Below are 57,671 nucleotides of genomic sequence, written 5' to 3'. Positions count from 1 at the left end.
GATTTCTTTGTATCCAGGCTGATTCATCTGATTGCCCCAAGAAACCATCAAACTAGCAAGTCGACTAGCTTTGTCATTAGTCCAACGTGGATTTTCAGTATAGGCTTCCTTGGCATGGTTAGCGTCAGGTGTATCAATACTTGCACTGCTAGATTCACTCGTCTTCGCATTTTCGATTGATGACGTACTTGACTTGGCATTAGCCTTATCTGTCGATGAGAATATCGAGCTAGCCACTGTGGCAGACGACTTAGTCTGTTTGACGTTCTTCATTGAACTAGAGACTAGAGTCAAGCCAATACCAACGACGATCGCTACTAGAGCCCCCAGAAGAATATAGATATAATTATAATTTTTCGAGATTCCAATAAGGCCAGACTGATAAGCTAACTGTAGTTCATCAGGTTTCGGTTTACGCCCTTGAACTTGCTCAAAACGACTTATCCATTCTGCTTCTGACAGCTTTCGCATAATTTTCCTCTTCTCTTTATCAATTATCTTCCATCCTATCATAGAACAGGGATGCTGACAATAGTAGAGAGAACTTGAGGCTTACCTTCAACCTATTATCCTTTATTTTCAAAATAACGACGAACAATCGGCGCCACTTCTTCACCATAAAGTTTAATAGCCTTTAGAACAGCCTCATGTGGCATAGAACCAATTGGGAGATGAAGCATGAAGCGATTTAGCTGTAAATCTTCAATAATACGAATGATTTTTTGAGCGACGTGAGCGGGGTCCCCAACGAACATGGCTCCGTTTGGTCCAACACTAGCATAGTACTGCTTTTTAGTCATTTCAGACCAATGTGGGCGATCCTTAGCAATGTTATCCACCGTTTGTTTCGTTGGATAAAAATAATTTTCTATCGCTTGGAAATTATTTTCTTCAATCCATCCCCAAGAATGAGCAGCCACCTTAAGTTGTTCATCCGAATAACCATTTCGAGCACCGATTTCCTTATAAACTTCTACTAATTTAGTAAAGGCCTTCGGATTTCCCCCAATTGTAGCATAGGCAATTGGCAAACCTTTTTCCGCAATTTGAATGGTCGACTCAATGTGACCACCTGTCGCTACCCATATCGGCAAATCATCTTGGACTGCTCGTGGATACACAGGGCGATTGTCAACAGACTGAGTATGATTACCTTGCCAAGTTCAATCGTCATAAATCTTTCCTCCAGTGATTCTTTTATTTGTTATGAGAATACATTATAACTAGTTAGTGATAATTACAAATAAAAAAACCTAAGACTCTATTTTCCAAGAAAGGCTAATAGGGTTAGGCAGAAAAGGAGAACTAAAGCACCCATGACCACTAGGAGACTAATCTTATAGCCTAGGGGATTTTTGGGATTTAAACTAGTTCCAACGCCATACCTACGGAGGACAAATAAGGGTTCTGAGGGAGATTGCTTAAGGTTGTAGCCTAAGAGATACCTTAAGTAAAATAAAAAGAAGACACTCATCCCTGGAAAAATGACAAGTGGAAGAATAATTCCCTGTGACCACCAAATCATGATTGTAAGAATGATTTGTATCAACAAGAGAACCCAAAACATGTAATAAATGTATGATTGCTTTTTCATTAATATGTACCTCTCAATCTAAGATTAGTATACTCCTCCTAGCTTCTCTTATCAATCCCATAACTCGCCTGACATCTTATTTTCTGCTACAATAGATAGGAACAATTCAAAGAAGGAAACTGTACACATGAAATTAATTTCTTGGAATATTGATTCCCTAAATGCCGCTCTTACTAGTGACTCTGCTCGCGCTCAACTATCACGCGCAGTTATCCATACCTTGGTCGCTGAAAATGCAGACATCATTGCTATTCAAGAGACAAAACTGTCTGCCAAAGGTCCGACTAAAAAGCATTTGCAAATCTTGGAAGACTATTTCCCTGACTATGACAATACTTGGCGTTCATCTGTTGAACCTGCCCGTAAAGGTTATGCTGGAACCATGTTCTTGTATAAAAAAGAATTGAATCCAGTCATTACCTATCCTGAAATCGGAGCACCTTCAACCATGGACTGTGAAGGGCGTATCATCACTCTCGAATTTGACAATTTCTTTGTGACACAGGTCTACACACCAAACGCTGGTGATGGCCTCAAACGTCTGCTTGAACGTCAAATCTGGGACGAAAAATATGCGGATTACCTAGCTGAATTGGACGCTCAGAAACCAGTTCTTGCGACTGGTGACTATAATGTTGCCCACAAGGAAATCGACTTGGCTAATCCTTCAAGTAATCGTCGTTCACCAGGATTTACTGATGAAGAACGTGCTGGTTTCACTAACCTCCTTGCCAAAGGATTCACAGATACCTACCGTCACCTCAATGGCGACGTTACAGGAGCCTACACTTGGTGGGCTCAACGTAGCAAAACATCTAAAATCAACAATACAGGCTGGAGAATCGACTACTGGTTGACTTCAAATCGTATTGCCGATAAGGCCACAAAGTCAGACATGATTGACTCTGGGGATCGCCAAGACCACACACCTATTGTCTTAGAGATTGATTTATAAAGTATCTCTAGACATAAATCACAAAAAGAGTAGACCTGCTACTCTTTTACTATGCCCAATAATTAAGGAGAAATATGAAAACAAAACTTAACACCACTCAAAAGCTCGTTCTGTCAGCTATAATGATGGCCCTTTACATCGCTATCCTCTTTGTGTCTCAAGCCATTTCATTTGGTGCGGTTCAAATGCGTCTGGCCACTGCTTTATATGGATTAACCTACATCTTCCCATTTTTGGTATTCCCAATTAGTCTGGCTAATGCCATCGCTAACTCTTTTGGCGGATTGGGATTAATTGACGTGGTCGGTGGCTTCTTTGCTAGCTTTTTAACAACCGGTAGCATCTACCTCATCCGTAAAGCTAAGTTATCTAGCTGGTTTATCATTCTTCCAATCCTACTCATTCCTGCCTTAGTGGTTCCAATCTGGCTTAGCGCCTTACTCAAACTTCCTTATTTTGCTCTCGTTATTAATCTCCTCTTAGGACAATTAGTGCCTGCGATTTTGGGAGCAGTCCTGGTACGAGAGCTAGCTAAACGTGGATATAAAGACTAACAAAAACAAAAATATCTCTGCAATGTGCAGAGATATTTTTTTAGTAATGATATGCTTTCTTGTAAGCTTCTCTTGGTGTCAGTTTATCACCAGAGATAAGCAAACGGTAGTCAACATTAGTAGGATCTTTCTGATACTCATCAACCCAATCTTGATTCATTTCGAGGTAAAGATTATAAGTTCCCAACTCAGTCGAAACAGTACCTACCTTGTAAAAATCTTTATAACGCTTTTGGTTATCCGTTTTTTTCAATTTTTCATATCGATAATAGGTTCTGGCAAAGTCAGTGAACTGGTATTCTTTCTTATCTTTTCCAGAGCCAGTTGTAACTTCAATGGTGCCCTTGTTATTTGTTAAATGTAAATCATAATCATAGTCATTGTGACTATTCACTTGGAAGACACCTGAAGTGATATCACTGTCATCAGAGAATGTCTGAATATCAGCGAACTTAGCAGCCTGCCAAGAAGCAGGGACTCCTTCATACTCACCATCGCTTTGCAAGCCTAAAAGTGACCAATAATGACCAAGATAGAAGGTATTAGACTTATCACGATCTGTCACCAGTTCACCAACCATCTTAAGGTTTTCAGCACCTAGACGGTAAGGGTTAGAGAGATAACCAAAGACTGGGAAGAAATAAATGATGACTGTAAAGGTCAAAAGAGTCTTCATATTAATCTTATTGATAGCCCAGAAGAAATAAGCAGCTGAGAACAAGAGAGCGTAAGCTGCACCATAGCTAAACTTATGCGCATGGGCAATCAAAAGCAAAATGAAGAAAATAGGTTGGATAGGACGAATCTTATGATAGATGATAGAGAAAACATCCTCCTTGTCTTCCTCAGATTTGAAAATCAAGGACAAGACAATAGTCAAGAGTACAAAGAAGGCGCCAAACCCGAAACCAACATCATTTGGACGGAAGAAGTAAGCCAAGATGGACATGTCCATTACCAATAGCCAGACAGATGCAAATTTGACCATGTTGTTACCAAATTTTGCAGCTGTTTGACTTGGTGCCTTCAAAGGTACCTCAAAGGCTTGTGCAAGTGCTCTTTCTTTGGCTTGGCGTTCGGCCTCTATTGCCGCTTTCATTTCCTTAGTACGGCGTTCCTTTTGGAACAAATGGGCAACCTTGGTCGGTTCATCTTGTCTCGACTTGGTAATGCTCAAAAAGAGCAAATATTGCATAGCAAAGATGAGAGCTGTGTTCCCACCGTATTCTAGGAAGGAACCATCCCAAATACTAGAAACAACTGCAAAAACGATATAACCTCCAATTGAGATTAAAACCGTCAAAAGCAAATGAATCCAACGATAGCGGTAAGTGTATTTATCAGTTGTATCTCGTCTCAAAAACGTGTCACGTGGGTAAAGATACCAGATAACGAAGATAAGTTCAATGGCCTGAACTGCTGTTAGAAAACCAACATAGTTGAAGCCAAAAACGGCTGCTACCACATTGATGAGATAGGAAATAATAGCCAAAACTCGCAGACTGGTGCGCTTAGACAAGAGTCCAATACTCATCAGGGTGATAGTTGAGAAGGCAGAAAAACCAGCGCCCATCTTATTATCAAAGATAAACACATTGACAAAGGCAAAAATCAAGATTCCTAGAAGAGTTAAGACTTGTTTTTGCATTTCTTTTTTCTTTTCTTTCATATTTTCCCTCCTTATGAAAATGATAACGCTTCCGTATTCCTATTTTAACACAATTATACTATTTTTGTCAGATTTGAAAAGACATTCGGATAATCGAATGCCTTTTTTACTAATTATCCATTGCTTCAATCTTAAGGAAAACAAAATCTCCATCAAAGCGTTGAATATACTTTTGAAAGCCTAATAAACTAAAGGTTTCAATCTCATAACGGACCTGATCAACACCATCACTAGTGCTTTCCTCTAACAGTTTAAGTTTTGGAATATCGGATTCCAAGACATCACGGTAAAGTCCTTTATACTCAAAGATAATTCGAGCCCACTCATTACCAGAAAGCATTGAGAAAGCCTGATAACGCACCTGCTCATCTGTAATAAGACGAGCTTCTTGTTCTGGACTGAGCGTGAAGGCGACGTCATTTTCAGATTTGTGAATGGTTTGGAAACGATCAACACGGAAATAACGGATTTCAGAGAACTGATAATCACAAGTAAAGTTATCATCCAGTTTGTAAGAAATACAGTAGAAATAATGGTTATCAAAAATGACTGAAATTGGAAAAACCTTATATTCCTCCACTTTTTCTCCTGGCTTACGGTAACTAAAAGACAAAGGACGTTGGTCCACAATGGCATCGAAAATGGCAGAAATAGCTGGTAAGAGTGACTTATCTTGATCCTGATAAATCTTAAGTTCTTGATAACTATCTAGTTCTAGCTCAGTCAATCGCTTGATACGTCTGCGCTCCTTGTCGTCTACAGCCCTCTCAACAAAGATGTTGATAATTTCTGCTACTTCATCCTTTCGAAGGGCACGACTCTCTAAAAGAATCTTAGATAGGATAACTGCCTGATTGTATTTAAGGTTACCATAGCCCTGTTCATACTGGGCATGATAAGAACCGTATTTTCTGGAATACTTAACCTTCATATTTGGACGTAACTCAGTCAAATTTTCCTTGAGTTCACTCACGTCCTCTTTAAGTGTACGCTCACTTATGCCAAAGCGAGCTAGGTAGTCCGTTTTTGAAATGTCATTTCCCTTTTCCAATTCGGACATAAAATACAAGAGACGTTTGGTTTTTGATGCTGTCATTATAAAATCCCCCTTTATAATCAAACCCCTTATTACTAAAAAATTGCTGTTTAGTTATTCATTATCATAGATAGTCATCCCTAGTAGCGACGAGCCACAGAATTATAGCTCAAATAATAGTCCTTTTTCTTTTCGTTATACTCAAAAGATAGTCTTAACAATTGTGCTTTCTCAATAGGACTATTCTGATCAGTGTAATCAAGATCAACTGACTTATGTATGATTCCTGATGAATGGACGTTGATACTTCTCTAGGACCTTTTTGCCTGAGAATGTTCCCTCACTACCTCAGACAAGGATGTTACTGGACCCAGATAGTCTTGGTCTTTAGTACGTAAGCTATTTATCTGCTCTTCCGTCCAATTACTGCTATAGTTATCAACCTCAGTGACACCATCAAGTGGATAAGTCGCTGTTCCACCATCATAGACAAAGCGTCCCTTTTCGTCCTTCACAAAAGAGAGATCAATATACTCATTGCCATCTCCACGGTCATATCTCACCTTGAGACCACTAGACTCCATCTCGACATAATTGCCCTTACCATGACTTTTAATAATCGAACGTAAGGTATCAGCCTTGGGTTTCAGATTTTCAAAATCTTCTTCCGTCCAGTTATAAATCGCAGACTCATCTTCGTAGTCTTTGGGATCATCACTATCAGGTTTATCCTCATCAAGATCTGACTGAGACATCTGCTGAATCAACCTGTATTTTTTCATAGCCCCTCGATAGACAGAACCACCTAAAGTGGCAAAGAAGGATAGTCCAATCAAGCCAACCACGATTGCGGTGAGGAGAAATCTACCTAGCTTCTGTCCCATTCTAAAGAGAATGATAACAAGGACAAAACATGCCACAATTACAGCCAGATACACAATTATCGGCTTATACTTCCAAGATAAGAAGACCGAGCCCCAGCTCACACTTAAGAGTATCAGTGGTAGAGCAAGAGTCAAAAAGAAATGCCGCTTCTCAGCTTTTTCCTCCTGAAAAGCAGATTCAAACTCTGGCCCTTTATTACTAAAAGCCGACTCAAAAGCCTGATCACCATTCTTTAGATGATCATCACTTAAATAATGTTCATTCTCTTTATTAAACCTCTACTCCTCTAAATATTCTATATAACAATTTCCCAGTTTTTTCTATTGTAACAAATGAAAGCGTCATTTTCTACAAATATACTTAAAAAGCAACCTATCTTAGGTTGCTTAAAGGTTTAACATTAGTCATTCTCAATTTTTTCAGCTTCTGTACTGAATTTTTGTGCGATGGCTTCAAGAGCTAATTCATCTGTATCTGGAAGAGTGATGGCATCATCAGAAATCTCATCAATATTTGCATAAAATTCAATATGATTCTTCAGATTTTGGAGATGAATTGGTGCATCACCACCGTATTCGCCATCGAGGTTAATCATCATACGATCATCACTTAAAGGCTCAATATACAGCGAGCTCGTTTTGATATAGGAAATTCTCTTATCGTAGATGTGTTTACCACCTTGGAGAATTTGACGAATGAGGTCAACCAATTCAAAGAGGTTAGCTGTCTTAACCATGATTAGAGTAAATTTACCATCATCCAGTTTAGCATCTGGGGCAATCGTTTCAAAGCCACCAACTGAATTGGTCAAGGCAACGAAAATCATGGAAAGACCACCTTCAAAAACATCCTCATCATGCGTAATACGAACAGGAACCTTCTTAACTTGTGGCAACAACTCTGCCCCCTTAACAAGGTAGGCCAAATAACCAAGTACTGTCTTTAAGCGACTAGGTACACTATAGGTTAGTTCCGTAAAGGAACCAGCAGCCGCAATATTGATGAAGTATTTGTCATCATAGGCACGGCCAATATCCATCTGAAGGGTCTGTTTTTTAGCGATAACCTTGGCTGCTTCAACAGGATTTCCTCTTGGAATCTTCAAGGCGCGTGCAAAGTCATTTGTCGTTCCCGTTGGAATAACCGCCATTTGTGGGCGTTTTTTAAGCGGGGCAATCCCAGAAACAACCTCATTGATTGTACCATCACCACCAGCAGCAATAACTAAGTCAAAGCCTGCTTTGGCCGCACGAGTGGCCTCATTTTTTGCTGAGTTCTCATCTGGTGTTGTTTGAAAGGCTGACGCTTCAAAGCCAGCACCTTCCAGAATATCCAAGACCTCGGCAACATTTTTTTTCATAATTTCTTGTCCAGATGTTGGATTATAAATTAAGCGGGCACGTTTTTGTTTCATATTGAACTCCTATAAATCCAGCAACCAAGCCTCATCTTTTACTTCAATTCCTAGGCTTTGTGCTTTTTCCAACTTACTTCCGGCATCACTACCAGCAACTACTAAATCTGTTTTCTTAGAGACAGAACCTGTCACCTTAGCACCCAGAGCTTCTAGTTTTGCCTTTGCTTCACTACGTTTAAGATGTTCCAATTTTCCTGTCAAAACAACTGTCTTACCAGATAAGATAGCATCATCTGCCACCTTTTGTCCAAGATAGGACAAATTAACGCCATAGGATTCCAGTTCTTTCATAAGAACTTGGGCCTCCTCCTTAGCAAAATAGCGCTGGATGGACTTGGCAATAACCTCTCCTAAACCATCTACAGTAGCAATAGCCTCGACATCTGCACTGGCTAACTCTTGTATACTGCCAAAAGCTTCTAGCAACTGCTTACTAACTTTGGCGCCAACATGACGAATACCCAAGCCATAGAGCAATTTCTCTGCAGAATTTTCTTTTGATGCTTGAATGGCTGCGTAAAGTTTTTCAGCCGACTTTTCTTTGAAACCTTCCAATTGAAGGAAATCCTGACTGTTCAAGCCATAGATATCAGCCACATCTTTAACCAATTCAGCTTTAAAGAGCTTTTCAACCACTGAAGGTCCCATACCTGCGATGTTCATGGCATCTCGAGAGGCAAAATGAATCAGGCCTTCCTTGATCTGAGCAGGGCAAGAAGGATTGATACAACGTAGGGCAACTTCATCTTCAAAATGTAAAAGACCACTGCCACAAGATGGACATTGAGTCGGTACTTCCATCGGCTCCTGTGTCGTACGCTTACTCTCTACTACACGAAGTACAGCAGGGATAATATCACCAGCTTTGTAGACAATTACGGTATCACCGATACGAATGTCTTTTTCGGCAATGTAATCTACATTATGAAGGGTGGCCCGACTAACCGTTGTCCCCGCTAATTGCACTGGAGTCAAATTAGCAGTCGGCGTTACTACACCCGTACGACCTACCTGCCAGTCCACTGAGAGAAGCTCTGCTTCCTTTTCCTCAGCCGGGAATTTATAAGCAATGGCCCAACGTGGCGCCTTAACTGTAAAACCGAGTTCTTCTTGCATGGCCAAACTATTGACTTTGATGACAACACCATCAATGTCATAGGCCAAGTGATCACGATCTTCTCCAACAGCTTGAATAAAGTCCCAAATCTCATCCATCGATGATGTGACAATGCGTCGTGGATTAACAGAGAAACCGAGTTCTGCCACTTCATTTAAGACATCATTTTGTGTTAGACGCTCCGTTGGACTAGCTTCCTGATAAAGGAAAGTCGCCAAACGACGCTCTGCAACCACTTTGGTATCTAATTGACGAAGAGTTCCTGCTGCAGCATTACGTGGATTGGCAAATTCGGCCTCACCATTTTCCTGGCGTTGGATGTTGATGCGTTCAAACTCAGCCCGTGGCAAGTAACACTCCCCACGCACCGTAATATTAAGAGGTTGGTCCAACTTCAAAGGAATATCTGAGATACGCTTGACATTTTCAGTGATATTCTCACCTACAAAACCATCACCACGTGTCGCACCTACCTGAAGAATACCATCCACATAGGTCAACGAGATAGAAAGCCCATCGATTTTGAGTTCAGCCATATAATCAGCATTAGGAAATTCGTCCTTAACCCTCTTATCAAAGGCATCTAGCTCTTCTCGTGAAAAAGCATCCTGCAAACTATAAAGCGGATACTCATGTTGATATTTTTCAAAACCATCAAGTACCAGCCCTCCCACACGATGTGTTGGACTATCTGCTTGAACAAGTTCTGGATGTTCAGCCTCCAAAGCTACAAGCTCACGATAAAGCTTATCATACTCGGCATCTGACACTGATGGATTATCTTCCGTATAATACTCTTTTGCATACTGGTTAAGTTTAACAACCAGCTCTTTCATTCGTTTTTCCATAGGAACATTTTAACATAAAAGCAGAAAAAAACGCCTTTACAGACGTTAATTTAGGAAACAAAATCAATAACTTTGGCCAATTTCTTAATAAGAATTGCACCAACTAAGAGAGAAGCCAGTTCTCCCATAGCAACAGTGAACCAAGTTGCCCAAAATGGTGCCTGAGTAACCAAGGTCAACTCAGCCGCAATTGTCACCATGAAGAATGAGAAGTAAAAGGCAAAGTAAACATGAGCCTTGTCAAAAAGTCCACCTAAAATATCTTGGTTCTTAAATCGGTCGAAGAAATAAACACCTGAACCGACAAAGACCAGTGTCGAGAGACTTCCGACAACCACATCAATCATGTTAAAGCTAAAGAAATTAGCAATTACACAGCCCAAAGTCACGGCAATGATATACTTGCGATTATAAAATCCTAAAAGATTGAACATTTCTGCAATTCGGAACTGGTAGGGACCATACGAAATTAAGTTAAAAGGTGGCACAACAGTCAAGACTACATAAAGAGCTGCCACAATAGCAATATGTGTTAAATCACGAACAGTTTGTTTTTTCATTTTTCCTCCATAATCATTATCTTTTTATTATCTACAAAGGATAATATTCCCGTCAAAAGAGCCTGGATCTCACCAAGCTCTCTTTATCATCTAGGAATCATCCTCATCTTTTTTGTGTTTTTTGCTGTCACTACCATCTCCAGAAAAGCTCTGAATAATAGTAATCACATCTCCTCTTCTACTTTTCAGTTCACCTTGTCTAAGCTCTTGATAGGTCGCATTAAAGACGGCCCCCAAAATCAAAATCCTGGCCAAGAAGATGAACCAAAGCATGAAGACGAAAATCATAATGGATCCAAATAACTTGATATCAACTAATCGACTCAAGGTACGAATCACATAAGTTCCAAACAAGTTGCTTAAATAGCCAATCACTAAAGTCGTAAAGATAGTCCCTGGCATAACATAGCGGATTTTTCGAATCTTCACATTCGGAAGCACAAAATAAAGCACCATCATTCCCAGAAAGACAACTGCAATACTCAGAGGCTGGATACTATTTAAAATAAACTGAGTCATCTTGGAACCAATAGGATAGGTCTGTGTAATAACTCTAAGGACCGACTGAATAATCGTAGACAGCATTAGTGCAAAGGTGAGCAGGAACAAGATGACCAGACTCATGAAACCACCAACAATGTGACTAATAAAGACATCACGGTGTTCTGAAGCACCATATACCTTGTTAATCGCCTTTTGAAGAGAAGACAAGGACTTAATCATTGTCCAGAATCCCGTCAAAGAGGCAACTCCCAACAACTGTCCAGAAGGTGTCGAGAAGATATCCTGAACAACGTTGGCTGCAGGTGCATAAAACTGCTTAGGAAGGTGCTCATTCATAAACTTCAAGAGATCAGTCGTATCAATATTCAGATAGGGAAAGACATTTGCCGCAATGACAATAAGCGGAAAAACCGTCAAAATGAGGTAGTAAGCCACTGCGATAGTTGAAATATCTATCTCTGCACTACGATAATGCCTAAGATAAACCTGCAAAGGGCGCCATTGGAGTTTATCCAATAGACGGGACATTAAGCCTTGTCGTTTCATATTAGTAAGTTCTTTCTTCGCCTTGAGAAGTCAAAATTACTGGACCATCCTTAGTGATAACAAATTGGTGCTCATATTGACAAGAAAGTCCACCGTCAAGAGTTTTGTGAGCCCAACCCGTTTCAAGGTCAGTATCGATTTCCCAAGTACCAGTGTTAATCATCGGCTCGATAGTCAAAACCATTCCTTCTTTGAGACGGAGACCTCGTCCAGCCACCCCATAGTTTGGCACCATTGGTTCTTCGTGCATTGTTGGCCCAACTCCGTGTCCAACCAAATCACGAACAACACCGTAACCACGACTTTCAGCGTATTCTTGGATAGCTGCACCGATATCACCGATACGGTTACCGACTACCGCTTGTTCAATGCCAAGGTACATAGCCTCACGTGTTACTTCCATAAGTTTTTTGACTTCGTCAGATGGCGTTCCAATCGCATAAGCCCAACATGAGTCAGCCAAACCGCCAGAATATGATTCCGTGTATTTTTTAACCTGAGCAACATTGTCAAAATCCAATTTTGACACATCAAGGACTGACTTATCGATAGGTTCTGACAAGACCATATCAACCTTCAAGAGGTCACCATCTTTCAAAATATAGTGACGTGGAAAGGCATGTGCCACTTCGTCATTAAGGCCACAGCATGTCGCATAAGGGTAATCCATAATGCTTCCCTCAACCCCAATCTGAAGGGGAAGGACATTCTCTTCTTTACAACGACGACGCACATACTCTTCCACTTCCCACATGTCTACTCCTGGTTTCAAGAGGTCACGTAGACCAATATGAATACTAGCAAGAAAATCCCCTGCCCTATCCATTGCTTCAATTTCACGTGCTGATTTTAATGTAATCATTGTTTTCTCCGTTTTCTTTATATCTTTTATTTTTAGTTACTAAGTTTTCTTAACCACAACGACTGATTTGCAGACGGTATGATTTCCGTGTGTAACCATAAGGTCCAGATGGGCTCTACGTCTGGTTTCAGCGATAATACTTGGTGTAATCGTCACCTTATCATCGATCTGAGCTGCCTGAAGAAAGTAAAACATCATCTCTTCAATCACAAGACCATTTTGTTCCTGCTTTTCCATGATACGATAGACAACCTCTTTAACCATCTCTGCAAGAACACCCTGAGTGAGGTTTCCAGAATTGTCAATCATAGTGGGCTCGACCTCAAAGCTGAAAGCATGCTTGTCCTGGTTTAGGTTAGCTATCATTTGATCGCTAAAGGTGTGCAAGTTGCCACGATTATTGTCCTGAAGTTCTTCCAAAACCTGACGACGGGTGATAACACCTAGATAGTGTTTTTCTTCATCCACAACAGGAATGATATCAAAGTCCTCAAAAATCATCTTTTGGGCCACAGTTGCCAGACTAGTCTCAAGTCGTGTCACCGTCGGCTTGGTCATTATTGCCTTGAGCATGGTCGTCGGTTGCTGATTAGACACATCTCGCATGGTCACAATCCCAATCACCTTGTCAGCCTCAGACAGAATAGGAAAACGCACCAAGTTCGTCCGTTTCACCAAATTCTGAAAATCCCTGACTGTCATTTCTGGAGTCATGTAGTTGTAGTCTTCTCGTCTGGTATAGACTTGAGCTACAGTCTTGATGTCTGTTTTGATACGGACATTCGAAAGTGCCTGGTTAATCATGGTTGCCACGGTAAAAGTATCGTAAGTTGTTACCATGACTGGAAATTGCTTCAAACGTGAAAGCTCTTTAACCCTATCGGAAACCTGAAAGCCCCCCGTCACTAGAATAGCATTATTGTGTTCTAGGGCAAGCAATTGAATATCCTCACGGTCCCCAACAATAAGAAGATCTCCTTTGGTTAGATAACGGGTGATATTCTCAATAGTCATGGCTCCGATATAGAACTTACTGAAGACACGTTCCAGACCTTCATGACCAGAGATAACCTCAGACTCTGTAATCTCCGCAATCTCCGCAAAGGTCAGCTTATCAAGGCGAACCTGGACTTTCTTTTCAATTCGAACCGTCCCACTCCGAGGACGTGTCTCAACCAACCCTCGATTTTCAGCTTCTTTAATTGCTCGATAGGCGGTTCCATCAGAAACCTGTAAGTGATTCGAAATACTACGGACACTAACACGCTTACCGATAGGTAAGGCCTCTAGATAATCTAGAATTTCTTGATGTTTACTCACAGTTCTCCTCCTTCTCAAAGCGGAGATAATCACGCATGGTACGGGTGTATCGGTCTGCTCCCTTAAAGCGGGACACAAGTTTAAAGCCAGACTTCTCTGCTACACGAATCGATGCCTTATTTTCCAAGTGGGCAATAAGAATAATACGATCCATTCCCATAGCTGTTAAAGCCAAATTTGACAGACAAGTAACTGCCTCTGTCATTAAGCCTCTACCCCAGTATGAGGCATTCAAAAAATAGCCAAGCTCTGCAGTCCGTTTCTGGACATCTATCTTTTCAAAACGAACGACGCCAATCATCTTTTCTAACTCTTTATCTACAATAGCCCATACACCTAGAGGCTCCTTCATGAAGTAATGAACCAAAAGGCAATCCGTTTCATGCTGTGTTTGAGTGGCAGGAAAGAAAAATTGTAGATTCTTAGGATTTGATACAATTTCGTGTAAATCAAAACGATCCAAAAAGATGAGTGGTCTAAAAGAAAGGCGCTCCGACTCAAAGAAGGCAAAAGCACCCAGACTAGTCCAAATATCCATGATAGTATTATAACACAGTTTTAGAAATGGAAAAAGGCTCAACCACTAGGGGTTGAACCTTAGACTTAATCTTCAATCAAACGAATATCTGCACCAAGGTCAGAAAGTTTCTCAATGATATTTGAATACCCACGAAGGATAAACTCAATATTGGTAATTTCAGTTTGACCTTCTGCCATAAGACCTGCCGTAACAAGCGCAGCACCTGCACGCAAATCACTGGCTTTTACTGGCGCACCTGAGAGTTGCGTTGGACCATTGTAAACAATTTGTCCACCGAGTACCTGAATATCAGCACCCATACGAGCCAATTCAGGAACGTGGTTCACACGCTTCTCATAAATCGTATCAATAATTTTTCCTCGACCACTTGCTTTCAACAACAATGGTGTCATCGGTTGTTGTAAGTCCGTCGCAAAACCTGGATAAGGTGATGTCTTAATATCAACAGGTTTTAAATCACCTTGCTCTTCAACAAAGATGGCATCTTCTTCAACTGTCATACGAACACCCATTGCTTCAAGTTTAGCGATAAAACTTTCAAGGTGTTCATAAAGAACATTTTTAACCTTAATTCCCTTACCGATAGCCGCGGCCATAGCAATGTAGGAACCCGCTTCAATACGGTCTGGAATAACCTGATGACGAGTGCCATGTAAGCTCTCTACACCTTCAATCGTGATGACTTCTGTACCAGCGCCACGAACACGTGCGCCCATATTGTTAAGAAGAGTTGCTACATCAATAATCTCAGGTTCACGCGCCGCATTCTCAATGACCGTACGACCGTCAGCCTTAGCCGCTGCCAACATGGTATTAATCGTCGCTCCAACACTGACCGTATCCATGTAGATATGAGCACCCTTAATGCGTTGACCAGCATCAGTCGCAATACGCATAGATTCGTCTTCATAGGAAATGCTAGCACCCATCGCTTCAAAAGCCTTAAGGTGAAGGTCAATAGGACGTGGTCCCAAATCACAACCACCAGGCAAACCTACGGTTGCTTGACCGTAACGTCCAAGCAAGCTACCGTAGAAATAGTAAGAAGCACGAAGACTGTTAATCTTACCAAATGGCATTGGCATATCCTTAACGCCTCGTGGGTCAATTTCGAGTGTTTCTCCATCACGCTTAACAGAACCACCCATTACTTCTATAATTTCAATTAGGTTATCGACGTCGCTGATTGCTGGTACCCCGTCAAGGGTAACCACTCCATCAGATAAAATGATGGCTGGAATCAATGCAACAACTGAGTTTTTAGCCCCTGATACTGTAACTTCTCCCTGAAGTTTCTTACCACCATTGATGATAATTTTACGCATACTGTTCAATCTTTCTTATACTGGAATATTAGCTTTTACATTCTACCATAGATTGAAGTGCATGACAAATTAAGAACTCTAACAATTATCGGACAGTTTCACTTGACCATTTAAACCAGCCCTTAAAACGGATGGCTCCGTCTTTATCTGTTCGTAAAATTTTAATGTGGCGTTGCTTAAAACGTTCTATTGTTTCATCATTTGGATGTTTATAACGATTGTTCTCACCAGCTGAAACAAGTGCAAGGGAGGGGTGCAGCTGGTCCAAAAAAGCTTCAGACGAAGAACCTTTTGAACCGTGGTGTCCAGCTTTGAGGACGCTTGCCCTTAAAGTTGGATAGCTGGCCATTAGTTCCTCCTCTCCTTCTTTTTCCAAATCACCAGTAAACAAAAAACTGCTTCCTAATAATTTTCCGTAGAGAACTAGCGAATCATTGTTACCGCCATCACCAACTTTATTTGGATAAAGAACCTGTAGATTGCTTCCCATCATGGGTAATTTGTCGCCAGCCTTTAGAGTGTGAACTGGGCATTTTATAGTCCGAAGTCTTTTAACAAAGCTAGACTTAGTCAAAGCCCCCTGACTGACACAGATTTCCTTAATCTTAAAACACTTGGCCACTTCTTCCAAATCACCAATATGGTCTGTGTCTGTATGCGTCAGGACCAGATAATCAATTTGAGACACTCCTCTAGCCTGTAGATAGGGAATCAAGGTTTTCTCCGCATTGCTCGTCTGGCTAGACTCTTGCCATTTTTCTTTAGTTCCAAACGTCACCTTGCCACCCACATCAATTAGGATGGTATCACCTTTCATACTCCTCAGAAAAATACTATCTCCCTGACCAACGTCAACCACAGTCACCTCATTGGTTAAAGGATGTTTGACCCAGACCATCAAAAGTCCAAAAATCATCAAAAGGCAAATCCTAAACTGAGGCTTTTTCCAAAAATCAAAGAGCATAACCAATACTGCTATCATCAAGCCAAACTGAAACAAACTAGGTTTCCCTAAAATCAAAGGTTGACCTATCCAGGATTGTATCCAAGTCAAAAAGGACTCCATCCATTCAAAAAGTGGGTTGATTTGAGAAAAGATTACCAGTCCTGAGAGGGCAAAGAATACTGTCAAGACAGGCAAGAGAAAGCTATCAAATACTATGGAAAAAATCGCTGTTAGAATTAAACTAACTGGTTGAAAGGTTCCATAATAGTAGGTTAAAAAGGGCAAAATCCCAAGACTCAATACCAAGCTCGTATAGATTGATTTCTTTAAAGATGACAAGTCCTCAAAATCAAACAAACACAACAAGAAGGCATAGGAACAACTTAATACACCTCCCACTGTTAAGAGAAAATGGGGTAACAAGAGAAACAATAGAAGCAAGGTTAGTCCCATATTGTCCAGTTTTTTAATACCAAACTCAGCCAGCAAACTTTGAACCAAGGAACGTAGGACTGAAGCTGTCCATCCTGTCATTAAGCCATAACATAAGGAAAAAGGCAGCAAGACGATAAATAGATAATCTTTAGGAAGGCCCAAGCGTAGAAGTCCGTAGCGAAACCATCCCCAAAAAAAGCCCACTTGCATCCCCGAAAGTGCGAATAGATGAATAATACCTAAACTTGTGTAAAGCTGGCTCTGCTCATCAAACTCCTTATCCAAATACCCAAAGAGCAGGCCTGTCATATAGTGTCTCATAGGACTAGGAAAGTGCGTCTGGATATGAACCAAAGCCCTCCTCCTCAGTTGATGGAAAAATGCTAGGGGAGATAGAGATTTTTGAGGTACCACTTGGTCCAAGCGCTCAATCTGAGCGATTCGATAAATGCCTTGACTGGCTAGATAAGACTGATAATTAAACCCTTGAAAATTACGCTGAGCAGTTGCTTGAGATAAGTTTATTTTTCCCTTCAATACCAACGTTTGGCTAGTAGTCTTGAAAAAATGCTGCTCCTTCTCAGATTTGAGTCGGTAAAAGACCTGATAGGTTTGTCCCTTTGCCTTACCGATAGCTGATAATTGCTCACCATTAACCGATAGCGTATCAACAACCAGAGTCACCTGATTGATTTCAGCAGGGGCTTGTTTATCTTGTATAGTAGCTCTGTGGTGCAAGAATAAAAAGTAGACCAAAAAGAAACTACCTACAAGTCCCACCAACTTTAGGGCTGTCTTATTCTTCCAATGATGCTTCAAAAGACAGACCATCAGAAAGACAAAAGTCCCAATAGCATAAACATTAGTGACAAAAATCGTAAAATAAAGGGCAGCTATTAAAAGAGACAAGGAAAAAAGACTGATTGGCGCTTTTTTAAGCCACATAGAGGGACTCTCTGATTTTATCTAACGTTTTATCACCAATTCCTGAAACATTTTTCAGGTCATCTACGGACTGAAAGCCGCCATGATTTTCGCGATAGGCGATGATATCCTCTGCTCGCTTAGCTCCAATTCCAGAAATGGTTTGCAATTCCTCTGCAGTCGCTGTATTTAAGTTAATTTTCCCATCCTTAGCATTAGTTTGCCCTCCTTTGTTAGACACCTGACTAGTTCCTGATTGACCAAGGACAGAAAGGTTTTCATCCTTAGTTGCCACATAGATAACCTCTTCGTCTGACAAGCTTGCGGCTAAATTAACACTCTTAGCATCCGCATCCTCGGTCATTCCCCCAGCGGCTTTGATGGCGTCAGTCACCCTAGCGCTTGCTTTTAAGGTATAAACACCTGGATTGGCCACAGCCCCCTTAACATCTACCGTTACTTTTGACTTGTCCTTTTCACTTCCTTCGGTCTTTGACTGGGAAGACGCCTCAGAAAGAGACTGTGAACTTTGTTTGGATGAGGAGGTTGACAATGTTGTCACATCTGTATAAGACGTCTCCGCCTCCATGCTGTTGCCGGCACCACAAGTCATCCATAGAAAGAAGCAAAAAATCACCATCAGTACAGCGATGACACTCACAAACAGACGATTATCTTTGACATAGGCTAGAATCTTTTCCTTCACGCTATTCTCCTTAATTGATATATTTTCTTTCTTATTCGTAAAAAATTTTAAAAATATATCAAAAAGTAAAAAACTCCATCAGATCTATGTCTGATAGAGTTTTTAGCTTATTTCTGAGTTTCTTTGGCACGGTGTTTTTCAGGATTCCAAACAAAGCTAGCTACATATGAGAAAGCCATGGTCAAAAGTACCGCAATGATAGCCACAATAGCGAGAGGTACTCGGTAAATATAAGTCAAAGGATTGGGTTTCTTGCCTGTTTGATAGCTCAAAGCTTCCTCATCAAGGCGATCAAATTCAGACTGGATACGACGAGCAACCTCTTGGATATTTTCGTCATTCAAACGCTTCAAATCTGAAATATCAATGGGATTACCATAGTTCATATCCACACGTTCACCTGTCAAGAGCCCCTTGAGTTCACGAGGTCCTTGATAGACAACCGGCATAATCTTAACCTTAGCCATCTTAGCGATAACTGCAACCCCACCCTTAACATCAGATGAATGGCGGCTACCACTTGGGAACATAATCAAACTACGGTTACTCTTCTTAAGCATGTTAACAGGGTACTTGATAGCTTCTTGACCAGGATTTTCACGGTCAATTGGGAAGGCTCCACACATACGGATCCACCAACCAAAGATACGACTCTTGAAGAGTTCTTTCTTAGCCATGAAAATAAACTGCTTAGGACGAGCTGAAAAAGCCATATAAACAGGGTCCCACCAAGTTCGGTGCGGAGCAACCAAGATATAGTTTTCGTCCTTGTTCAATAATTTATCGCGATTGTGGTAATGGGCATTCCCATTGATAATCCATAGAAGGAAGACAACAAGCCCACGTAAATAAGCGTAAAACACGTTTTTACCTCTTTTTCTACAAGTTTTTTCTATTATACCAAAAAAAGGAGCGCTTTTTTCATCGAATTTCTTTGTAAACTATTGAAAATGGTGTGGCACTTTCTAATAGTTTGAGCTATAATGTAACTATGAAAAAAAGTATTGAGATTATAGGGAAAAATCGAAAGGCACTTAATCTTTGCCTCATTATTGCAAACTTGTCTGTTCTGGCTATCCTGGGCTTTGTCCTATTCCAACGCCATAACACGAAATCTGAACAAGTAGCCAAGGCTGAAAAGACTGAACAAGTCGCTAATAGCACAAGCTCATCTTCAGAAAAAGCTAAAGAAGATGATGAAACACAACTCAAGAAAGGTAGTAACCACAGCATTGCAGCTTCTGACTATGCTTACGATGTTACTGCTGTGAATAACACTATTCGAGGCAAGTCTCAGGATATTGACGACAAGGTCGTCTTTTTAACGTTTGACGATGGGATTGATCCAACACTGACCCCACAAGTCATGAGTATTTTGAAAGAATACGGTGTTCACGCCACATTCTTCCACATTGGTTACACCATTACACAAGAAAATGCGGACATCCTCAAACGACAAATTACAGAAGGACATGCTATTGCCAACCATAGCCTCAGCCACAACTTTAATCTCCTTTATCCAGGACGTGTTCCTAATCAAAGTCAGATTGTTTCTGAGGTTAACCAAACCATGGCTAATTTCCAAGCTATCTTAGGTAAGGACTTCAAGACAAGAATTTTCCGTTATCCTGGTGGTCATATGTCATGGCAAGGTCTAGAAAGTACTGACCAAGCCCTCGCCAAGGAAGGTATCGAGTGGATTGACTGGAACATGCTTTGTGGTGATGCAGAACCCGCCTCTGTTCGCCCAACGACGTCTGAAACCATGATGGCCTACTTAGATGGTTCACAAAAATATTTCCCTGAGAGTCATGTTAAGGTTGTGCTTATGCACGACACTGCTGGTAAGGAGCTCACCGTTCAGACCCTTCCACAAATTATCGAATATTTCAAAAATCAAGGATATACCTTCGGTGTCCTAGAGTAATCACTCGCAACAGTTCCTTTGGGAGCTGTTTTTTGTTACAATAAAAACTATGACAAATCCAATTTTAAAAGACGGAGAACGCATTGACCAGCTCTTCTCTACAGATGTGAAAATCATTCAAAATAAGGAGGTCTTCAGCTACTCTATTGATAGCGTCCTCCTCTCTCGGTTTCCAAAAATTCCAAAGAAGGGATTAATTGTCGACCTCTGTTCGGGAAATGGTGCCGTTGGCCTCTTTGCCAGCACACGCACTGAGGCACCGATTACCTTGGTTGAGTTGCAAGAACGCCTGGCTGATATGGCCAAGCGTTCCGTAACTCTTAATCAACTAGAGAATCAAGTGACTGTTGTCAATGACGACCTAAAAAATTTGCTTAACCATGCCCCACGATCTCAGGTGGACCTTATCCTCTGTAACCCCCCCTACTTTAAGGCGACAGAAACGTCTAAGAAAAATCTGTCAGAGCATTACCTCTTGGCACGACACGAAATCACGACGAATTTAGAAGAAATTTGCCAGGTCGCTCGTCATGCCCTCAAATCTAATGGACGCATTGCTATGGTACATCGCCCTGACCGCTTTTTGGATATCATTGACACCATGCGCCAGTACAATCTAGCACCTAAACGCATCCAGTTTATCTATCCTAAGATGGGACGTGAGGCAAATATGCTCCTGATTGAAGCCATTAAAGACGGTTCAACAGATGGCTTGAAAATCCTTCCACCTCTCTTTGTGCATAAGGAAAATGGTGACTATACCGACGAAATCTTTGAGATTTACTTTGGGAAAAAGACCGAGGGTGAGTCCTAAACGATGACAGAAAAGGATAGCAAGGCCTACATGTATGTGGTTGAGTGTGCTGATGGCACCCTCTATACAGGCTACACCACAGATGTCGAACGCCGCCTCAAAACCCATAACGCAGGCAAAGGCGCCAAGTACACCAGAGCCCGCCTACCAGTTAAACTCCTCTACTCAGAAGCCTTCGCTAGCAAGCCTAAAGCCATGAGCGCCGAAGCGCGCTTTAAGAAAAAAAGCCGAGAGAAAAAACTGGCCTATATCAAAGAACACACGGAAAAATAACCGTGTGTTTTTTTGAATAATATCTCCAAATTTTAAACATTTTTAAACATGCTAACTATACTACTCTTATAATCCTTGTTAGAAACAACCTTATTCTTCTCTATTAATCAGTTTTTCCACTTACTTTTTTTTAAGCTATCAAGATAATCTTTGTTTTGACTATCTCTGATTATTGTATAAATTGATTCAAAAATCTGATAGATAAAAAACAAAGAAGAAACAACCCATGTCAAAATAAACCATTCATTGCTCGAAAAATCTCCACTAAATAATCCAATTAAATGAGCTTTTTTCGAACTAGAAAATACGTTTTTATAAAAGTACTGTGTTATTATAGCATATAAGGTATCAAGAACTAGAAAAAAAACACTCGTCTTCCATAATGCATTACTGAGAGTTTTAATTATTTCTAACAACAAAATATTATTTATACCTATAAGAATATCAAGACCAATAACAACTATTAAAACAATACCAGTAATTAAAAATATGCTACTCATTTCCCACACCTCTTACCTCTCCATTCCTTAATTTAAATAATTCCTCAAATGTTTCTCTAACCAAGTCATTCTCTTGATTATTTCTTTTTTTCTTTCCTAAAATAAGTTGATTAGGACCCATTTCACTTTGATATTCGTAATGATACTTAAGTAAAAAATTAGCAAATAAGCGAACAACTTTTGCATCCTTAGAATCCAAATAATATTTTCTATCGTCTTCAGGCACTATCAATAAGATTCTTTCTAATTCACTAATCATAATGTTCGTTAACCAATCAAACGAAAAGTAAACCACTTTATCTTCATTATGTTTAAACATTCTTAGTGAAGCACGTACCCTTTGAGCATCATCAATATTTAATTTGTATTTTGATGCAACATCCAATAAACCTTCACGCCATTTAGAACTTCCATCCAAACTACTATTTCTACTTTGTAATGAAATATATATGGATATCAAAGCAGTTATAAGAGCGCCAATTAATCCCGAAAGCAATTCTGTCATGCATCCTCCTAATAATCTGTTATTCTGATAAATACCAATTCTATACGCCTAAGTATAACAAAAAACGCTCTATTTTCATAGAACGTTTTCAGAAAGTTTTTCATAAATAGTTTTCAAAGAAGAAAATATGAAATAAAGTTCTCTCCACTACTGATGACTATCTTAGTACCTATTTATCACCTTTGTTACGGATAACAAAGCCATTTTTCTTTTCGCTTGAGGTACGGTGTGGGCGTTTGTTGCCATGGTTTTCGAAGTCACGGCTATTCTTCTTAGACTTGCGTTTGAAGTCACGACGGCCACCGTCTCGGTCATCGCGGTTACGGTCGCCACGGTATCCACCACGACGGTTGTTATCGCGACCGCGGTTGCCACGGCCACCTTTGCCGCCTTTACCGCCAAAGCCACCACCTGATGGTTTGAATGGCAATGGTTTTTCACGCGCAATTTCTACTTCTGGCATTGTCTCTGGATCTTGAACGGTCAAGCTCAAGATGTAAAGCGCCAATTCTTCAGGTGTGAATTCTTGAGCCAATTTAACCGCATCGCCCTTGAACTTGTCAAAGTTAGAACGGATAGCTTCATCCGCAAAGTCACGTTCGATTTTCTTAAGGGCAACTTTCTTCTTAGCCTGGAAGGCTTCTTGAGCTGTTGGTGGCTTAAGACCTTTCATGCGTTTCTTAGTCAAGTTTTCGATGATTCCCAAGTAACCCATTTCGTTTGGAGCTACGAAAGTAATAGATTGACCTGATTGGCCTGCACGGCCTGTACGTCCAATACGGTGAACGTAGCTTTCTGGATCTTGTGGAATATCATAGTTGTAGACGTGAGTGACACCTGAAATGTCAAGACCACGTGCCGCAACGTCTGTGGCAACCAAGATATCGATTTGGTCGTTCTTGAAGTCACGGATAACACGAAGACGTTTGTTTTGGTCAAGGTCACCGTGGATACCTTCTGCACGGAAACCACGAAGTTTCAAACCACGTGTCAACTCGTCCACACGACGTTTGGTACGTCCAAAGACGATTGACAATTCAGGTTGGTCAACATCCATAAGGCGAGTCATGGTATCAAACTTCTCTTGTTCCTTCACTCGGATAAAGTATTGATCAACGTTAACATTGGTCAATTCTTTAGCCTTGATTTTCACATGCTCAGGATCTTTCATGAACTGAACGCCAATACGTTTGATAGCATCAGGCATAGTTGCTGAGAAGAGAAGGGTTTGACGTTCTTCTGGTACTCGGCTAATGATAGCTTCAATGTCTTCAAGGAAGCCCATGTTAAGCATTTCATCAGCCTCATCCAAAATCAAAGTCTCGATATTATTGAGTTTAAGAGCCTTACGTTTGATAAGGTCAAGGAGACGACCTGGTGTCCCTACTACAATGTGGGCACCTGAACGGAGGGCCTTGATTTGTTTCTCAATGCTAGAGCCACCGTAGACTGAGCGAACCTTAACGCCTTTGTCACGACCAAAACGGAAAAGTTCTTCTTGAGATTGCACTGCCAACTCACGTGTTGGGGCAATCACAAGGGCTTGGATTGTATTTTCTTCTGTACGAATTTTATCTAGGGTCGGCAAACCAAAGGCAGCTGTTTTACCAGTACCAGTTTGGGCCTGACCGATAACATCCTTACCTTCAAGAGCGAGTGGAATCGTCAACTCTTGGATAGGTGATGGCTTTTCAAAACCGGCAGCTACAACAGCTGATTGGATGTCTTCTGATAGGTTTAAATCTGTAAATTTCAAAGTATTCTTCTTTCTATTTGAAGGCGGTGCGAAGCCACCTTATGAGACTTGGTTGTGTAGTATGTTAACTACCTGTATTTAATAGTCGTTTATTTTAACAACTCATCTAGTCTATCATATTTAAGAATAAAAAGACAGTGAATAACGTTTTAAAACCGCCTCCAATTTGAGAAGACGGTTTCACTCACTAATTATTATTTATGGACCAACCAACGCAGATAGCGGGCCAAGACCAAACAAAGGATCGCACTACCGATAATGATGAAAATCCAAGCTGGACTGACAGTCATAAACGGTAGAGGAACATTCATCCCAAAGAAACCGGTAATAACGGCAAGCACTCCTAAAAGTACCTCAATAATGGTCAGATTGCTCAAGTTGTTGTTCAGGTTGTTGTTTAGGATATTGTTATAAGAACCTGATAGTTGCTGTAAGACCTTAGAAATAAGATCCGTCATAGCAACCAACTGCCTGGCTTCAATCATGGCATCATCAAACTGCTCTTTTTCAACCTCATTGAGACGACGATAAATGGCGTGCCCCTTGATGTGTTCCAAAAGAAGACGGTTTTGTGTAGCGGCAGCTACCAAATAGACCATGCCTGTTTCCAAATCTGAAAGGTCGTAAAGATTCTTACTTGTCGTTGTCTGTCTTAGGCGTCGACTAACCTCATCTTTTTGCTGATCCAAGCGTTCAATGACGGGATAGTAGGCATTTGAAATCATCTCAAGGCCTGCAAAGAGCAATTTGTAGATAGACAAATCCTCATGGTTATCCACATAATCTTGCATCTTGCTTATCACATAAGCGTTATCCTCGTTACTAATGGTCACCAAACGTGTATCTTGAACAATAAAGGTCAGAGGAATGGTTTCATAGTGTTCCTTGTCCTTTTCAAGCGCCAGAACATTATAGATAAAGGTGATTGTCCCAGTCTCACGGTTGTAATCCATGTGGGCTCGTTCATTTTTATCCAAGGCATACTCTATGGTTTCTTGGTCAATATCATACTTGGTATAAAGGTAGGATTGCTCAGAAATAATATCTGAGTCAATATTAATCCAGTGACGCTTATAACCCAGTTCTTTTTCAATAAACATTTTTCTTCCTCATTACTCTAGCACTGCTGCTGCCAAAGCTTGTTGGATTTCAAAGACATTATTATCACTCTTAAATTGAAGGACCTCTGCAGGCTCAAGTGCTGATGAAATCCAAATCTTAAGTTCAGCATCTAGGTCAAAGTGGCCCGAGCTTTCTACAGTAAAACGAGAAATCGAGTGATAAGGGATAGACTTGTAAGAAGTCTTCTTCCCTGTAACACCTTGTTTATCGACTAAAATCAAGCGTTTCTCTGTAAAGACAATCAGGTCACGAACAAGGACATAGGCTAACTCCACTTGTTCACCTGGAATTAAGATCCCCTCCAATTGACGCTCAACCTTATCATTATCTTTTTTAGATGCATTGCCAAGCAGTCCTGAAAAAAGTCCCATAGTTATTTCTCCTTTTTTATTGTAAAGATAATCCTTGCTTTAACTATACCACAATTTTAGGATTTCAGACACTTGCAGAAATGGGTTTCTGGTAGTACAATTAAGAAGTCACAAGAGGAGCAATTGCTGAGAATGGCTAGCTTGAATTTTTTCTTCAAGACTTGCCTAAACTCTTACCACCTGATCAGGTTAGAACCTGCGTAGGGATGTGTCTCAAAATAGATTGAAATAGAAGAACTTCTATGACAACGTTTTGATGTGGCAAAAATAGCCAATCAAGACGATTGGTATAGGAGGTTTTTTTATGTCGAAAACAAGTATTCGACCAATGATTGAGGTTGCACTCTTTGCAACCATTGCTTATATCCTGGACCTAGTTACTCAGCCCATGTCACTAGGCCCTTGGATTTCCCTTTCCTTTAAGATGGTGCCCATCTTTCTCCTCAGTTTTCGCTGGGGCTTAAAAGCTGGTGCTATGGGCGGTCTTATCTGGGGGCTACTTCAAGTTGTTACAGGGCAAGCCGCCGGCGGTTGGCTAACCTTAACACAAGGTTTTCTGGAGTATTTTGTCGCCTTTAGTCTGATTGGTATCAGTGGTGTGGTCAAACCAGCCCTTGATAAAGCTATTAAACAAGGCCATAAAGTCAAGTCTCTGATGCTTATCACCGGAGGTATTCTGCTTGGTAGCTTTGCTCGTTACCTCATTCACTTTATAGCTGGTGTCATCTTTTGGGGAAGCTATGCCCCTAAGGGACAAAGCCCTTATCTCTATTCACTCATTGTCAATAGCTCATCTTTCCTAGGAGAAACATTGGCAAGCCTTATTGTTTTCTTCGCTCTGCAACGATTCCTAGGCAGATTACTCAATACGGAAAAATAAAAGAAACCATAAGACAGTCTTAATTGACAGTCCTATGGTTTTTTGTGTGTTTATAAAAAACAGCAATCATTGCCTATTCACAGTAATAACCTCACTTTTGTTTTCCTGTATTTTATGTTAAGATACAAAAAAATAGATATTCCCATATATGCAAACTGGAGGCTTCCATGAAAAAATTTGGAGCAATTTTTAAAAAATTTCGTAAATCAAGAGGGATACGATTAAAAGATGTCGCAAAAGCTGGTATCTCGACATCTCAACTGTCTCGTTTTGAAAAAGGACAGACAGACTTAACCATTACAAAGTTTATGTTAATATTAGACGAGATTAATATGCCTATTGACGAATTCATGTATGCTGTCCATGATTTTCATCGTGATGATCTGAATGAGCTATTGTCAAAAATTCGACTTTTTGTATCAACTCATGATATCGATGGATTAAAGAAGTTACTTAATTCTCAATTAGAATCAGAACCTAAACAAGAGAAGTTTCATCACATTAATACTATTTTATTAAAAATTCGCTTGCAGGATTTATCGGGAGAAAGCTATTATACACAGCAAGACCTAACCGATTTAACCGATTATCTATTTAGTGTCGAGTACTGGGGTTATTATGAATTATTGATTTTTGCAAATACCTTAGATGTGTTGAACCATGAGACTCTTATGGTTTTGGCAAAGGAGATGTCTAGAAGGTCTGATTTTTACAAAGAGATTCCTAATAATCGACGCATGATATCAACCATGTTATTAAATGTTTATATTACATGCATAGAAAGAGAAGAACTCATTGATGCACTGTATTTTGAAAAACAATTAAACCAATGCTTTTTTATCGAGACTGAAATCTATGAACGATTGGTTTTTCAATATGCACAAAATTATTATCAATATAAAAAAGAAGGAAGCAATCAGTCTATAATCGAAATGAAGAAATGTATTGATGCCATGAAATTGGCAGGGAGCGAGCATATTGCAAAGACTTATGAAGCACATTTGAAAAAATTGATATAGGAAAATAGTTAGAAAGCATATATGGGAAATTATTAATTAAGATTATTATTCTTGTAAAATTATTTTGTTTAAAAAATATGTGAATCCAATTTCATTTCCAGATTTGGTAACCAATATGGAGAAACAATATGTCTAAATCCTTTCTGAAATTACTTATCTCTCAGTTATTAGCTAATTTAGCTGACATTTTCCTCAGGGTATCTCTCATTGCAAATATCTACGTCATCACAAAATCCGTTATTGCGACCTCAATGGTTCCGATTCTAATCGGATTGTCAGCTTTCGTGGCAAGCCTTCTGGTGCCATTAGTAACTAAAAAACTTGCCCTAAATAGAGTGCTTTCTTTCACTCAATGCGGAAAGACTTTTCTATTAGCAATACTCCTTGTAATTCTCATTAAGGCTCAATTTGTTCCAGCCTTAGGAATGTATATCTTTGTTGTCGCTATTTCTATCTTAGATGGCTTTGCGTCGCCCGTATCTTTTGCCATGATTCCTAGATATGCCACAAATTTGGTAAAGGCAAATGCTGCCTTATCAATGAGTAGTGAGGGAGTGCAATTGATTGGTTGGGGACTAGGAGGACTCCTTTACGCTTCGGTTGGCCTTTTTTCTACAATGTTGATAGTCCTATTTCTTTATCTTCTTTCTACTTCTGTGATGCTCTTTCTCCCACAGGCTAAAATAGAGCAGTTAGAGGCGGAGACTAATCTGGATACTCTAGTAAAAGGATGGAAGTTAGTTGCAAAAAATCCTAAATTAAAGTTATTTGTCCAAGCAAATTTATTAGAGGACTTCTCCAATACAATCTGGGTGTCATCTGTAATCCTTGTTTTTGTAACCGAGGTGTTAAAACAAACTGAAAGTTACTGGGGCTACTCAAATACAGCCTATTCCCTTGGTATCATTTTAGGTGGAATAATTGTCTACAAACTATCCGAAAAGTTTTTAGCTCATAAGTGGAAAAGTATTCTCTTTCCACTCTTAGCAATGGCGACCATCACAGCCAGTATCCTCTTTTTTTCAAACACACAAACATTTTTAATTTTCTCAAGTTTAATCGGCTTCTTTTCTCAGTTAAAAGAAGTCCCTGAAAGTGTCTTTCTTCAAGAAACTGTGGATGAAAATCAGTTAGTACATGTTTATTCTGTATTTGAAGTCATTTCAACCCTTGCTTTTTCAGTTTTCGTCTTTCTGATGAGTTCTATTACTGAAAGTTTTGGAATTACAACAAGTTTCTGGCTATCAACAATTTGCATACTTTTAGAAGCTGGCTTGATTTATCATAATCGTAATTATCTAAAGTAATTAATCATAGGTATACTTGATAACTATTGGGTTTATAAAAAATATAGGACTATCTGATTAGATAGTCCTATATTTTGTGTTGTTTTAGAGATGTGACGTAGATATCATTATTAAGATATTACGACACGAAGTCAGACGAATCGATATTATTCGCCTGACGTAGTTAGTGAGACGGCTAGCTAGCCACAAGATAGGGGCTAGCGTAAAAAGATGAACGATTTACATAAACTATACATAGCATTACGACATGAGAAAACGGAAACGATTATTTTCCGTTTTGAGTTAGTAAGGGACTTAGCCACGGTCTCATAGTATGTAGTGTAGATATCATTATTAAGATTTTACGACACGAAGTCAGACGAATCGATATTATTCGTCTGACGTAGTTAGTGAGACGGCTAGCTAGACACAAGATAGGGGCTAGCGTCAAAAGATGAACGATTTAAAATCGTCATCTTTTGTGCCGTATTACATCTTCTCTTCCAATGTTACATCTGGATATTTATCCGCAAACCAACGAAGGGCAAAGTCATTTTCAAAGAGGAAGACTGGTTGGTCAAAGCGGTCTTTGGCCAAGATATTTCGGCTTGATGACATGCGTTCATCGAGGTCCTCAGGTTGAATCCAACGCACAGTCTTTTTACCCATTGGTGTCATAACGACTTCGGCATTGTATTCATTTTCCATACGGTGTTTGAAGACTTCAAACTGAAGTTGACCAACGGCACCAAGCATGTATTCGCCTGTTTGGTAATTGGTGTAGAGCTGGATGGCTCCTTCTTGCACCAATTGTTCAATTCCTTTATGGAAGGACTTCTGCTTCATGACGTTTTTAGCAGAGACTTTCATGAACAACTCTGGCGTAAAGGTTGGTAGTGGCTCAAATTCAAATTTATTTTTGCCTACAGTAAGGGTATCACCAACCTGGTAAGTTCCTGTATCGTAAACCCCGATTATATCTCCAGCAACGGCATTTTCGACATTTTCACGGGATTCGGCCATGAACTGAGTGACATTGGAGAGCTTAGCTCCTTTACCTGTACGGGTTAGGTTAACACTCATACCACGCTCGAATTCACCTGAAACGATACGAACAAAGGCAATACGGTCACGGTGACGTGGGTCCATGTTGGCTTGGATTTTGAAAACAAAACCAGAGAAATCCTTGTTGAGAGGATCAATCTCATCACCATCCACTGTCTTGTGACCATGTGGTTCTGGTGCAAATTTGAGGAAGGTATCGAGGAAGGTTTGAACCCCAAAGTTAGTAAGGGCAGAACCGAAGAAGACCGGTGTCAATTCACCAGCTAAAATAGCTTCCTCAGAGAATTCATTACCCGCTTCTGTCAAGAGTTCAATATCTTCTTTAGCTTGCTCATAGAATGGGTTGTTGGCAAAAAGAGTATCACCATCTTCAATCTTGGCAAAGCGCTCGTCACCTTTGTAAAGCTCCAAGCGTTCGTTATAGAGGTCATAAAGTCCTTCGAAGGCTTTACCCATACCGATAGGCCAGTTCATTGGGTAGCTGGCAATACCAAGCACTTCTTCCAACTCTTCCAAGAGGTCAAGTGGCTCACGTCCATCACGGTCCAATTTGTTCATGAAGGTGAAGACAGGAATCCCACGGTGTTTGACAACTTCGAAAAGTTTTTTGGTTTGGGCCTCGATACCTTTGGCTGAGTCAACAACCATGACGGCAGCATCAACCGCCATAAGGGTACGGTAGGTATCTTCTGAGAAGTCCTCGTGCCCTGGGGTATCAAGGATATTGACACGTTTACCCGCATAGTCAAACTGCATCACAGATGAGGTTACTGAGATACCACGTTGTTTCTCAATATCCATCCAGTCTGATTTGGCAAAATTTCCGGTTTTCTTACCTTTTACGGTACCAGCTTCACGGATTTCACCCCCAAAGTAAAGCAATTGTTCAGTGATTGTTGTTTTACCAGCATCGGGGTGAGAGATGATGGCAAAAGTACGGCGTTTTTTGATTTCGTCTTGGATACTCATAGTTTTCTTTCTTCTTTAAAAATAATCTTTTTGATACTTTTCCTTAGTGGTATGGAACGTCAGTAGCTGCCTTAGGAATTGCAAAACTTCCATGCTCAATAGGAACTGACAGTCGTCGGTTTTTACCAGATCGAAAAGTAAGATAGTTGTAGCACTTCTTTCAGAAAATTTTTCTCTTTTTTGGTCTACATTTGTTGTCGAGGCTTGCGATAATTCTCGCAGGCACAGCTCCTTTATTATATCCAAATTACAGTGTGAAAGCAATTCTGAAAGCGTTTTGTGTTAGAATAAAACAAATAAATTGACAAAGCACGCTATCAACTTTCTGATAGCGTGCTTTGTCAATTTATTTAATATTTCTCTTCAAAATGCTCCAGACCTTTTTTCAGGATTATCATGAGAATAATCAGAGCTCCTGAAACAGCAAGGTATTTGACAAGTAAGGGAGTTCCCATAATAAATGGCGTGTGTTTAAGCATGCCATAGTTTCCACCGATGGTCTGATTAACTATTACCAAACCTAGATTCAGTAGCAGAGTAGCCACGACAATCAGCCGCTGGCTGATGGGATGGATTTTATAACTGTTAAAAATGACATTGAGGCTATTGACCAGTAGGGCATAGTGGCCAATTAGGAAAGAAAAGCCTGTGATATGTGGAAACTCATAGGGATCAAATACTGGATAAATCAATGCACAGTAGGTCCCGATGACTCCCATAATAGCGAAATAGCTCTTTATTCTACTATTTTTCAGGAGGAGAACAGCAAACATGGCCATGCGGCAATGGTAAAGGGGCAGACTAATGTAAAGTGGAAAGCCCTGCCAGAGGTACCAGGTATAAAGGGCAAAGAGTTGAATGGCTTGGAAAGTGAGAAAGGTCCAACGCCATATCTTATTCTTATACCAACGCCAACTCAAGTAACTCAGAAGTACCATCGCCAAAAGCATAAGCAAATAATAGGGCAAAGGTATCTGAGGTGGATGAGTTTGGGTGGTTGTCAAAAAATTCTTCATTCTCTTCTCCTGCTGAAATTACTATGCCTGCTATTATATCAAATTTCAGGGTAAAGCAAAAACCTGCTTTAGAGAGCAGGTTAGAGAACTTAATTCTTAGCTTGTAATTCTTCCACGACCTTAGCTAGGTTCATAGAGTTAGAGCCCTTGAGCAAGATTTGATCGTGCTCACCTAGGCTTTCTTTGATTTGCTTAACCATAGCGTCAAATTGGTCTTCGTCAGCTGTTTTCTTGAAATAATAAACATGACCAAGAGGGAACATTTGGCTAGCAAGTTGTGACAATTCTGCAATGTCTTCACCGTAGAAAATCACCGTATCAATAGCATCTGGTGTCAGACTTAGTATCATCTGCGTGTGAAGTTGCACGGAATGTTCACCGAGTTCTTTCATATCGGCTAAGACAGCGATTTTCTTGCCTCCTTCATTCTTAGGAATGGCTGAGAAGGTCTCCAAAATGAGCTTCATGGCTGTTGGATTGGCATTATAGACATCTGAAAGGATGTCGGCACCGTTAGCTGCTTTTTTCCATTCAGTACGGTTCTTTGTAAGCTGCAAGTTAGCAAGAGCTGAGAGGATATTTTCCTCAGTTACACCCAAGTGTTTTGCGACATAGGCAGCAACCATGGCATTTGTGGCATTGTATTTTCCAGTGACTGGCAAAGTAACTTGTCCGTCTAGGAAGTTTGTTGAGAAGGTGAGGTGGTCTTTGAACTCTGTCAACTCAGAGACCGTAAGCTCCGCACCATCCCCAAAGCGTACCACTTCAAGATTGCTTGGCAAGAATGGATCGACGATAGGATCACTAGGTACCAGCAAGAGGCTACCATCAGGCATACCGTCTTGCATTTGCATTTTACCTTGAGCAATCTTGTCACGGCTACCAAAGAATTCCAAATGAGCCTCTCCGATTAAGGTAACAACAGCTGTTTTTGGCTTCGCCAAGGTTGACAAGAGGTGAATGTCTCCCATGTGGTCTTGCCCCATCTCAAGGACGATTTTCTCCGTATCATCAGGCATGTGTAGGGCAGTATAAGGAAGACCAATCTCATTGTTGTAATTACCTTGGGTCTTGTAAGTACGATAGGTTGTGGCCAAGATATCATAAATCATGTCCTTGGTCGTTGTCTTACCGTTAGAACCAGTCACCGCAACAACGTCAACACCGGTCTTTTCAAGATAGTAGGCAGCTAGTTTTTGGAAGGCTTCAAGAGCATCATCGAGTAGGATATGGGCTTGATCAGCCGATAATTCTTTTTCTGTGAATGTCGCTAGAGCACCATTGTCAAAGGCTGTTGGGATAAAATCATGTCCATCACGTGCACCTTTGAGCGGCAAAAAGAGGTCTCCCGCTGTAATCTTACGGCTATCAAACTCAATCTGGTTAATGGCAACATCTTCATAGGCTGTGACATCATTTTTAGCGCCAACAACCTTGGCAATTTCATGGAGTGTCAGTTTCATCTTAAAATCCTCTGTTTTATTTTTACAAGTCTGGCAAGAAATAAGATTTTCTTGCCCGCAATCACTCCCAATTATATCACAAATCAGGCTAGCTTTTGCTTGGGAGATGAATTTGTTACAATGGTTGATGAGAGGATTAGGCATGACAAAGAAAAAATTAATCACTCTCTCTAAAGGAGAGGAAAATATAAATAGCGACTGCCAAAGTATTGAAGAACCTAAAGGATGGCGGTTTGATTGGAGAAAGATCATCCCACTAGAGCCAACATCTGAATTGATTATCTTAGTGCTGCTTGCACTGCTTTGGGGTGGCTTTTATTATTATGATCATTATACAGTCAATGAAGATAACATATATGGTCTCTGGCAGTCTAATCATCATAAGTTAGCGATTTCCTATAAGCATATTCAGAAACGAGGAAATATCGACTGGCAAGTCGTACAGGATGGTAAGTATATTATCTATGCTGCTAGAACTCGCCCGGTCAAGCGGCTTAATGACGGGACTCTTCACATGGAGCTCTACACTGTGGAAGGCTACCTGACAGACCTACCTACCAAGGACGGCTTCAGCTACATAGATTTCTATCTTCGCAAAAACAATTATCTTACCTATGATGGCGAGTCCTACAAGCGTATCAATTCTGGAAACAAGACTATCACTTGGAAAGATGGTTCTACCAGCCCTTATGGTGAACGGAAAACCAACCTATCTACAATTGTTCAAACTATCTATCGTGGAATTCTGGGACTGGGCTTCTTTCTTGTTATTTTAGAGGCTCGGCAAAAGAGGAGAGAAAAACTCAATGAGACACCAAACAAACAGAAAATACGCTGACCGAAAGAAATTCAATCGAAAGTATCATTCACAAAAAGCATATCGAAAAGAACAAAAACGCAAAACTGGATGGCGAGCACGTTGGGATAAATTTACAGACCGTTTAGCCAACATTGTTGGGATAGGTTTCCTAATCCTCTTACCTATACTCATTATTTATGGTATTTTCTTTGATGATGGGGTTTCTAAAGATGGTATCTACGGTCTGTGGCAATCTGAAAATCATCAGCTTGCCATATCATATAAAGATGGTTCAAAGGGAAGTAAGCGTGATTGGGATATTGTTCAAGATGGAAATATCCTCATTAAAAATGCACGCGTTGATGATATTAAACGCTTAGAGGATGGGACCCTCTACATTGAAGTTTACGCTGAGGAACGCCTGTTTTCAGACCTTCCCACAAAGAACGGCTACAACTATTTAAATATGTATGTCCGTAAAGACAATTATTTGACCTATGATGGCGAATCCTACAAACGGATTGATGATGAAAACAAGAGCATTACCTGGAATGATGGTTCAAAATCCCTTTATGGTCAACGAATAACCTTGTTTGATTGTCTGAAACCTTATATCGTATTTGGAATTATTGGTTCTATGATTTTGTATGTCATTTTTGTCGATTGGAGAATAAAAAGAAATCTAAAAAGGAAAAATAGGCTAAATGAGGCATCAACTAAAGAGAAAATACGCTGACCGACAGAAAATTAATATAAGTGACCATTCACAAAATGAATATCGAAGAACACAAAAGTACAAAACTGGATGGCGAGCACGTTGGGGTAAATTCAAAGACCGTTTAGTCAAGATTTTGAGTATTTGTTTTCTAATCATGGTACCTATAGTCAACATCTATATTAGATTCTTTTATGATGGTATCAGTGAAAATAGTATCTACGGGCTATGGCAGTCTGAAAACCACAAGCTTGCTATTTCCTATAACGAAGGAGGAAGAAGTCGTAAGTACGATTGGGAGATTGTACAAGATGGAAAACTCCTTATCAAAAATGCTCGAACTCAGAAAACTAAAGGTCTTAAAGATGGAACCATTTACATTGAAGTTTACGCCAAGGAAAGTCTGTTTTCAGACCTTCCCACAAAGCACGGCTATAACTATTTGAATATGTATGTACGGAAGGATCATTATTTGACTTATAATGATGAGTCCTACAAAAGGATTGATGATAGGGACAAAATCATTACTTGGAAAGATGGCTCTACCTCGGTCTATGGTGAACGCAAAACTTTTTTTGATTATATTGACTCTTTTCTTTTTTGGGGAATGGTGGAAACCGCTTTCTTGTCAATTATTGTCATTGGGTGGAGAAACATAAAAAGCAAAAAGGTGAGAAAAAAATCACCCTAAAACAAAAAAACACTCCTGCTTCTAGCTGGACTAGATAGGCACGGAGTGGTGTTTTATTCTTGTTAAGCAAGACTTCCCCTTAGAGAGGAATTAGTCTTATTTCACTTCGCCACCTTCAACCACGAGGTCATCAGCTTTAGCTGCATCACCGTAGGTTGGGTGAAGTGTTTTTTCATAATCTTTGTGGAAGAAATTCTCTTCGCCAAGTTTCTTAATGTCTTTATTGATAAAGTCAAGGAGTTCTTTGTTACCTTTTTGAACGGCTGGGGCAATGGTATCTGGGTTACCAAGTGATGTGATTCCAACTTCGTAACCTTTATTTTCTAGAGCCCAAGCAAGAACTTCTGTATTATCTGTTGAGAAGGCATCGCCACGACCATCAAGGAGGGCTTGGTAAGCGTCGCTATATTGGTCATACTTTTGCAATTTGATATTTGGGTAGTTCTTTTCAAAGTAAGTTTCAGCAGTTGTCCCCTTAGTAACAATCAAAGTCTTACCTTCAAGCTCTTTAACGTCCTTAATGACCTTATCTTTAGGTGATACCACACCGATTGAGACTTTCATATAAGGAAGAGCGAAGTCCACTTGTTTCTTACGTTCATCAGTTACTGTGAAGTTGGCAAGCGTAATATCTACCTTGTTTGAAATCAAGAATTCTGCACGGTTGGCCGCATCTACTGAGACGTATTTAGGTTTAACACCCAAGTCTTTAGCCAAACGGTTACCAAGTTCAATATCGTAACCTTGGTAAGCACCCTTGTTATCTACATAACCGAAAGGTTTCTTGTCCGCAAAAACGGCGATACGGAGTTCACCACTCTTCTTAATTTCTTCAATAGTACGTGCTTTGGCTGTTGATTTACCAGAGCTACTGTTACTTGAGCAAGCAGTCACTGCCACCAAGGCAAAGACGAGGGCTAATAGGGCAAAAATTTTCTTTGTTAATTTCATAAATATCTCCTAAAATATTATATTTTTTATTAAAAACAATGGGTTACAAATAGGCACCAAACTGGCTGAAGTCAAAGACATTGAGAAACTCTTGAGCTCGCTGTGTCTTTGGATGATTGAAGAATTCTTCAGCAGTACCTTCCTCAGCGATGACACCCTTATCCATAAAGATAATACGGTCAGCGATGGCACGCGCAAACTGAAGCTCATGGGTTACAATCAACATGGTACGCCCTTCTTGAGCGAGGTCATTGATCAATTCCAAAACTTCACGAACCATCTCAGGGTCAAGCGACGCCGTCACTTCGTCGAAGAGAATAACTTCAGGATGCATGAGCAGTGAACGGACAATGGCTACACGTTGCTTTTGACCACCCGACAGTTGTCGCGCAAAGCTATGCTTCTTGTCCAAAAGTCCCACACGGTCCAAAAGTTTCTCAGCCTCCGCAATAACCTCTTCCTTGTTACGCCCTTGAGCTTTGACCGGTCCCAAAATCAGATTTTGCAGGATGTCCAAATGCGGGAAGAGGTCATAACTTTGAAAGACCATTCCGATTTTCTGACGAATCAAGTGAAAATCCTTCTTGCTACTAGTGATAGACTTGCCATCCAGGAGAATATCCCCTCCTTGAATCATCTCCAAGCCATTGATACAACGTAGCAAGGTCGATTTCCCACAACCTGAGGAACCCAGGATAACAACGACTTCACCTTGTTTAATATCCAAGGAGATGCCTTTGAGAATCTCATTGTCCCCAAAGGACTTTTTCAAATCCTTGATTTGTAAAATGCTTTCTGTCATCTTAATTCCTCCAACGATTTTCAAGATAAGTAGACAGCTTAGATACTGGGTAACAAATGGCAAAATAAAGAATCAAAATCGTGCCATAAATCCAGAAAGAAGCTGTTGGAATAGTCAGACGGTTACTGTCGATAATCTGCTGACCAACCTTGGTCACCTCAACCACGCCAATCAAAACCACCAAGGACGTAGTCTTAATCATCCGTGTCACCAGGTTAATAGCCTGAGGCAACAAGCGACGCAAGACTTGTGGAATAATCACATAGGTATAAAGTTGCCCATTGGTCAAACCAAGAGCTCTTCCACTCTCAAACTGGTGTCTAGGTAGCGATGTGATTGACCCACGCACCAAATCACCCATCTCAGCCGTTCCCCAAAGGGTAAAGACGATAATAGCCGATAGCTCGCCTGAGATGTTGATGTTAAAGTTCCTAGCCAGACCAAAATAAACAATAAAGAGCAAGACCAACTGGGGCATGATACGAATAAATTCCAGATAAATACGTGACAAGAAACGAACAATCTTAGACTTCGAAGTCATGACAATCCCAAAAAGTGTTCCTAGTAAAAGGGAGAGAAGAACTGAGACAATGGAAATTCCAATAGTTACGCCTAAACCTTGTAAGATACGTAGGAAATTATTCCCCTGAAGAAGAACCTGAAAGCCCGAATCCTGCATAGCGTAACCTCCTTTCAATCCAACTAAAGACTAGAGAAATCGGTAGCAACATCAAGAGATAAGCCACCACCAACATACCTAGAGCTACATCGGTTTCGTAGTAAAGACCAATCAAATCCTTGGCCACATACATCAAATCCGCCAAGGCTACCGCTGAGAATACTGACGTTTCCTTGATAAGGAAGATGACGTTAGCACTAAATGACGGAAGCGCCACAGCCACTGCCTGAGGAAGGACCACATAGCGAAAGACTTGGAATGGCGTCAAACCAATAGACAACCCCACTTCATGCTGGGTCTGACTAACAGCCTCTAGGCCACTTCGGAAGGACTCCGCCATATAGGAACCACCCAAGAAAATCAAACCTACCACAGCACAAGCCTCTGACGATAGAACCAAACCTATACGAGGCAAGCCAAAGTAGAGAAAGAAAAGCTGAATCAAGAGCGGCGTATTACGAGATAACTCAATATAAGCCGTCGAAAGCTGACTCAAAATCGGCACTCGGTAATGACGAATAACACTCACCACCAAGCCCAAAAGGAAGGAACCAAGAATCCCCAGAACGGCAATATGTAAAGTTAAAAAGAATGCCTTCTGATAAAAGGGCAAATACTGTTGAACAATGGACCAGTCCAAAACTTACCTCCTCATTTAAGATACAAAGGGCGTATAGAATTCCGTAAGCAAATAGGAAACTGACGACGTGTGCTGGCACACTAGGAAGTTTATCTTTTGCTCTAGGAATTTAGCCTGTGTTCAATTCTACAAGATACAAAAGGCGTGTAAAATTCCGTAAAACAAATAGGAAACTGACGACGTGTGCTGGCACACTAGGAAGTCTATCTTTTGTTCTAGGAATTTAGCCTATGTTCAATTCTACAAGATACAAAGGGCGTGTAAAATTTCGTCAACACTTGCTGACTGCCATCTACTTCTAGCCCTTTGACCTTCACTCGCCTCTGATAATCATCGCGATACGCAAATCTTCATCAAACACGAACGAATTGCTTTATTTCATTTGAAACGTTAGATTTATTCTACCACCTGTTAGATTATTTGGATAATATGTATTTTTTATCGAGGTGATAAAGAAAAGATATAAATAAAATCTAGATTTCTGTAAAGAAAAAAACACCTCAGTCTCAGAGATTTCTCCAAGACTAAGATGTCTGTGTTCTAGATACTATTTCTTAAATCAAATGGCTTTCACGTTTGTCAAACATTTCTTGTCCCAAGTCTACCAATTCCTTGATAAGGTCTGAGTAAGAAAGTCCCATATTTTCCCAAAGAAGTGGGTACATTGACCATTGGGTGAAACCTGGCATGGTGTTGAGCTCGTTAAGGTAGATGGCTCCATCCTCTGTCAGGAAGAAATCACAGCGGGCAAGACCACAACCACCGAGAGCACGGAAGGCCTTAGCCGCATAGGCACGCATTTGTGTCATGACTTCTGCAGGCACGTGAGCTGGGATGTCCATGGTAATCTTATTGTCAATGTACTTGGCTTGATAGTCATAGAAAGCCACGTCTTTGACCACTTCACCTGGATCAGTCGTTTTGACATTTGTATTGCCAAGGATACCAACCTCGATTTCACGGGCAACCACACCTTGCTCAATCAAGATACGACTATCATATTTGAGAGCCAAATCAATCGCTGCACGAAGCTCTGCTTCATTTTCAGCTTTAGAAATCCCAACAGATGACCCCATGTTAGCAGGTTTGACAAACACTGGGAAGGTCAATTTTTCAAGCGTTTCAGCTACTGCTGCTTCCAAATCTTCACCCTCGATGAAGACTGTGTAGGCAACCTGAGGCACACCAGCAACTTCAAGAATATGCTTGGTCATAATCTTGTCCATAGCCACACTTGAAGAAAGAACATTAGTACCCACGTATGGCAATCTGAGGGTTTCGAGGAAACCTTGGATAGAACCATCCTCACCCATAGGACCATGAAGAACTGGGAATACCACAGCGCCTTCTTCATAAATATCGCTTGGTTTGATAGCCTGACTAGCCACAACTGTGTCATTAGTCATGAGCTTCTCGTCATCACCTGGTGTTTCTGTAAATTCTTGTGTTTTGATAAAATCACCAGACTGAGTGATAAAGTAGGTTTTAACCTCAAATGCGCTGTAATCCACCGCACGCATAACACTCTCAGCTGAGAGCACAGACACTTCACGTTCTGCTGAACGTCCACCGTAGAGAAGGATAAGGGTTTGTTTAGACATAGGTATACCGTTTTCTTTTCTTGATTTTCTAGTCTCAATTTTGAGAACATAATTACTTTAATCATATCACAAAAGGAAGGGATTTTCAAAAAGATTATGGGTAGAAAAAAACAGCCTGATAGCTGTTTTTTTCCTGTCTTAAATTTCATCACCAAGTTCGAACTTAGTGCCTTTGAGGGCACGTTTGAGAGACCACTTCCATGGTTTACCTTCAATAGTGACTTGTTTGTTTTCGAGGTCAACTTGAACCTTGTCTACGCCTTTGACAGCAGAGAGTTTTTCGGTAACGGTGTTGACACAACCTTGGCATTTCATTCCTGTAATCTTATATGTTTTTGTCATTTTTCTTTCTTCCTTTTCTTTAATTGTTTTTTTTTGATACACAGCTTAGCTTAAGTGGCGGGAGTTATAAGTAACTGACACTTAGACTTTGCGGCGTTTGAGTCGCAGAGCATTGAGAACGACGGAGACAGAGCTAAAGCTCATGGCCAGTCCTGCTATCATTGGGTCAAGAAGCGGACCACCAAAGAGGTGGAGGACACCCATGGCCACTGGGACAGACAGGATATTGTAGATAAAGGCCCAGAAGAGGTTCTCTTTAATCGTTGTGATAGTTGCTTGACTGATTTTCAGAGCCTTAACGACATCCATGAGATTTGGTTTCATAAGGACCATATCGGCACTTTCCATGGCAATATCTGTCCCTGAACCCATGGCAATACCGATATCAGCAGTCGCAAGGGCTGGGGCATCATTGATACCATCACCAACCATAATGACTGATTTTCCTTCTGCTTGCAGGTCACTAATCACTCTAGATTTTTCTTGCGGAAGCACTTGACTGATGACACGTTTGATACCAACCTTTTGGGCAATAGCTTGAGCTGTTTGGTCATTATCCCCAGTCAACATGATGACTTCCTTGCCCATTTGATGAAGAGCTGCCACCATATCTGCACTGTCTGCTTTAACCTGATCGGCTACACCGAAGAGTCCGATTAACTTGCCATCTTCAGCCAAGAAAATCGGTGTCTGACCATCGGCTGTCAAGCTTTGGAAATCAGCTTGTGCTGAAGTCAAGTCGACTTTTTCATCAGCCATAAGGGTTTGATTCCCAGCTAGATAAGTTTTTCCTGCATAGCTTGCAGTTAGTCCTCGTCCAGTCAAACTTGAGAAATTGTCCATCTCTAACAAGTCCAAGTTAGCATTTTCTGCTGCCACAAGGATGGCTTGACCCAAAGGGTGTTCAGACTTGGCTTCCAAGGATGCCAAAAGCTGCAAGGCTACTCCGCTATCTCCATAAGTATAGCTAGAAACGAGCTGAGGTTTACCCTGAGTAATGGTTCCTGTCTTGTCAAAAACGAGGACATCAGCCTTGTGAGCTAACTCGAGCACATCCCCACGCTTGTAGAGAATACCGTGTTCTGCACCAAGCCCTGTACCAACCATGATGGCTGTCGGTGTCGCAAGTCCCAAAGCACATGGACAAGCAATAACCAAGACGCTAACTGCTACTGTCATAGCGAATGTAAAGGTTTGTCCCATGACAAAGTACCAGAAGAGGCCAGATACAAGAGCAATAGCCATAACAACGGGAACAAAGACCGCTGACACCTGATCAGCAATCTTAGCAATCGGTGCCTTAGTTTGTTGGGCATCCTCAACCAATTTGATGATTTGGGAAAGCAAGGTGTCCTTACCAATCTTTTCCGCCTCATAAATCAGACTACCTTGACCATTAATAGAACCTGCAAATACTGGTTTACCAGCTGATTTTTCAATAGGCAGTGACTCACCTGTAAGCATACTCTCATCAATGGCAGAGCTACCAGAAATCACTCGCCCATCCACGGCTATCTTTTCCCCAGGTTTGACCACAATATGGTCACCAAGAACAACCTTATCCACAGGAAGCTTGACTTCCTTACCATCACGAAGGACAGTTGCTTCCTTGGCTGACAAGTGCATGAGTTTCTTGATAGCTTCTGAAGTTCGACCCTTAGAGAGGGTTTCAAAGTACTTACCTAGAGTAATCAGGGTCAAGATAACAGCCACTGACTCAAAATAAAGTTGGTGGGCGTGATGTGCATGCCCCAATGAAATGTGGTAAGTACCATAGAGACTATAAAGAAAGGCTGCCGACGTTGCCAAGGCTACCAAGGCATCCATGTTTGGGTGACCTTTGAGCAAGGTACGAAAACCATTACTATAGAAAGAACGGCCCAACCACATGACGGGCACTGTCAAAACTAGTAGCACCAAGGCATAAGTCAAAGCTGCATGATGAGGAGACAAGAAGTTTGGCACAGGTAGACCGACCATTGGCCCCATAGCTAGATAAAAGAGAGGAATGGTGAAGACTGATGACCAAATGAGACGCTCACGCACCTTGTGAATCTTGTCTTCTTCACGTTCTTCCTGACTTTTGGCTGTATCTGGATTGTAGACTTCGGCTTCATAACCAGCGTCAGCCACAGCCTTTTCAATAGCTTCTGGACTGACCTTATCCCCAGCATAATCCACAGACATTTTTTCGGTGGTTAGGTTAACCACAGCCTTGTCCACACCATCCAACTTATTAACAGCATTTTCAACGTTGGCTACACAGGATGCACAGGTCATCCCATTAACCACAAAGGTTTCTTTTGCCATTTCCTATATCACCTCCATATGATGCCCACAAGCACATTGGCCAGGCACACAGTCACACACCACCTGATCCACAGGTTCTTTTGCTAGAAGCAAGGCCTGCAGCTTATCCACATCAGCTTGAGTCATCGGCGTCTTCTCGATGAGTTGACCCAACAAGTCGCTGTGTTTGGTCAGGCAAATCTTATCAAAAACAGCCTCTAAAGCTTGAAAATTCGCTTCATCTTCCCCCAAGCTAGCTTGATAGATAAAGCCTCGTCCTTGACGCTGACTAGTTAGGTAACCCTTGTCCGCCAAACGTCCAAGCAAGGTCTTAACTGTCGAAGCCGACCAGTCTAGCTTCTTAGCTAGAATCGCTATAATCTCTGAAGAAGTCGCCTGCCCCTTAGCCCAGAGCACTCGCATGACTTCCCATTCCGCAGATGAAATTGTCAGCATGATAGCTCCTTTCTGAATGTTGTTGTTCGTTTACGTTTGTAGATTTATTTTAACGCTATCATGAAAACGTGTCAAGGGTTTTGTTTACATTTGTAGATTTATTTTGTTTAAAAATTCCAAGATCACTTCAAGGACCTTGGAAGACTTTCATTATCTTAGGCAAAAAATTATGCCTTTGGATTTTTCTGATACAGTTTAGTCATAAGCATTATTCCCAAAACGAGTATAATGACTGGAAGACTGTATCCTAAATAAATCGTAGTGACCTGCAGACCTCTCTTGATAAGCATACCACTAACAAATACAACAATCCCTGTCAAAACCTGATTCAAGACTTCGATTTTCAAATAAAGATTGTTGAGCTGTAGAGGATTCAACTTCTCCTGCAGGTAAACATTTTGCGAGATTCCAGATATCGTTTGGCCAACTGCTAAAAAGATATAGCTAAGCAAAACAGTCGGTAGATTAGGTACGAATGGAAAGACGACAACATAACCCAAATATACAAGAGAGCCTAACAAGTAAACGGTCATAGGGGAGTATTTAGTGAGACTTTTGAAAGATAGAATTGAACTCGTTGCTAGAAAGGCAATGGCCAAGAAGGACAGAGAGAAAGAATAGGCCTGACTAGAAATACCGACATCTTTGGTCAGGAAGATAACTTCATAAGCATCATATAAGACACCCACTGACTGTAAGAGTATAGTCATCATAACCATCTTAAGGACGACACTCTGCCTTCCAAAAATAGAAATACCTTGACTGGAAGAAACCTCCTCTTCTGATTCATTCTCACGGTCAAAAATGATTGGTCCCAGTTTAAACAATAAGAGGGTTGCAAGTAGAGTTAGCACACTATAGACCAAAAACAGGCTCCCTAAATCAAGGCTTCCCCAAAGACCAACTATCATAGGTGCTAAGAAATAGGAAGCTGACCCAATCATGGTATAGGTACTGTTAAACTTTTGCAAGTTGGCTTTTTTAACAATCACAGGCACCGCTGAGGACAACAAACTGTTAAAGTAGGTTGTCAGCACTTCAGTCAGAACCACCAAAGCAAATACAAAAATACTGCCCATGGCAAGATAGATCAAAGCCAAACAAACTGCCTTAAGCAACTCAATACCAATCAAAACATATTTTTTATTTGTGATTTTTCCTACAAATTGATGTCCCACATTGGCAAGAATCCCTCCTAAGAATTTGGCAATCCACAGCCCTAAGACATAGTCCACCGAGATTTTAGAAAAGATAATGCTCAGTGCTATCGCATAGCCATACTCGATAATCAGTGACAAAAACCTATTTAGGAAAATAATTCTGGAATTGTTGTTAAACATTAGCGATTTCTAAACCTTTTCTTTTTCATTGTCCTTATTGTAACACTGAACATACTAGCCTTCAATAAGCACTGACAACTTGATCAACGCATTAGAAAAACACCTCCTAAGAGGTGCCACACTTTACTAAGATAAGACTGAGTTAACGAGGCTACGTCCAAAATCCCTGCCTTCAACATACAAAAATTTAAACATATCAGGGTAAATAACAGCCAAACAAATAATCATAAAGAGTATTGCTAGAGCTTTCTTGTGTGATACAAAGAATGAAGAAATATAATCAATCATGTTCAGAGATACCTTCTCTTCCTTACTTTTTTAGCTCTAAATAAACTATAAAATCATTCTATAGTTTTCGAAAAGAAAAAAATAGTGACATTTATGTCACTAAAAAGGCTTATTCATTCGATACGAGATATACAAAAGCTGATTACGAGCTTAACTCTCAACTCAAGCCCTTGTAGAAATACAAGGCACCAACCAAAAGGAAAATCAGTGCATAATGATTCTCTCCCCGATAGAAGAATAGTAAGGCTCCTATTAAGAAACAGACCCCTAGTATTACCCTCAATGATACTTTCATTTGTCTACCTTCTTTCTATAAGTAAGACGAAAATAAAAACAAGAGATACATTTAATTCGCTACAATCCACCCATATTATAAGCTTGATAACTAAGAAAATCAAATTGCTCCAAAGAATGATTTTGATGAAAAAATACTCCCCATTTCTGGAGAGTACCATCTTCTATTTTTCAAAATGTGAACCGAATGTAACAAATTCAGCGACTTCTTTTTCCTTACCATCATGAAGGTCACGGACAATTTTTGATCCCACGATAACACCGTCTGACACAGCGTTAAAGCGTTTGATGTCTTCCTCTGTTGACACACCGAAACCTGTGAGAACTGGAATGTCAGCATGAGCAGTCAAGTTAGCCAAGTGTTTATCAAGGTCATCACGGTAATTACCAGTCTTACCAGTAACGCCATTAATGGCAACGGCGTAGATAAAACCTTCCGCACCATCAATCAACTGTTTCTGACGGTCAATACCTGTAGTCAAGCTTACCAAAGGCACGAGAGCAATATCGCTGTCTTTCAAATAAGGAGTGATAAAGTCGGCGTGTTCGTCTGGCAAATCAGGAATAATGAGCCCCTTAACAGATGTCTCTGCAAGATCCTTAACAAAGGCTTCAATACCATATTGATAAACTGGGTTGATGTAGGTCATGATAACCAAAGGTACCTGTGTTTTTTGTTCTTGAAGCTTCTTGATGATAGCGGTCAAAGTCACATCCTTGGCCAAACTACGTTGTCCTGCTAGTTCAATAACGGGACCATCGGCCACTGGGTCTGACCATGGAATACCTACCTCAATAGCTGAGACACCACTTTTTTCTAAGAGAGCGATAGTCTCAAAGAGCCCGTCTAGACCTTTTTCATGGTCACCCGCCATGATATAAGGTACAAAAATGCCACGTTTACTGTCTTTGATAGCTTGTAGGTGTTTTGTTAGTGTTTTTGTCATGGTTTATTTCCCTTCTGCTTCAGCTTCGAAACGTTCTTTAACCTGCATAACGTCCTTGTCCCCGCGACCTGAGAGGCAGACAATGAGGCTTTGGTCTGGCGACATCTTAGCTGCCACTTTTTGTGCAAGCGCAATGGCATGGCTAGACTCAAGGGCAGGGATAATACCTTCCAAACGTGACAGAAGTTTGAAGCCTTCGAGAGCTTCTTCATCTGTGATAGAGTCGTAAGTCGCACGTCCAATTTCGTTGAAATAAGAGTGCTCAGGACCAACCCCTGGGTAGTCCAGACCAGCTGAGATAGAGAAGGCTTCCATGATTTGACCATGAGCATCTTGGAGAACATCCATAAGCGCTCCGTGAAGAATACCTGGACGGCCTTTGGCAAAGGTTGCGGCATGTTTTTCAGTATCAAGCCCCAAACCAGAAGCCTCAGCACCATACATGGCTACTGATTTATCATTAACAAATGGGTAGAACATACCGATAGCATTTGAACCACCACCGATACAAGCCATTACAGCATCAGGCAATTTACCGCCAGAAATCTCTGCATATTGGCGCTTGGCCTCACGACCGATGACAGATTGGAAGTCACGAACAATTTCTGGGAATGGTGCAGGACCAAGGGCTGATCCCATGATGTAGTGCGTATCCTCGATACCTGCAACCCAAGCACGAAGAGCAGCATTTACAGCGTCCTTAAGCACGCGCGAACCATCTGTCACACTAAATACCTTGGCACCAAGCAATTCCATACGGAAAACGTTAAGCGCCTGACGTTTAACATCTTCCTCACCCATATAGATTGTACAATCCATGTCGAAAAGGGCTGCGGCTGTCGCTGTTGCAACACCGTGTTGACCTGCACCCGTTTCAGCGATGATTTTCTTCTTGCCCATACGTTTGGCAAGCAAAACTTGACCAAGGGCATTATTAATCTTGTGGGCACCTGTGTGGTTAAGGTCCTCACGTTTAAGATAAATTTGCGCTCCACCAATATAATCGGTCAAACGTTTGGCGTGGTAAAGAGGTGTTTCACGTCCCACATAGTTTTTGAGGAGGTCATCCAATTCCGCTTGGAAACTTGGATCTTCCTTGGCTTCACGATAGGCCTTGTCCAATTCAATAACGGCTGTCATCAGCGTTTCTGGAACGAACTGACCACCGAATTTTCCGTAAAATCCTTTTGCATCAGGTTGTTGATATGTCATGCTTTCACTCTTTCTATAAATGCTTTAATCTTGTCTAAATCTTTGTGACCATCTGTCTCGACACCTGAGGACACATCTAAGGCATAGGGGTGGAAAGTCTCCTTGGCCTCTGCCACATTGTCCACAGTTAAGCCACCAGCGATGAAATAATCCTGCTCAATCTGCTTATCAGCCAAAAGCTGCCAGTCAAAAGTCTGACCGCTACCAGCAATGGGAGCATCAAAGAGAAGATAATCCGCCTGGCTCTTGACTTGAGAATCACTATCTGAAATCTGAATAGCTCGAATAACTGGTACTGAAATCTTTGGAATCAGGTCTTCATCAAAAGTTCCATGAATCTGAACGATATCTAAGGGAACCTGACCAATTGCTTCTTCCAGTTCCTCAAGACTTGGTGAAACAAAGACACCAACGATTTTTGTCTGACCAGTCACCCCTTTAGCCAGCTCGCGAGCTTGTTCAAGACTCACTTGACGCTTGCTCTTGGCGAACACAAAGCCAATGTAGTCAGCACCTGCTTCAACTGCAGTTGCCACTGCTTCTGGTGTCGATAGTCCACAAATTTTAACCTTTGTCAATTTGCAACTCCTTGACCTTTTCAGCCACATTTTCAGCTGTCATAAGGGCAGTTCCTACTAGAATCCCATTAAAATATGGGGCAATTAAGGCAGCATCCTGACCTGTAAAAATAGCCGACTCAGAAATATAAACAGGCTTGTCCTTGAAATGCGTTGATAACTCAAGACTGGTGTTGATATCTGTCTCAAAAGTGACCAAATTACGGTTGTTAACGCCGATAATCTCAGCACCAATACGATGAGCAACTTCCAATTCTGGCAGATTATGCGTTTCAACCAAGACTTCCAAGCCAAGGCTTGTCGCAAAATCGTAGAGCTCCTTGAGGCGAGCCTCTGGCAAGGCGGCTACAATCAAGAGAATGACTGTCGCACCCGCATTACGACTACGCACAATCTGTTTCTCATCAATAATGAAGTCCTTAGCCAAGGTTGGAATAGCCACCTGTGACGAAATTTCTTTCAAATAGGAAATATCACCCTTGAAGAAAACCTCATCTGTCAAAACAGAAATCATGGCTGCACCATTTTCTTCATAGGTCTTGGCCTGAGCCACAATATCCACATCTAGGTTAATATCACCCATACTTGGACTAGCTTTTTTCACTTCAGAAATAATTTGCAGCTTGTTTTGATTTGACTTGAGAAAATCATAAAGACGATAGGTCTGACGTAAGGGCTGCAAGTCTTCCATGACCAACTGGGCCACTTCTTTTTCTTTTTGTTCTAAGATTGTTGGGAGAAAGGCTTTACTCATACTTGTACCTCTTGGAGTTGGCGAAGTTTCTCTAGGGCTGAGCCGTCCGCAATCAATTGACGAGCAAGCTCAACACCTTCCTTAATAGTCTCAACCTTACCATTGGCAAAGAAGCCTAGACCTGCATTAAGCACTGTTGTTTCAAGATAAGGACTAGCTTCATTTTTCAAGACACTAAGGAGAATCTCTGCATTTTCCTTGGCATCGCCACCTGTGATGTCAGACAACTCAACCTTTTCCATACCCAAATCTTCATAAGTGAAAGTGTGCTGGCTGATGTGACCATCTTCCAAAAGGGTGTAGGTGTTAGTGCCATAGAGGGCAGCTTCGTCCATATTGTCAGGACCTGTGATAATAACCGCACGTTTACGTCCCAACTGTTGAATAGCATTAGCAACAATCTCCTGCAATTCCACACGATAGAGCCCCATGAGTTGTGTCTCAAGGTCAAGTGGATTAGCCAGTGGCCCAACCAAGTTCATAATCGTTGGAATCCCAAGAGCTTGGCGAGCTGGACCGATAAAACGCATAGCTGGGTGCATGGTTTGGGCAAAGATAAAGGCCAAACCAACCTCGTCAAGTGCTTTAGATAGGGTTTCTGGTGATGCCGCAACGTTGATTCCAAGGACTTCAAGGACGTCTGCCGAACCAGATTTAGAGGAAATCGAACGGTTACCAGCCTTGGCCATACGGATACCACCCGCTGCTAGGACAAAGCAAACAGTAGTCGAAATGTTAAAGCTATAAGACTGGTCCCCACCAGTTCCACAGTTACACATAGCATCTGTGAAGGTCTCAGGCAAGACAGTCGCATGTGATTTAAGGGCACGCACGATACCTGTGATTTCATCTGCTGTTTCTCCCTTAGTCTTAAGCCCCATAAGGAAGGCAGCAATTTGGCTTTCTGAGACTTCATTTTTGAGAATACGGTCAAAAACTGCTTGGACTTGGTCTTGAGACAAGTCTTGGCGGTTTGAGATTTGTAGGAATATTTCTTTCATATCTGTTTTCCTTTTAAAAACTGTTCAATGTTTTCTGATGCACGAGGAGAGGTTTTGAGCGTAGACAAATCTAGTCTAAAGACTGTCCAACTAGCCTGCAACGATTTTTACGAAATTTTCAACCATCTTAAGCCCATCTGGACTTCCGATGCTTTCTGGGTGATATTGCAAACCGTAAATTGGTAGCTCCTTATGCTGAATGGCCATGATTTCTTGATCATCAGTTGTGATAGCTGTCACATCAAAGCCCTCTGGCATTTGGTCAACAACGATGGAATGGTAACGCATGATTGGAACATCATTGTCAATATCCTTGAAAATAGGCGATGGCGTTTCAAAAGTGATGTTACTTTGTTTCCCATGCATGACATTCTTAGCCAAGCCGAGTTTACCACCAAAAGTTTCCGCAATAGCCTGATGCCCCAAGCAAATCCCCATCATCGGTTTTTTACCAGCGAAATCCTTAATCAAGGCTTCCATCTTACCCGCATCAGCTGGCCAACCTGGACCCGGTGAAAAGACTAGCCCGTCGGCTTTTTCCGCCTCTTCATAGAGGGTCTCATCATCATTACGCAAGACCTTTACCTCTGTAAATGTCCCTAGGTATTGTGCCAAATTATAGGTAAAAGAGTCATAGTTATCAACTAATAAAATCATTGGGCATCTCCTATTCTTGTCATAGCTTTCGCCTTGTTAATCGTTTCGTAAAATTCATTTTCAGGAACACTATCGTAAACAACACCTGCACCTGCTTGAACATAGGCTTTTTGATTTTTGAGAATCATGGTACGGATAGCAATAGCAAAGTCCATATCTCCTGTCGCAGACAGATAACCAATAGCTCCTGCATAAATACCACGTTTTTCCTGCTCAAGCTCATAGATACGGCGCATGGCACGAATCTTAGGTGCTCCTGACACGGTTCCAGCTGGTAGGGTTGATTTTAGCGCATCTAGTGCTGTCAATTCCGGCAAGAGTTGTCCCTTAACCACACTGGTAAGGTGCATCACATAGCGGAAATACTCAACTTCCATATACTTGGTCACCTTGACCGTACCATTTTTAGCAATCTTACCAATATCATTACGTCCCAAGTCAACCAACATACGGTGTTCCGCAGTTTCTTTGACATCATGTGAGAGTTCATCTGCCAAAGCAGCGTCTTCCGCCTCATTGGTACCACGAGGGCGAGTTCCAGCAATCGGATTGGTTACCACCTCTCCATTTTTCACTGAAACCAAACTCTCTGGGCTAGCACCAATCACCTGATAATCTCCAAAATCGTAGAAATAAAGATAGTTTGATGGGTTGGTCACACGCAAGTTACGGTAGTAATCCAAAGGATCTCCCTCAAAGTCCGCTGAAAAGCGTTGGCTTAGCACACATTGGAACATGTCTCCCTCACGAATAAGTTTCTTAGCCTTAGCCACCATATCCATGAAGACTTCTTTTTCGATATGATTTGAAAATTGCAAGGCTTGCAAGGCCTGAGGTGTAAACTCGTTTGGTGCCTGAGTCTGGAGATTGGTTACCACCTGACCAAGAGCTTGACGCACCGCATCGTTGTCACGACTAGAGTAGATATTGTCCTCAACCACATAAACTTTTTCCTTCTTATGGTCAAAAATCAAATAAGACTCATAGATGAAGAAATGCATATCAGGTGTCCCAATCGTATCTTCTGGAATCTCACCGATATTTTCATAGAGACCAATCATGTCATAGCCTGCAAACCCGATAGCACCACCTGCGAAAGGTAGGTCAGACTTGATGCCCTTGACTGTTACTTGGTCCAAGTATTCGAAAGGATCTTGATCAATAACCTTACCATTTTCATAAAGAACACCATCCTTGAAGGTTACTTCAAAGACCGGATTGTAGGCAACAATAGAAAAACGTGCATTTTCCTTCTCACGAGGAATAGATTCAAGGATAACCTTGTGTTCCCCTTGAACACGCATATAAGCCAAGATTGGTGTTAAGGTATCGGCTGGTAAAATTTTTCTCATAATATTTCCTTTCAAACTGGTTTATCGAGAGTAATAAGACTGATGCAAGGCTCCTTTATAGGATGTATTGGCACCATATTATTCTTTGTTCACTTTCTCTTCCAAAGCAATAAATGCTTTAATCATGCTTCTCCAAACACTTTCAGCCACATCTGGAGATAAGCCAAGCTCTAGTGCCTCCTTACGACGGTTTGCTATCACTTGGGCAACACGATCACTAGCCTGGACAGCAACCGTGTCTCCCTTGGGCTTAAGCCGTCCTGCCTTTTCCACAAGTATTTGACGTTGGGCCAGTAGTCGAAGCAACTGTCTATCAATATTATCAATATCAATTCGAATATCGCTTAATGCATCCATAAATACCCAACCTTTCATTGAATAATGACATAACACTTCTTTAAAGATAAAAGTAAACAAAAAACCTCACAGAGAAAAACTCTGTGAGGGCATTAAATCTAGTTTAACACGGTACCACCTCAGTTAACGGTCTCCAAAAAAACGACCATCATCTCTATCTCCTCTAACAAGGAGTTGCACGGTAAGGGGTGCCAACCGAGAAGAATATGTATTACCTTCTCATTATCATCCAATCAGCCCAATGTTCGCTCATCTCGATTACCTACTCACAATCACCGCAGGCTCCCTGAAAATCTAAGACCAGTTACTTTCTGATTTACTAACTATTGTACTCCTTTTTAGAGAGATGTCAAGAATTTTCTGTTAATTTTGACAATTCCTCCCTTATAAGATTCGTCTATACCTAATTCAGAGAGCGAGATAGTCTTGTCGTCACACTTTACAAAATAAAAAAGTCCCAAAAGGGACTTCTCGGTATGATAAACAACGGCAGGGTGACAGTCCTGCATCTCTTTCAGACCCGAAGGTGCGGCGGCTGCCTCTTCCGCCCTCGTTGTTACTTCTTACTTATATTATATCACATTTTCTTAGCTCTACCAGCATTTAGATAATTTTTCAGCTTAGAATCTTTAATCACAAACATGGTACGGACATTAAGTTTATCACATAATCTGACCGCTACCAGAACATTACCATCAATACGTTTTATATATTCCAAGGACTGGCCATTAGGATGGCGACCGATATAGTCCGGATGAGCAATAATCTCTGGAATACGTTCATAGGTAGCATCAAAATCACTGAATTCCTGGCGATGTTTTTCCATATGCTTCTTACGTTGTGCAGACAGCGTGATTTCTTCACCAGGCTTGTAGTCCAAATCAAAAGCTTTAATGACTTTTGGTGTCAAGTGCCCTACTGTTTTCATGCCTCTATTGTACCATACCTCATACACATCAAGGTCTTTCCTACTGTTGAGGTATCAAAAAAACTCAAGCCTGTTACCAAGCTCGAGTTTTGACTTATGCTTTTTGGAAAGCTCCTTGTTTGTAGCTAATCCAGAAGAAAAGCGGTGTGCAGATAGCCATTGCTACCAGATAGATTGGCAAGGTGTAGCTATTAAGTGTCGAAATTTCAATCACATCTCGAAGATAGTAAGAGCTGATTAAGAAACCAAAGACTGAGTAAATAATCAAGGCCACACGTCCCTTATTCAAGGGGATACAAGCACGAATAACGGCAAGGACACCCGTTGATCCCATCATATAGTAAGACAGCGTCAGCATGTCCGTATTGCTCATACCAAGGTATACCTGAGATAGATGGAAAATAAGAACACTGACAACCAGCATCAAGGCATTAGGAATAGACAACTGGAGCGAACGTCTGAGGAAATGTTTCTCAACAGGTCTTATATTACGTTCGAAGGTCAAAATAAATGGTGGAAGACCCTCGATAAATTGCCCCGCCAAAGTCATCTGAACCTGAATGAATGGGAAGACCAAGAGGTACTCTGCCTTTCCAAAAACAATACTGGCAATACAGATAAGCCCCAAAAGGAAGGAATAAACCGTTTTGATGAGGAAAATAGGTGCAATGTGGGCAATATTATTAACCACACGACGTCCCTCAAATAGAATTTCAGGAATATCCTTAAACTCGGAATCCATAAGCACCAAGTTGGCAATCTGACGTGTAGCGGGATCCCCTTCAGCCATAACAATCGAACAGTCCGCTTCACGTAGTGCTAAAATATCGTTGACACCATCACCAGTCATAGCTGTGGTATGCCCGTTGGCATTAAGCGTTTGGATTAACAACTTCTTCTGATGCGGAGATACGCGGCCAAAGATTGCCGTATCTTCAGCCAAAGCCTCCAACTCCTCATCACTAACCTTAGAACAGTCAATATAGCTTTGATAATCCGCAAAACCAGCCTGGTGGGCAATATGAGAAACCGTCACCGGATTGTCACCAGAAATAATCTTCAGCGTCACATCTTCTGAACGTAGATATTCCAGAGTTTCCGCAGCATCCTCACGAATAGGATCGGCAATTTCAAGCAAAGTCAAGCCTTCAACGTCATTTGGCAAACTCATGGTCTCTGTATCAACCGCTGACTGACTCCATGCCAAGATCAAAACACGAGAACCACGAGCCTGCGCCTGATCGACTGCTTTTGGATTTTCTTTAAGAAGCATCTCAGGCGCTCCCAAAAAGAGAGTTCCGACCCCATCAATGCTCATAGCACCCCACTTACGATCACTTGAAAATGGAATAACATCGCCTACTTGATAATTATGCTCCAGACCTTCATAGGCATTTCGAATCGCCTGAGCCGTTGCATTGTTATCCTTGCTATGCTGCATATAAGCCGCAAGCAAGCGCTCCAACTCCTCTTTAGTGAAACGCTCTGACAGTAGTTTCAGCCCCTTAACCGTCATCTTTCCTTGCGTAATTGTACCTGTCTTATCTAAACAAAGCACATCGACACGCGCCAAGGTTTCGACAGAGTACATCTCCTGCACCAGGATATGTTTCATTCCAAGCTTAATAACGGCCGTCAAAAGAGAGGTAATTGTCAAAAGGGCAATCCCCTTAGGCAACATTCCCAAAAGGGCTGTCGAACTGGTAACTACCGATTCTTGAAGAGAGAGCTGTTTAATCAAGTAAGCCTCAAAAAAGAGCGCAAGCCCAAACGGTATCACAATCTTGCCCGTAAATTTAGCAATCTTATCCATATTATAGAGGATACGTGACACGATTGGCTTATGCGTCTTGGCCTCTAGCATGAGCTTATTGGCGTAATTGTCCTCGGCTACGTTAATAACCTTAGCATAAACCTGACCACTCACAAGATAAGACCCTGAGAGCAACTCCTTTCCGTCCTTCTTGAGAATAAGGTCACTCTCACCCGTCAGCATAGCCTCATTGAGCTCAGCCATCCCATCAACAACCACGGCATCACTAGGCACCTGCTCACCCGCAGACAAGAGCATGATATCATCCAAGACAATATCCTGAGGATTAATAGAAGTCACCTCGCCATCACGCACCACACGGATCTGATCCTTATTCATGAGATTGAGCTTATCAATCATGCGACGGGCACGCAACTCTGTCATCATACCCGTAAAGGCATTAAGCACAATGATTCCGAAGAAAAAGAGATTCGACCAAGCCTGAACAGCAATCAAGGCCACAAAAATAGCAAAATTGAGCATATTAAAGGAGTTAAAGACATTACGCCTAAAAATCTCCCAGTTGCTGGAGCCAGTTTTTGCTTTAAAATGATTTGTTTTACCGGCATCTATCCGCCGCTTGACCTCCACCTGCGTCAAGCCTTGTAACTGTTTTTTCATAACTTTCATAGTAGCATAAAAATGAGGTGTTTTCAAAGGTTAGCCGTCATAGATAGCCAGGAAATAGACCTATTATATCGAACCGCTCTCCCGACTATTTAACTCAACCTAAACTACTTTCAAATAGCAAAGGTAGGAGTCCCTACAAAACACTTCTATGCTATTTTATTCTCTAATTAAACCTACTTTGATATATTAAATTAAACAACCACTGAAGATTGAATAATGGTTTTGGCTGAGCATCAATCACAGGTTGAACAGTTTCTCTAATTTCTTTTTGGACTTTTCGTTGATTATATTTAATATTGTGATAACGTTTGTCAAAAGCATCTTGGATAGAAAAATTACGATTAAGAAGATACATATCATCTGACTCCGAATGAAAAAATAGAGTATCACCTGTAAGATCTAATACAGACGTTTTAGTTCCTTTTTCTCTAGTTATAGCATACGACCCATCATCATCATAACTAATACCATCTATTTCCGGTGTATAGGCCCAACCCATATTCTCCATCAGCATAATGATGTCGGGCTCTGTTCCCTCCTTATGAGGAATATGCTGAGCATAATAAACAGAGTTAGATTTTAAATTAATAAAGGTAAATAGGCTCATTCCCATGACTGTAACCAGCCCTAAAAATAGTCCTACAAAAATCCCTAAAATATTGCTTATTTTCATTGTCATCTTCTCCTTCCTCTTCTACGACCAAACAATTTCTTGACTGGATTAACAACAAACCATTGTACACTATTTTTAACAAGTCTCATAATTTAAGGATTGGTGGCTTTGTAACTGATCTAACATTTTTATAAACAAGAAAAAATTAAGTCTTAACAAATTCCTCCAATACTTCTCCTCAGTACAAAAATGTTGTTGTTGATCAAAAAGCTAAATTCATGAGTGAACAACTGGATGTTGAGATTAATTTAGACAGGAAGAAGCATGCAAAAAAGTTCTTAAAGCCCGCCAAAAAAAGGCGAGGCTAAATCTAAGAAACAATCAACGACTAATCCAGATAGTGGTTGATTTCACAAGGGAGAACACAAGGAAGTCTTCGCTTATAATGCTCAGGTAGCTTGTGATAAACATGGTTGGGCCTTGGCTTATACAGTTGAAGCAGGTAACATCCATGATAGTCAGGCCTTTCCTGCTCTTTTCGCCAAGTTAGAACCCTTCTCCCCTGAATTCATTATTGCGGATTCAGGCTACAAAACACCTAGTATTGCCAAGTTTCTTTTAGAAAAAGGTATTACGCCAGTATTTCCTTACACTAGGCCAAGAGGTAAGAGAGGCTTTCTACGTCCTAGAGACTTTGTCTATGACGAGCATTTTGATTGCTATCTTTGTCCAGAGAACCAGGTATTAACTTACCGTACAACGACACGTGAAGGTTATAGAGAATATAAAAGTAATCCCAAAATTTGTAAGAACCTGTCCCTTGTTAGCGATTTGTACTGAAAGTCGCCAGCACCAAAAAGTTGTTGTGCGTCATATTTGGAAAGATGCCCTAGAAGTCTGTGAAGATATCCGTCATCAAAGTGGGATGAAGGAACGGTACCAACACCGGAAAGAAATGATAGAACGTTTATTCGGAACAGCTAAAGAATATCATAACTTGCGTTATACTAGAAAAAAGGAAAGTCCAAAATGGAAGATAAGGTTGGGCTTACTTTGGCATGTCTAAATATCAAAAAATTGGTAAAAATAATGGTAGGGAAGACCTGTTATTTTATCCAAATACCTCAATATTATTGGATTATGGGAGAATTAAGTGTGAATATAAAAAAAGACAAACATCAAAAACGATGTTTGTCTTCATTCTGAATCAGAATTTTAATAAGAATTCTGAT

Annotated in this window: 56 protein-coding genes, 2 pseudogenes and 1 riboswitch (1 of these 59 running past the window's edge); of the genes and pseudogenes, 12 read left to right on the top strand and 46 right to left on the bottom strand. The window is 41.0% G+C overall.

Annotated features, from left to right (window positions below; all coding sequences use genetic code 11):
- A protein-coding gene (locus H7U02_RS08560) for a DUF4767 domain-containing protein (protein WP_073685864.1) crosses the window boundary here: on the bottom strand, positions 1-471 show its 5' portion. The gene continues 282 nt to the left of window position 1, outside the view; the window shows 471 of its 753 coding nt (coding positions 1-471); it begins with the start codon at positions 469-471; its stop codon lies beyond the left edge, outside the window.
- Positions 472-566: 95 nt separating this feature from the next.
- Positions 567-1,160 (bottom strand): annotated as a pseudogene (locus H7U02_RS08555) (LLM class flavin-dependent oxidoreductase); the annotation flags it as partial.
- 561 nt (positions 1,161-1,721) lie between these two features.
- Between H7U02_RS08555 and H7U02_RS08550 the strand changes: the two are divergent.
- Complete coding sequence (locus tag H7U02_RS08550; protein ID WP_110981122.1) at positions 1,722-2,549, top strand: exodeoxyribonuclease III; 828 nt, start codon at positions 1,722-1,724, stop codon at positions 2,547-2,549.
- A gap of 74 nt (positions 2,550-2,623) precedes the next feature.
- Entirely contained in the window at positions 2,624-3,103 is a 480-nt protein-coding gene (locus H7U02_RS08545; protein WP_110981123.1) for a QueT transporter family protein, read from the top strand.
- A gap of 40 nt (positions 3,104-3,143) precedes the next feature.
- On the opposite strand, the gene H7U02_RS08540 is transcribed toward H7U02_RS08545, so the two are convergent.
- From H7U02_RS08540 to H7U02_RS08475, 14 genes are all read right to left on the bottom strand, one after another.
- Positions 3,144-4,772 carry a hypothetical protein gene (locus H7U02_RS08540; RefSeq protein ID WP_110981124.1) on the bottom strand — a complete coding sequence of 543 codons (1,629 nt, stop codon included), beginning with the start codon at positions 4,770-4,772 and terminating at the stop codon, positions 3,144-3,146.
- Positions 4,773-4,881: 109 nt separating this feature from the next.
- On the bottom strand, positions 4,882-5,868 hold the full coding sequence (locus tag H7U02_RS08535; RefSeq protein ID WP_110981125.1) for a helix-turn-helix transcriptional regulator: 987 nt from the start codon (positions 5,866-5,868) through the stop codon (positions 4,882-4,884).
- Between the two features lie 251 nt (positions 5,869-6,119).
- Complete coding sequence (locus H7U02_RS11510) at positions 6,120-6,590, bottom strand: hypothetical protein (protein WP_260318468.1); 471 nt, start codon at positions 6,588-6,590, stop codon at positions 6,120-6,122.
- 503 nt (positions 6,591-7,093) lie between these two features.
- Positions 7,094-8,107 (bottom strand): diacylglycerol kinase, encoded by a 1,014-nt coding sequence (locus H7U02_RS08525; RefSeq protein WP_110981126.1) that lies wholly within the window; start codon positions 8,105-8,107, stop codon positions 7,094-7,096.
- Positions 8,108-8,116: 9 nt separating this feature from the next.
- Positions 8,117-10,075: an NAD-dependent DNA ligase LigA gene (gene ligA / locus H7U02_RS08520; RefSeq protein ID WP_110981127.1), complete on the bottom strand. Its 1,959-nt coding sequence runs from the start codon at positions 10,073-10,075 to the stop codon at positions 8,117-8,119.
- A 50-nt stretch (positions 10,076-10,125) separates the two neighbouring features.
- Positions 10,126-10,635 carry a QueT transporter family protein gene (locus tag H7U02_RS08515; RefSeq protein ID WP_004183169.1) on the bottom strand — a complete coding sequence of 170 codons (510 nt, stop codon included), beginning with the start codon at positions 10,633-10,635 and terminating at the stop codon, positions 10,126-10,128.
- A 90-nt stretch (positions 10,636-10,725) separates the two neighbouring features.
- Positions 10,726-11,685 (bottom strand): YihY/virulence factor BrkB family protein, encoded by a 960-nt coding sequence (locus tag H7U02_RS08510; protein WP_110981128.1) that lies wholly within the window; start codon positions 11,683-11,685, stop codon positions 10,726-10,728.
- A 1-nt stretch (position 11,686) separates the two neighbouring features.
- Positions 11,687-12,547 (bottom strand): methionyl aminopeptidase, encoded by an 861-nt coding sequence (locus tag H7U02_RS08505; RefSeq protein ID WP_004183173.1) that lies wholly within the window; start codon positions 12,545-12,547, stop codon positions 11,687-11,689.
- A gap of 39 nt (positions 12,548-12,586) precedes the next feature.
- Entirely contained in the window at positions 12,587-13,867 is a 1,281-nt protein-coding gene (gene spxR, locus H7U02_RS08500; RefSeq protein ID WP_070577035.1) for a CBS-HotDog domain-containing transcription factor SpxR, read from the bottom strand.
- Positions 13,860-14,405 (bottom strand): GNAT family N-acetyltransferase, encoded by a 546-nt coding sequence (locus H7U02_RS08495; RefSeq protein WP_048673823.1) that lies wholly within the window; start codon positions 14,403-14,405, stop codon positions 13,860-13,862. Before H7U02_RS08495 ends, spxR begins: the two co-directional genes overlap by 8 nt.
- A gap of 65 nt (positions 14,406-14,470) precedes the next feature.
- The gene (locus H7U02_RS08490; RefSeq protein ID WP_060971749.1) at positions 14,471-15,733 is read right to left on the bottom strand and encodes a UDP-N-acetylglucosamine 1-carboxyvinyltransferase; all 1,263 of its coding nucleotides are present in this window, start codon (positions 15,731-15,733) and stop codon (positions 14,471-14,473) included.
- Between the two features lie 85 nt (positions 15,734-15,818).
- Positions 15,819-18,059: a DNA internalization-related competence protein ComEC/Rec2 gene (locus tag H7U02_RS08485; protein ID WP_110981129.1), complete on the bottom strand. Its 2,241-nt coding sequence runs from the start codon at positions 18,057-18,059 to the stop codon at positions 15,819-15,821.
- Positions 18,049-18,744, bottom strand: a complete 696-nt coding sequence (locus tag H7U02_RS08480) for a helix-hairpin-helix domain-containing protein (RefSeq protein ID WP_110981130.1) — start codon at positions 18,742-18,744, stop codon at positions 18,049-18,051. Before H7U02_RS08480 ends, H7U02_RS08485 begins: the two co-directional genes overlap by 11 nt.
- Before the next feature lie 107 nt (positions 18,745-18,851).
- Positions 18,852-19,607, bottom strand: coding sequence for a lysophospholipid acyltransferase family protein (locus H7U02_RS08475; RefSeq protein WP_110981131.1), 756 nt, complete (start codon positions 19,605-19,607; stop codon positions 18,852-18,854).
- Positions 19,608-19,735: 128 nt separating this feature from the next.
- Here H7U02_RS08475 and H7U02_RS08470 point away from each other — a divergent pair, with 128 nt between their 5' ends.
- From H7U02_RS08470 to H7U02_RS08460, 3 genes are read left to right on the top strand one after another with little or no spacing between them, the layout of a single operon-like run.
- Positions 19,736-20,671: a polysaccharide deacetylase family protein gene (locus tag H7U02_RS08470; RefSeq protein ID WP_110981141.1), complete on the top strand. Its 936-nt coding sequence runs from the start codon at positions 19,736-19,738 to the stop codon at positions 20,669-20,671.
- Between the two features lie 49 nt (positions 20,672-20,720).
- Positions 20,721-21,485 carry a tRNA1(Val) (adenine(37)-N6)-methyltransferase gene (locus tag H7U02_RS08465; RefSeq protein ID WP_110981132.1) on the top strand — a complete coding sequence of 255 codons (765 nt, stop codon included), beginning with the start codon at positions 20,721-20,723 and terminating at the stop codon, positions 21,483-21,485.
- Positions 21,486-21,488: 3 nt separating this feature from the next.
- Entirely contained in the window at positions 21,489-21,758 is a 270-nt protein-coding gene (locus H7U02_RS08460) for a GIY-YIG nuclease family protein (protein WP_110981133.1), read from the top strand.
- A 107-nt stretch (positions 21,759-21,865) separates the two neighbouring features.
- Here H7U02_RS08460 and H7U02_RS08455 read toward each other — a convergent pair whose 3' ends face one another.
- The 5 genes from H7U02_RS08455 to H7U02_RS08435 form a co-directional block, all read right to left on the bottom strand.
- Positions 21,866-22,258, bottom strand: a complete 393-nt coding sequence (locus H7U02_RS08455; RefSeq protein WP_110981134.1) for a hypothetical protein — start codon at positions 22,256-22,258, stop codon at positions 21,866-21,868.
- A complete protein-coding gene (locus H7U02_RS08450; protein ID WP_110981135.1) occupies positions 22,251-22,763 on the bottom strand; it encodes a hypothetical protein in 513 nt (170 codons plus the stop codon). Before H7U02_RS08450 ends, H7U02_RS08455 begins: the two co-directional genes overlap by 8 nt.
- Before the next feature lie 169 nt (positions 22,764-22,932).
- Positions 22,933-24,519, bottom strand: coding sequence for a DEAD/DEAH box helicase (locus H7U02_RS08445; RefSeq protein WP_008535313.1), 1,587 nt, complete (start codon positions 24,517-24,519; stop codon positions 22,933-22,935).
- Positions 24,520-24,713: 194 nt separating this feature from the next.
- The gene (locus H7U02_RS08440) at positions 24,714-25,619 is read right to left on the bottom strand and encodes a magnesium transporter CorA family protein (protein WP_037602792.1); all 906 of its coding nucleotides are present in this window, start codon (positions 25,617-25,619) and stop codon (positions 24,714-24,716) included.
- Positions 25,620-25,631: 12 nt separating this feature from the next.
- Complete coding sequence (locus H7U02_RS08435) at positions 25,632-26,012, bottom strand: PH domain-containing protein (protein WP_021152428.1); 381 nt, start codon at positions 26,010-26,012, stop codon at positions 25,632-25,634.
- A gap of 103 nt (positions 26,013-26,115) precedes the next feature.
- A riboswitch (TPP riboswitch) is annotated at positions 26,116-26,236 on the top strand.
- 80 nt (positions 26,237-26,316) lie between these two features.
- Here H7U02_RS08435 and thiT point away from each other — a divergent pair.
- The 3 genes from thiT to H7U02_RS08420 all read left to right on the top strand — a co-directional run bounded on the left by thiT (position 26,317) and on the right by H7U02_RS08420 (position 29,218).
- On the top strand, positions 26,317-26,892 hold the full coding sequence (thiT, locus tag H7U02_RS08430) for an energy-coupled thiamine transporter ThiT (protein WP_037598373.1): 576 nt from the start codon (positions 26,317-26,319) through the stop codon (positions 26,890-26,892).
- 167 nt (positions 26,893-27,059) lie between these two features.
- Positions 27,060-27,911 (top strand): helix-turn-helix domain-containing protein, encoded by an 852-nt coding sequence (locus H7U02_RS08425; RefSeq protein WP_110981136.1) that lies wholly within the window; start codon positions 27,060-27,062, stop codon positions 27,909-27,911.
- Positions 27,912-28,039: 128 nt separating this feature from the next.
- Positions 28,040-29,218 carry a ryptide export MFS transporter gene (locus tag H7U02_RS08420; RefSeq protein WP_110981137.1) on the top strand — a complete coding sequence of 393 codons (1,179 nt, stop codon included), beginning with the start codon at positions 28,040-28,042 and terminating at the stop codon, positions 29,216-29,218.
- A 468-nt stretch (positions 29,219-29,686) separates the two neighbouring features.
- On the opposite strand, the gene H7U02_RS08415 is transcribed toward H7U02_RS08420, so the two are convergent.
- The 3 genes from H7U02_RS08415 to H7U02_RS08405 all read right to left on the bottom strand — a co-directional run bounded on the left by H7U02_RS08415 (position 29,687) and on the right by H7U02_RS08405 (position 33,710).
- Entirely contained in the window at positions 29,687-31,231 is a 1,545-nt protein-coding gene (locus H7U02_RS08415; RefSeq protein ID WP_002884210.1) for a peptide chain release factor 3, read from the bottom strand.
- 350 nt (positions 31,232-31,581) lie between these two features.
- The gene (locus H7U02_RS08410) at positions 31,582-32,247 is read right to left on the bottom strand and encodes a TIGR02206 family membrane protein (RefSeq protein ID WP_183135821.1); all 666 of its coding nucleotides are present in this window, start codon (positions 32,245-32,247) and stop codon (positions 31,582-31,584) included.
- 89 nt (positions 32,248-32,336) lie between these two features.
- Positions 32,337-33,710, bottom strand: coding sequence for a UDP-N-acetylmuramoyl-tripeptide--D-alanyl-D-alanine ligase (locus tag H7U02_RS08405; RefSeq protein ID WP_201043140.1), 1,374 nt, complete (start codon positions 33,708-33,710; stop codon positions 32,337-32,339).
- A gap of 142 nt (positions 33,711-33,852) precedes the next feature.
- Here H7U02_RS08405 and H7U02_RS08400 point away from each other — a divergent pair, with 142 nt between their 5' ends.
- The 3 genes from H7U02_RS08400 to H7U02_RS08390 are packed head-to-tail and all read left to right on the top strand — an operon-like array spanning position 33,853 to position 35,915.
- Positions 33,853-34,548, top strand: a complete 696-nt coding sequence (locus H7U02_RS08400) for a hypothetical protein (RefSeq protein ID WP_081374032.1) — start codon at positions 33,853-33,855, stop codon at positions 34,546-34,548.
- Positions 34,517-35,245, top strand: a complete 729-nt coding sequence (locus H7U02_RS08395; RefSeq protein WP_073689547.1) for a hypothetical protein — start codon at positions 34,517-34,519, stop codon at positions 35,243-35,245. The genes H7U02_RS08400 and H7U02_RS08395 overlap by 32 nt, the downstream gene beginning before the upstream one ends.
- Positions 35,214-35,915 carry a hypothetical protein gene (locus H7U02_RS08390; RefSeq protein ID WP_048673843.1) on the top strand — a complete coding sequence of 234 codons (702 nt, stop codon included), beginning with the start codon at positions 35,214-35,216 and terminating at the stop codon, positions 35,913-35,915. The genes H7U02_RS08395 and H7U02_RS08390 overlap by 32 nt, the downstream gene beginning before the upstream one ends.
- A gap of 96 nt (positions 35,916-36,011) precedes the next feature.
- Here the strand turns inward: H7U02_RS08390 and H7U02_RS08385 are convergent, their stop codons facing one another.
- The 22 genes from H7U02_RS08385 to H7U02_RS08280 form a co-directional block, all read right to left on the bottom strand.
- Positions 36,012-36,866, bottom strand: a complete 855-nt coding sequence (locus H7U02_RS08385) for a cysteine ABC transporter substrate-binding protein (RefSeq protein ID WP_002891583.1) — start codon at positions 36,864-36,866, stop codon at positions 36,012-36,014.
- A gap of 43 nt (positions 36,867-36,909) precedes the next feature.
- Positions 36,910-37,668 carry an amino acid ABC transporter ATP-binding protein gene (locus H7U02_RS08380; RefSeq protein WP_201043139.1) on the bottom strand — a complete coding sequence of 253 codons (759 nt, stop codon included), beginning with the start codon at positions 37,666-37,668 and terminating at the stop codon, positions 36,910-36,912.
- Between the two features lies 1 nt (position 37,669).
- Positions 37,670-38,347, bottom strand: a complete 678-nt coding sequence (locus tag H7U02_RS08375; protein WP_002891585.1) for an amino acid ABC transporter permease — start codon at positions 38,345-38,347, stop codon at positions 37,670-37,672.
- Complete coding sequence (locus H7U02_RS08370) at positions 38,307-38,987, bottom strand: amino acid ABC transporter permease (RefSeq protein ID WP_002884251.1); 681 nt, start codon at positions 38,985-38,987, stop codon at positions 38,307-38,309. The genes H7U02_RS08375 and H7U02_RS08370 overlap by 41 nt, the downstream gene beginning before the upstream one ends.
- A gap of 554 nt (positions 38,988-39,541) precedes the next feature.
- Positions 39,542-40,588: a D-alanine--D-alanine ligase gene (locus tag H7U02_RS08365; RefSeq protein ID WP_014634913.1), complete on the bottom strand. Its 1,047-nt coding sequence runs from the start codon at positions 40,586-40,588 to the stop codon at positions 39,542-39,544.
- A gap of 138 nt (positions 40,589-40,726) precedes the next feature.
- The gene (gene copZ / locus H7U02_RS08360; RefSeq protein WP_002884431.1) at positions 40,727-40,930 is read right to left on the bottom strand and encodes a copper chaperone CopZ; all 204 of its coding nucleotides are present in this window, start codon (positions 40,928-40,930) and stop codon (positions 40,727-40,729) included.
- Positions 40,931-41,011: 81 nt separating this feature from the next.
- On the bottom strand, positions 41,012-43,240 hold the full coding sequence (locus H7U02_RS08355) for a heavy metal translocating P-type ATPase (protein WP_183139895.1): 2,229 nt from the start codon (positions 43,238-43,240) through the stop codon (positions 41,012-41,014).
- Between the two features lie 3 nt (positions 43,241-43,243).
- On the bottom strand, positions 43,244-43,675 hold the full coding sequence (locus tag H7U02_RS08350; protein WP_004183215.1) for a CopY/TcrY family copper transport repressor: 432 nt from the start codon (positions 43,673-43,675) through the stop codon (positions 43,244-43,246).
- A 167-nt stretch (positions 43,676-43,842) separates the two neighbouring features.
- Complete coding sequence (locus tag H7U02_RS08345) at positions 43,843-44,973, bottom strand: MFS transporter (RefSeq protein ID WP_230310999.1); 1,131 nt, start codon at positions 44,971-44,973, stop codon at positions 43,843-43,845.
- Positions 44,974-45,141: 168 nt separating this feature from the next.
- Positions 45,142-45,303, bottom strand: coding sequence for a hypothetical protein (locus H7U02_RS08340; RefSeq protein ID WP_181971236.1), 162 nt, complete (start codon positions 45,301-45,303; stop codon positions 45,142-45,144).
- A gap of 157 nt (positions 45,304-45,460) precedes the next feature.
- On the bottom strand, positions 45,461-45,598 hold the full coding sequence (locus H7U02_RS08335) for a YrhK family protein (protein WP_173018408.1): 138 nt from the start codon (positions 45,596-45,598) through the stop codon (positions 45,461-45,463).
- A 163-nt stretch (positions 45,599-45,761) separates the two neighbouring features.
- Positions 45,762-46,544, bottom strand: a complete 783-nt coding sequence (trpA, locus tag H7U02_RS08330) for a tryptophan synthase subunit alpha (RefSeq protein WP_155213335.1) — start codon at positions 46,542-46,544, stop codon at positions 45,762-45,764.
- Between the two features lie 3 nt (positions 46,545-46,547).
- The gene (gene trpB, locus H7U02_RS08325; protein WP_022496114.1) at positions 46,548-47,756 is read right to left on the bottom strand and encodes a tryptophan synthase subunit beta; all 1,209 of its coding nucleotides are present in this window, start codon (positions 47,754-47,756) and stop codon (positions 46,548-46,550) included.
- On the bottom strand, positions 47,753-48,334 hold the full coding sequence (locus H7U02_RS08320; protein WP_037611884.1) for a phosphoribosylanthranilate isomerase: 582 nt from the start codon (positions 48,332-48,334) through the stop codon (positions 47,753-47,755). Before H7U02_RS08320 ends, trpB begins: the two co-directional genes overlap by 4 nt.
- On the bottom strand, positions 48,321-49,088 hold the full coding sequence (trpC, locus tag H7U02_RS08315; RefSeq protein ID WP_022496113.1) for an indole-3-glycerol phosphate synthase TrpC: 768 nt from the start codon (positions 49,086-49,088) through the stop codon (positions 48,321-48,323). Before trpC ends, H7U02_RS08320 begins: the two co-directional genes overlap by 14 nt.
- Positions 49,085-50,089, bottom strand: a complete 1,005-nt coding sequence (trpD, locus tag H7U02_RS08310) for an anthranilate phosphoribosyltransferase (RefSeq protein WP_201043138.1) — start codon at positions 50,087-50,089, stop codon at positions 49,085-49,087. Before trpD ends, trpC begins: the two co-directional genes overlap by 4 nt.
- Positions 50,090-50,179: 90 nt before the next feature.
- Positions 50,180-50,746 carry an aminodeoxychorismate/anthranilate synthase component II gene (locus H7U02_RS08305; RefSeq protein WP_013991050.1) on the bottom strand — a complete coding sequence of 189 codons (567 nt, stop codon included), beginning with the start codon at positions 50,744-50,746 and terminating at the stop codon, positions 50,180-50,182.
- Complete coding sequence (gene trpE / locus H7U02_RS08300; RefSeq protein WP_179968997.1) at positions 50,743-52,098, bottom strand: anthranilate synthase component I; 1,356 nt, start codon at positions 52,096-52,098, stop codon at positions 50,743-50,745. The genes H7U02_RS08305 and trpE overlap by 4 nt, the downstream gene beginning before the upstream one ends.
- A gap of 78 nt (positions 52,099-52,176) precedes the next feature.
- Positions 52,177-52,455 (bottom strand): chorismate mutase, encoded by a 279-nt coding sequence (locus H7U02_RS08295; RefSeq protein ID WP_148512898.1) that lies wholly within the window; start codon positions 52,453-52,455, stop codon positions 52,177-52,179.
- Positions 52,456-53,032: 577 nt separating this feature from the next.
- A complete protein-coding gene (locus tag H7U02_RS08290; RefSeq protein WP_014634923.1) occupies positions 53,033-53,383 on the bottom strand; it encodes a PBECR2 nuclease fold domain-containing protein in 351 nt (116 codons plus the stop codon).
- 94 nt (positions 53,384-53,477) lie between these two features.
- On the bottom strand, positions 53,478-55,826 hold the full coding sequence (locus H7U02_RS08285) for a cation-translocating P-type ATPase (RefSeq protein WP_187359133.1): 2,349 nt from the start codon (positions 55,824-55,826) through the stop codon (positions 53,478-53,480).
- A gap of 163 nt (positions 55,827-55,989) precedes the next feature.
- A complete protein-coding gene (locus H7U02_RS08280; protein ID WP_110981278.1) occupies positions 55,990-56,499 on the bottom strand; it encodes a hypothetical protein in 510 nt (169 codons plus the stop codon).
- A gap of 179 nt (positions 56,500-56,678) precedes the next feature.
- Here H7U02_RS08280 and H7U02_RS08275 point away from each other — a divergent pair.
- A pseudogene (locus H7U02_RS08275) lies at positions 56,679-57,658 on the top strand (transposase); the annotation flags it as partial.
- Positions 57,659-57,671 lie beyond the last annotated feature (13 nt).

It is taken from the genome of Streptococcus sp. 3.1 (assembly GCF_016648915.1).
GTDB classification, from domain to species: domain Bacteria; phylum Bacillota; class Bacilli; order Lactobacillales; family Streptococcaceae; genus Streptococcus; species Streptococcus salivarius_E.
Note: the sequence above shows the minus strand (reverse complement) of the source record. Positions and strands in the feature narration are given on the sequence as shown.

Bases quoted from the DNA above. Each gene is read 5' to 3' on its own strand.
- H7U02_RS11510 (WP_260318468.1), bottom strand. From the start codon at position 6,590: ATGAAAAAATACAGGTTGATTCAGCAGATGTCTCAGTCAGATCTTGAT.
- H7U02_RS08290 (WP_014634923.1), bottom strand. From the start codon at position 53,383: ATGAAAACAGTAGGGCACTTGACACCAAAAGTCATTAAAGCTTTTGAT.
- copZ (WP_002884431.1), bottom strand. From the start codon at position 40,930: ATGACAAAAACATATAAGATTACAGGAATGAAATGCCAAGGTTGTGTC.
- H7U02_RS08405 (WP_201043140.1), bottom strand. From the start codon at position 33,710: ATGAAACTGACACTCCATGAAATTGCCAAGGTTGTTGGCGCTAAAAAT.
- H7U02_RS08400 (WP_081374032.1), top strand. From the start codon at position 33,853: ATGACAAAGAAAAAATTAATCACTCTCTCTAAAGGAGAGGAAAATATA.
- H7U02_RS08490 (WP_060971749.1), bottom strand. From the start codon at position 15,733: ATGCGTAAAATTATCATCAATGGTGGTAAGAAACTTCAGGGAGAAGTT.
- H7U02_RS08505 (WP_004183173.1), bottom strand. From the start codon at position 12,547: ATGATTACATTAAAATCAGCACGTGAAATTGAAGCAATGGATAGGGCA.
- H7U02_RS08380 (WP_201043139.1), bottom strand. From the start codon at position 37,668: ATGACAGAAAGCATTTTACAAATCAAGGATTTGAAAAAGTCCTTTGGG.
- H7U02_RS08390 (WP_048673843.1), top strand. From the start codon at position 35,214: ATGAGGCATCAACTAAAGAGAAAATACGCTGACCGACAGAAAATTAAT.
- H7U02_RS08460 (WP_110981133.1), top strand. From the start codon at position 21,489: ATGACAGAAAAGGATAGCAAGGCCTACATGTATGTGGTTGAGTGTGCT.
- H7U02_RS08335 (WP_173018408.1), bottom strand. From the start codon at position 45,598: ATGAAAGTATCATTGAGGGTAATACTAGGGGTCTGTTTCTTAATAGGA.
- H7U02_RS08470 (WP_110981141.1), top strand. From the start codon at position 19,736: ATGAAAAAAAGTATTGAGATTATAGGGAAAAATCGAAAGGCACTTAAT.
- H7U02_RS08415 (WP_002884210.1), bottom strand. From the start codon at position 31,231: ATGAGTATCCAAGACGAAATCAAAAAACGCCGTACTTTTGCCATCATC.
- H7U02_RS08395 (WP_073689547.1), top strand. From the start codon at position 34,517: ATGAGACACCAAACAAACAGAAAATACGCTGACCGAAAGAAATTCAAT.
- trpA (WP_155213335.1), bottom strand. From the start codon at position 46,544: ATGACAAAAACACTAACAAAACACCTACAAGCTATCAAAGACAGTAAA.
- thiT (WP_037598373.1), top strand. From the start codon at position 26,317: ATGTCGAAAACAAGTATTCGACCAATGATTGAGGTTGCACTCTTTGCA.
- H7U02_RS08435 (WP_021152428.1), bottom strand. From the start codon at position 26,012: ATGGGACTTTTTTCAGGACTGCTTGGCAATGCATCTAAAAAAGATAAT.
- H7U02_RS08280 (WP_110981278.1), bottom strand. From the start codon at position 56,499: ATGAAAATAAGCAATATTTTAGGGATTTTTGTAGGACTATTTTTAGGG.
- H7U02_RS08485 (WP_110981129.1), bottom strand. From the start codon at position 18,059: ATGTGGCTTAAAAAAGCGCCAATCAGTCTTTTTTCCTTGTCTCTTTTA.
- H7U02_RS08305 (WP_013991050.1), bottom strand. From the start codon at position 50,746: ATGATTTTATTAGTTGATAACTATGACTCTTTTACCTATAATTTGGCA.
- trpB (WP_022496114.1), bottom strand. From the start codon at position 47,756: ATGACATATCAACAACCTGATGCAAAAGGATTTTACGGAAAATTCGGT.
- H7U02_RS08455 (WP_110981134.1), bottom strand. From the start codon at position 22,258: ATGAGTAGCATATTTTTAATTACTGGTATTGTTTTAATAGTTGTTATT.
- H7U02_RS08540 (WP_110981124.1), bottom strand. From the start codon at position 4,772: ATGAAAGAAAAGAAAAAAGAAATGCAAAAACAAGTCTTAACTCTTCTA.
- H7U02_RS08350 (WP_004183215.1), bottom strand. From the start codon at position 43,675: ATGCTGACAATTTCATCTGCGGAATGGGAAGTCATGCGAGTGCTCTGG.
- H7U02_RS08420 (WP_110981137.1), top strand. From the start codon at position 28,040: ATGTCTAAATCCTTTCTGAAATTACTTATCTCTCAGTTATTAGCTAAT.
- H7U02_RS08465 (WP_110981132.1), top strand. From the start codon at position 20,721: ATGACAAATCCAATTTTAAAAGACGGAGAACGCATTGACCAGCTCTTC.
- H7U02_RS08535 (WP_110981125.1), bottom strand. From the start codon at position 5,868: ATGACAGCATCAAAAACCAAACGTCTCTTGTATTTTATGTCCGAATTG.
- H7U02_RS08355 (WP_183139895.1), bottom strand. From the start codon at position 43,240: ATGGCAAAAGAAACCTTTGTGGTTAATGGGATGACCTGTGCATCCTGT.
- H7U02_RS08375 (WP_002891585.1), bottom strand. From the start codon at position 38,347: ATGCAGGATTCGGGCTTTCAGGTTCTTCTTCAGGGGAATAATTTCCTA.
- H7U02_RS08495 (WP_048673823.1), bottom strand. From the start codon at position 14,405: ATGGATATTTGGACTAGTCTGGGTGCTTTTGCCTTCTTTGAGTCGGAG.
- trpD (WP_201043138.1), bottom strand. From the start codon at position 50,089: ATGAAAGAAATATTCCTACAAATCTCAAACCGCCAAGACTTGTCTCAA.
- H7U02_RS08385 (WP_002891583.1), bottom strand. From the start codon at position 36,866: ATGAAATTAACAAAGAAAATTTTTGCCCTATTAGCCCTCGTCTTTGCC.
- H7U02_RS08410 (WP_183135821.1), bottom strand. From the start codon at position 32,247: ATGAAGAATTTTTTGACAACCACCCAAACTCATCCACCTCAGATACCT.
- H7U02_RS08295 (WP_148512898.1), bottom strand. From the start codon at position 52,455: ATGGATGCATTAAGCGATATTCGAATTGATATTGATAATATTGATAGA.
- H7U02_RS08525 (WP_110981126.1), bottom strand. From the start codon at position 8,107: ATGAAACAAAAACGTGCCCGCTTAATTTATAATCCAACATCTGGACAA.
- H7U02_RS08440 (WP_037602792.1), bottom strand. From the start codon at position 25,619: ATGTTTATTGAAAAAGAACTGGGTTATAAGCGTCACTGGATTAATATT.
- H7U02_RS08285 (WP_187359133.1), bottom strand. From the start codon at position 55,826: ATGAAAGTTATGAAAAAACAGTTACAAGGCTTGACGCAGGTGGAGGTC.
- ligA (WP_110981127.1), bottom strand. From the start codon at position 10,075: ATGGAAAAACGAATGAAAGAGCTGGTTGTTAAACTTAACCAGTATGCA.
- H7U02_RS08550 (WP_110981122.1), top strand. From the start codon at position 1,722: ATGAAATTAATTTCTTGGAATATTGATTCCCTAAATGCCGCTCTTACT.
- H7U02_RS08545 (WP_110981123.1), top strand. From the start codon at position 2,624: ATGAAAACAAAACTTAACACCACTCAAAAGCTCGTTCTGTCAGCTATA.
- H7U02_RS08425 (WP_110981136.1), top strand. From the start codon at position 27,060: ATGAAAAAATTTGGAGCAATTTTTAAAAAATTTCGTAAATCAAGAGGG.
- H7U02_RS08340 (WP_181971236.1), bottom strand. From the start codon at position 45,303: ATGATTGATTATATTTCTTCATTCTTTGTATCACACAAGAAAGCTCTA.
- H7U02_RS08365 (WP_014634913.1), bottom strand. From the start codon at position 40,588: ATGTCTAAACAAACCCTTATCCTTCTCTACGGTGGACGTTCAGCAGAA.
- trpC (WP_022496113.1), bottom strand. From the start codon at position 49,088: ATGAGTAAAGCCTTTCTCCCAACAATCTTAGAACAAAAAGAAAAAGAA.
- H7U02_RS08515 (WP_004183169.1), bottom strand. From the start codon at position 10,635: ATGAAAAAACAAACTGTTCGTGATTTAACACATATTGCTATTGTGGCA.
- H7U02_RS08510 (WP_110981128.1), bottom strand. From the start codon at position 11,685: ATGAAACGACAAGGCTTAATGTCCCGTCTATTGGATAAACTCCAATGG.
- trpE (WP_179968997.1), bottom strand. From the start codon at position 52,098: ATGAGAAAAATTTTACCAGCCGATACCTTAACACCAATCTTGGCTTAT.
- H7U02_RS08450 (WP_110981135.1), bottom strand. From the start codon at position 22,763: ATGACAGAATTGCTTTCGGGATTAATTGGCGCTCTTATAACTGCTTTG.